Below are 56,599 nucleotides of genomic sequence, written 5' to 3' on the forward strand. Positions count from 1 at the left end.
TCGAGCGGCAGGACCACACGGGCCAGCGACTCGAGGATCTCGGCATGATCGCCGCCGGGCAGATCGGTGCGTCCGATGGAGCCGGCGAAGAGCAGATCGCCCGAGAAGAAGACGGACGGGATGTCCGCCTGCTCGGGCATCTGGAAGGTCACCGACCCCTTGGTATGGCCCGGGGCGTGCGCGACGGTGAGCTCCAGACCGGCCAGCTTCAGCTCGGCGCCGTCGGCCAGCTCCTTGACGTCGTCCGGCTCGCCCACGGTGAGTTCACCCATCAGCGGCATCCCGATGGAGCGCCCGAGAGCCTTCTCGGGGTCGCTCATCATGAAGCGGTCGGACGGGTGGATCCAGGCCGGTACGTCATGCGCGCCGCAGACCGGGACGACCGAGGCGACATGGTCGATGTGGCCGTGGGTGAGGACGACCGCGACCGGCTTGAGCCGGTGCTTGGCGACCGCCTCCGCGACGCCTTGGGCCGCCTGGTGGCCCGGGTCGATGATCACGCACTCCTCACCGGCGGCGGGGGCGACCAGATAGCAGTTGGTCCCCCAGGCCCCGGCGGGGAACCCGGCAATGAGCACGATCGTCCTTAGAAGTCGTCCGGTGGAAGATTGTCGGCGGCTTCAGAGCCTACCGGCGGCGCCCCGGCCACAGCGAACCCGTATACGGTACGGCCGAGCCCTCGTACACAACAGCATTACACCGACGGCACACGCCATGAGGAGACGACCCGGTGGTCAGTAACGAGCAGCGGCGGAGGCAACTCGCCCGGGAGAAGTACCTTCGGCAGCAGCAGCGGCGCGAAACCGCCCGGCACAAGTCGCGCCAGCGCAATGTGGTGATCGCCGCCGTGCTGGCCGTGGTCCTGGCCGGTGGCGGTGCCGTCGCGGCCACGGGCGCGCTGTCCGGGAAGGACAAGGACAAGAAGGACGACGCCGCCTCCTCCGCCACTCCCTCGGCCGCCCCCACCAGCAAGGCGCCCGACCCCTGCGCCAAGGAGGCGAAGGCGGTCGCGGGCAAGAAGCCGAAGAAGATGTCGTGGAAGAAGGAGCCGGCGGTCACGATCGACAAGTCGGCCTCCTACACGATGAAGCTCGAGACGACCTGCGGGGACATCTCCGTGACCATGGACGCGGGCAAGGCGCCGCACACGGTCAACTCCTTCAGCTTCCTGGCGGGCAAGGGCTACTTCGACCACACCAAGTGCCACCGGCTGGTGAACCAGGGGATCTACGTGCTCCAGTGCGGTGACCCGCAGGGCACCGGCGCGGGCGGCCCCGGCTACACCATCCCGGACGAGAACCTCAAGGACGCCTCGATCAAGGGCGGCAAGTACCCGGCCGGGACCGTCGCCATGGCCAACCAGTACAACCCGCAGACCAAGCAGGGCCGGAACACCGGTGGCAGCCAGTTCTTCCTGGTCTACAAGAAGAGCAACCTCCCGCCGGACTACACGCCCTTCGGCACCGTGGACAAGGCCGGGATGAAGGTCCTGTCGAAGATCGCCAACGCCGGGGCGGCTCCCCCGGACCAGACGATGAACACCGCCCCGAACGCCAGCGTGGTGATCAACAAGGCGACGGTCGGCAAGTCCTGAGGTCGCCGGGCTCGCGTACTGCGAAATTTCGGTCGCGCAGGATACGGACAGCCGGGGCACCGGTCGCCTATGTTGGCGTTGTGTAGGGTGCCTGGCCCGGTGGCCGCCACCCTGATGTGAGACCGGCCAGGGCGTATCCCGGCCGGAAGAAACTGTGGACGATGCCCGCGGGCCGCGCGCCCGCCCCGGCATCATGTGGAGGAGGCGCTGTGAGCAGCGAGCCTTGGGGCCGCGTCGACGAGGCGGGGACCGTGTACGTGCGTACGGCCGACGGGGAGCAGGTCGTCGGATCGTGGCAGGCGGGATCGCCGGAAGAGGCCCTCGCCTACTTCGAGCGCAAGTACGAAGGTCTGGTCGTCGAGATCGGCCTCCTCGAGCGCAGGGTCAAGACCACCGATCTGTCCGCCAAGGACGCGACCGCGGCCATCGAGCACATCCGCCAGCAGGTCGACGAGCATCATGTGGTCGGCGATCTGGACGCGCTCAGGAAGCGGCTCGACAAGCTCTCCGGGGAGGTCGAGGTCCGCCGCGAGCAGCGCAAGGCGGCCAAGGCGGTCCAGGCCGACGAGGCCCGCAGGGCCAAGGAGGACCTGGTCGCCGAGGCCGAGCAGCTGGCCGCCAGCGAGCAGTGGCGGGCCGCCGGGGAGCGGCTGCGCGCCCTGGTGGACACCTGGAAGGGCCTGCCCCGGCTGGACCGCAAGACCGACGACGAGCTGTGGCACCGCTTCTCGCACGCCCGCTCGGCCTTCTCCAAGCGGCGCAAGGCGCACTTCGCGGCCCTGGACGCCCAGCGCGAGGAGGCCCGGCAGACCAAGGAGAAGCTGGTCGCCGAGGCCGAGGCGCTCTCCGGCTCCACCGACTGGGGCCCGACCGCGGCCCGGTACCGGGAGCTGATGTCGGACTGGAAGGCCGCGGGCCGCGCCCAGCGCGAGTCCGAGGAGGACCTGTGGAACCGCTTCCGCGGTGCGCAGGACATCTTCTTCCAGGCCCGTAGCGAGGTCTTCGCGGAGCGTGACGCCGAGCAGCGGGAGAATCTCACCCGCAAGGAGGAGCTCGTCGTCGAGGCCGAGAAGCTGCTGCCGATCACGGACCTGAAGGCGTCCCGCGCGGCCTTCCGGTCGATCAACGAGCGGTGGGAGGCCATCGGCCATGTGCCGAGGGACGCCCGCGCCCGTATCGAGGGCCGGATGCACGCGGTGGAGCGCGCCATCCAGGACGCCGAGGAGACGGAGTGGCGGCGGACCAACCCCGAGGCGCGGGCGCGCGCCGCGGGGCTCACCGGCCAGCTCCAGGACGCCGTCGACAAGCTGCGGTCCCAGATCGACGCGGCCCGCGCGGCGGGGAACAACGCGAAGGCCGACAAGCTCTCCAAGGAGCTCGAGGGCCGGCAGGCGCTGCTGGACCAGGCGCTGAAGGGCCTCCAGGAGTTCGGCGGCTGAGCGCGCGCTGATCCGCGTACGGCGGCGGCCCCCGGTGCGAAGGCGCCGGGGGCCGCCGCCGTCGTGTGCTCAGCGGACCCTCTCAGCGGATCAGCGGCGCGTCCTCAGCGGGCACGGGCCGAGGTGACCCGGTAGACGTCGTAGACGCCCTCCACGCCGCGTACGGCCTTCAGGACGTGGCCCAGGTGCTTGGGGTCGCCCATCTCGAAGGTGAAGCGCGAGGTGGCCACCCGGTCGCGGGAGGTCTGCACGGCCGCGGAGAGGATGTTGACGTGCTGGTCGGACAGCACGCGGGTGACGTCCGACAGCAGCCGGGACCGGTCCAGCGCCTCGACCTGGATGGCCACCAGGAAGACCGACGACTGAGTGGGCGCCCACTCCACGTCGAGGATGCGCTCGGGCTGCTGGGAGAGCGAGTCCACGTTGACACAGTCGGCGCGGTGCACCGAGACACCGCTGCCGCGGGTGACGAAGCCGATGATGGGGTCGCCGGGCACCGGCGTACAGCAGCGGGCCAGCTTGACCCACACATCCTCGACGCCCTTGACCACCACGCCCGGATCGGCGCTGGAGCGGCGCTTGGTGCGGCGGATGGGCGGGGCGGTCTCGGCGATGTCCTCGTTGGCGGCCTCCTCGCCGCCGAGCGCCTGGACGAGCTTCTGCACCACGTTCTGCGCGGAGACATGGCCCTCGCCGATCGCCGCGTAGAGCGCGGAGATGTCGGGGTAGCGCATCTCATGGGCGAGGGTGACCAGCGAGTCGCCGGTCAGGATCCGCTGGATGGGCAGGTTCTGCTTGCGCATCGCCCGGACGATCGCGTCCTTGCCCTGTTCGATGGCTTCGTCGCGGCGCTCCTTGGAGAACCAGGCGCGGATCTTGTTACGGGCGCGCGGCGACTTGACGAAGCCCAGCCAGTCGCGGGACGGCGCGGCGCCCGCCGCCTTGGAGGTGAAGACCTCCACCAGGTCGCCGTTGTCCAGGGTGGACTCCAGCGGGACCAGCCGCCCGTTGACCCGGGCGCCGATCGTACGGTGGCCGACCTCGGTGTGCACGGCGTAGGCGAAGTCGACCGGAGTGGCCCCGGCCGGAAGCGCTATGACATCGCCCTTGGGCGTGAAGACGAAGACCTCGTTGCGGGAGAGGTCGAAGCGCAGGGACTCCAGGAACTCGCCCGGGTCCTCGGTCTCCTTCTGCCAGTCCAGGAGCTGCCGCAGCCACGCCATGTCGTTGATGGCGTCGTCCTTGCCCGCCTTACGGGGCACATCGGTGCGCACCTTGGAGGCGCCGGCCACCGCCTCCTGCTTGTACTTCCAGTGCGCGGCGATGCCGTACTCGGCGCGGCGGTGCATGTCGAAGGTGCGGATCTGGAGCTCGACCGGCTTGCCGCTGGGCCCGATGACCGTCGTGTGCAGCGACTGGTACATGTTGAACTTGGGCATCGCGATGTAGTCCTTGAACCGCCCGGGCACCGGGTTCCACCGCGCGTGGATGGTCCCGAGCGCCGCGTAGCAGTCGCGGACGGTGTCGACGAGGACCCGAATGCCCACCAGGTCGTAGATCTCGGCGAAGTCGCGGCCGCGCACGATCATCTTCTGGTAGACGGAGTAGTAGTGCTTCGGCCGGCCGGTGACGGTCGCCTTGATCCGCGCCGCCCGCAGATCGCCCTGGACCTGGTCGGTGACGACGGCCAGGTACTCGTCGCGCTTGGGGGCCCGCTCGGCGACCAGCCGCACGATCTCGTCGTACATCTTGGGGTAGAGGATCGCGAAGGCGAGGTCCTCCAGCTCCCATTTGATGGTGTTCATGCCCAGACGATGGGCGAGCGGGGCGTAGATCTCGAGGGTCTCGCGGGCCTTCTTCTCCTGCTTCTCCCGCTTGAGGTAGCGCATGGTGCGCATGTTGTGCAGCCGGTCGGCCAGCTTGATCACCAGCACCCGGGGGTCCCGGGCCATGGCGACGACCATCTTCCGCACGGTCTCGGCCTGGGCCGCCTCGCCGAACTTGACCTTGTCCAGCTTGGTGACGCCGTCGACGAGCAGGGCGACCTGGTCGCCGAAGTCACGGCGCAGGGTGTCCAGGCCGTACTCGGTGTCCTCGACGGTGTCATGCAGCAGCCCGGCCATCAAAGTGGCCGGATCCATACCCAGCTCGGCCAGGATCGTGGTCACCGCGAGGGGGTGGGTGATGTACGGATCGCCGCTCTTGCGCTTCTGGCCGCGGTGCCAGCGCTCGGCCACCTGGTACGCGCGCTCGATCTGGCGCAGCGTCGCGGCCTCCGCCTTGGGGTCGTTGCCGCGCACGATGCGCAGCAGCGGCTCCAGCACCGGGTTGTACGGGCTGGAGCGCTGGACGCCGAGGCGCGCCAGCCGGGCCCGGACGCGGTTTGACGAGCCCGAGCGGGGCGCGGGGCTCTGTACGGGGCGCGCGGGGGGCGTGGTGGCGGGCAGGCTGTTGCCGCGGCCCGCGGGGGGCTTCGGGCTGGTCTGCTCGGGGCCGCGCCGGACCGCGCCGTCACCGCTGTTCCTGGGCACGCCTGGGCCCGCCGTCGGCTCGGCGGCGGTGGGCGCGTCCGGCTGTGCGGAGGGGGTTCCGCCCGGACGGACTTTGGGCGAGAGCGGCTGGGCCTCGTCTGGCAAGAGCACTCCTAGCGGTCCGGACCCGAGAAAGGTCGGGCTGCCATGGTATCGATCCCGCCACTCCGCTTGCCTCTCGACCGCCAAGCCGGGCATGACGAGGGCATGGGGCGGCATGGCGGAGGGCGGGGACCCGCGGTTGCGCGTCCCCGCCCTCCGGCGGTCCTCCTGACCCGGTGTACGGGCCCGTAAGCCCGGCTCAGACCGTGATCAGGACCTCGCTCAGACCGTGATCAGGGCCTCCAGCGGGGCGCTGTCGAGCGAGCCCAGCAGCCGGTCGCGGCCCTCGAGGAAGCCGAGCTCCAGCAGCACGGCGACCCCGGCGATCCGGGCGCCGGCCCGCCGGATGAGCCGCAGGGACGCCTCGGCGGTGCCGCCGGTGGCCAGCACGTCGTCGATCACCAGCACCCGGTCGCCGGGCTCCAGCGCGTCGGCGTGTATCTCGATCTCGGCCGTGCCGTACTCCAGCTCGTACGCCTGGGCGAGCGTCGCTCCGGGGAGCTTGCCGGCCTTGCGAACCGGTACGAAGCCGATTCCGGCGCGGACGGCGGCCGGGGCGGCGAGGATGAAGCCGCGCGCCTCCAGGCCCACCACCTTGTCCGCCCGGTGCCGCAGGCACAGCTCGGCGAGCGCCTCGGTGAGCGCGCCGAAGGCCGCGGCGTCGGCGAGCAGCGGGGTGATGTCCTTGAACATCACGCCGGGCTTGGGGTAGTCCGGCACGTCCTGGATGCGGCTGAGCAGCAGCGTGCGCAGCTCCTCGGCGGAGGCTCCGCCGAATCCGTCCGGGCTGCCCGGCGTGGTCTCCGTCGTCTCCGTCATCTCTCAGACTCCCCCGCTCAACGCCGCTTGCCGGACGGCCGGCCGCGCCCCCGGTTGCGGGAGGCGGGCTGGCGGCGCTGGCCGGCGACCCCGGCGGGGGCCGCGGCGGCGTCCTCCAGGGCCGGGGCGTCGTCCTCCTCGGAGGCCGGGTCGGCCGGCTCGGCCTTGGCGGCCGCGGCGCGCTTGGCCTTCACCCGCTTGGCCAGGGACTTCATCCTCGGGTCGCGCTCCTTCAGATCGGCGACCAGCGGGGTCGCGATGAAGATCGAGGAGTACGCACCGGCGGCGAGGCCGACGAAGAGCGCCAGGGAGATGTCGTTGAGCATGCCCGCGCCGAGCAGACCGCCGCCGATGAACAGCAGCGCGCCGACCGGCAGCAGCGCCACGACCGTGGTGTTGATGGACCGCACCAGGGTCGAGTTGAGGCTGCGGTTGGCGATCTCGCTGTAGGTGAAGCGGGTCTGCTTGGTGATGTCCTTCGACGCTTCCTTGAGACCGTCGAAGACCACGACGGTGTCGTAGAGCGAATAACCGAGGATCGTCAGCAGACCGATCACGGTGCCCGGGGTGACCTCGAAGCCGACCAGCGCGTAGACACCGACCGTGATGGTGAGGTCGTGGATCAGCGCGACCAGGGCGGCCAGCGCCATCCGCCATTCGAAGGCGATGGCGAGATAGATCACCACCAGCACCATGAAGATCGCCAGACCCTGCCAGGCCTTGCTGGCGATCTGCTCGCCCCAGCTCGGGCCGACCAGCTGGGTGTCGATCTTGTTGGTCTTGACGCCCAGCTCCTTGGCGAGCTTCTCCTGGACCGGCAGCGCCTCCTTGGTGCCCAGCTCGCTGATCTGGATCCGCAGCCCGCCGCGGCCGAGCTCCTGGACGACGACGGTGTGGCCGCCGGAGGCGTCCTCGGCGGCCTGGCGCACATCGGTGCTGGAGACCTTGGTGTTGGGGGTCGTGAAGACCGCGCCGCCGGAGAACTCGATGCCCATGTTCAGGCCGCGCACCGCCAGGCCCACGACGGCCGTGATGGTGATCAGTATCGAGATGCCGTACCAGATCTTCCGCTTGCCGACGAAGTCGTAACCGACCTCGCCTCGGTAGAGCCTGGCGCCGAGAGTGCCGAGTCGCGACATCTCACGCCTCCTTCGTGTCGGCGGGGCCGGGGCGGGCGGAACGGCGGCGGCGCAGCGGCGGCGTGGCCCCGAGGCGCTTGGGGTCGAGGCCGGACCACGAGTGGCCGTTCCCGAAGAACGGGCGGCGGGCGAGGATCGTCATCAGCGGCTTGGTGAAGAGGAACACCACGGCGACGTCGAGCAGCGTGGTCAGACCCAGGGTGAAGGCGAAGCCCTGCACCTTGCCGACGGTGACGATGTAGAGCACCGCGGCGGCCAGGAAGGACACGAAGTCGGACACCAGGATGGTGCGCCGGGCCCGCGGCCAGCCGCGCTCGACGGCGGGGCGCAGCGAGCGGCCCTCCCGGATCTCGTCGCGGATCCGTTCGAAGTAGACGATGAACGAGTCGGCGGTGATACCGATGGCCACGATCGCGCCGCAGACCGCCGGGAGGTTCAGCGCGAAGCCGATGCCCGGGCCGAGCAGCACCATGATCGTGTACGTCAGGATCGCGGAGACGCCGAGGCTGGCCATGGCCACGAGGGCGAGACCGCGGTAGTAGACGACCAGGTAGATCACGACGAGCGCCATGCCGATGGCACCGGCGATCAGACCGGCGTCCAGCTGCTCACCGCCGAGCGCGGCGGAGACGGTGGTCTCGTCGGCGATGTCGAAGGACAGCGGGAGGGCGCCGAAGGACAGCACGTTGGCCAGGTCCTCGGAGCTCTGCTGGGTGAAACCGCCGGAGATGGTGGCCCGGCCGCCGGTGATGGCGCCCTGGGTGACCTCGGGGTCGGAGACGACCTCGCCGTCCAGGACGATCGCGAACCGGTTCTGCGGGGACTGCTGCTTGGTCAGCTCGCCGGTGGTCTTGGCGAACTTCTTGGAGCCCTTGCCGTTGAAGTCGAGCTGAACGATCCAGCCCGCCCCGTTCTGGCTCTCGAAGACCGACGAGGCGTCGTCCACGTCGGTGCCCTCGACCTCGGAGGGGCCGAGGACGAACTTGGCGTCGCCCTTCTGGCTACAGGCCAGCACCGAGTCGGTCGGCTTGGCGTTGGCCGCCTTCTCGGCCGCCGCGGCGCGTCCGGCCGGCTTGGTGCAGTCCAGCTTCGCGAACTGCTTGGCCAGCTCTTCCTGGGCGCTGGAGCCCGAGGGGCTCTTGGACGGGTCGGGCTTCGGGGTCTTCGACGGCGAGGGGCTCCCACTGGGCTTATCGTCGGCCTTCAGGCCCTTGGAGAGGGCCCGCCCCTGGGTGCTGGGGCTGGCGGAGGAGGACGAGGAGGCCGATGACGAGGCCGACGGGGTGCCGGACGGCTTGCCGCCCTTGTCCTGCCCCTTGCCGCTGGCGCTGGCGGACGGGCTGGGGGTGGAGTTGGGCTTCTCGGGGGTCTTCTGGCCGCTGGTGGTCGTGACCACCGGCCGGAAGTAGAGCTGGGCGGTGGTGCCGACCTGCTGCCGGGCCTGCTTCGCGTTCGTCCCCTTGGGGATGTTCACGATGATGTGCTTCTCGCCCTGCGTCTGGACCTCGGCCTCGGACACACCCAGACCGTTGACCCGCCGCTCGATGATCCCCACGGCGGTGTTCATGTTGTCCGTGTTGATCGCGTTGGGCTTGCCCGGCTGGTTCTTGGCCTCCAGCGTGAAGCTGGTGCCGCCCGCGAGATCGATACCCAGTCGCGGCGTGGTGTGACCGGAGACGAACATGCCTCCGGTCAGCGCCGCGATGGCGATCAGGATGACGGCCAAGGGGCGCCCTGGCCTGCCCTGTGACCCGGAGGACCTGCGGCCCTTCTTCGGTGCTGCCACCTTCTCGTATCTCCCTGTCCAACCGCCCCGCATCGGGTGCGCGCGGGGCGGCACGAAGTCTTGTGGGGACAAGCCCCCGCCGGAGCCTAGACCGTCCAGGGAACCGCGGCGCACCGATCGAGGGCGCGCCGCGGTTCCCGGGTGACGGACTTACTTCGCGTCGGTGCCGCCGTCCCGCTTGTCGTCCTCGGAGGCGCCCGCCGCGGCGGCGGCGTCGTCCTTGCCGAGGTCGATCTTCTTGACGTCCGTCTCCCCCGCCTTGTCGTCCGCCTCGTCGGCCTTCTCGGCCGCGTCGTCGGCCTCGTCGGCCTTGTCGGCCTTCTCGAGCCCGACCTTGTCGGCGGACGAGTCGGCGTCGGCCGCCTCGGTCAGCGAGGAGGCGTCGTCGGGAACGACAGGGGTGTCGTCGGCAGCGTCCTCGTCGGGGTCGATGCCGTGCACCACGCGGTTGTACTCGTCGTCCGGCAGGACGGCTCCCACCGCGTTCTTCGCGTAGATCGCGTGCACGCCGGGGGCCACCTCGAGGAGGACCGTGTCGTCGTGGACCTCCTTGACCGTCGCGTACATGCCGCCGATGGTCCGCACGCCGGAACCCGGCTGCATCTCATTGCGCATCGACTGGGCCTGGCGCTGCTTGTTCTTGGCCGAACGCGTCATCAGGAACATGGCCCCGATAAGCACGATGAACGGCAGGAGAGTCACGATATTCACGGGACGGAAATTCCTTCACACGACCGCGGGGAGCGGCCTGGTCTACGGGGGTGGGTATACCGCACAGTGAGCGGACGGCATACGGACGGCATCGGCGGAGTCTAAGCGAGCCCACGCCAATGGAACAACGCCCGGCGCGGTACCGGGGTTCCTGACCCCGCCATTATTGGTCCTCTACGCCATGATGCAGGGTAAGCGAGCGCTTATGCCTTGCCACGGCCCGTTCGGCCCGTCATGGCACGTCGTACGCCATCATGCCGCGTCCCCGGCTCGTCATGTCTCGAAGAGGCCCGCCTGACCGCCGGCGGCGGTCTGCGGCGGTGGGGTGAGCCCCATATGCGCCCAGGCCGCCGGGGTGCCGATCCGCCCCCGGGGGGTACGGGCCAGCAGCCCCTCCCGGACCAGGAAGGGCTCGGCGACCTCCTCCACCGTCTCACGCTCCTCCCCCACCGCGACCGCCAGGGTCGACAGGCCCACCGGGCCACCGCCGAACAGCTTGAGCAGGGCGCTGAGCACCGCCCGGTCCAGCCGGTCCAGGCCGCGCTCGTCCACGTCGTAGACGGCCAGGGCGCTGGCGGCAATCTCGCGGGTGATCAGGCCGTCCGCCTTGACCTGGGCGTAGTCGCGCACCCGGCGCAGCAGACGGTTGGCGATCCGGGGGGTGCCGCGGGAGCGGCCCGCGATCTCGGACGCGCCCTCGGGCTCGATGGTCACGTCGAGCAGCCCGGCGGAGCGGTGAATGACCCGCTCCAGCTCGGCCGGGGCGTAGAACTCCATATGGCCGGTGAAGCCGAAGCGGTCGCGCAGCGGGGGCGGCAGCAGCCCGGCCCGGGTGGTGGCTCCGACCAGCGTGAACGGCGGCAGCTCCAGCGGGATGGCGGTGGCCCCGGGCCCCTTGCCGACGATGACGTCGACGCGGAAGTCCTCCATCGCCATGTAGAGCATCTCCTCGGCGGGCCGGGACATCCGGTGGATCTCGTCGAGGAAGAGCACCTCGCCCTCGGTGAGGGAGGAGAGGATCGCGGCCAGGTCGCCGGCGTGCTGGATGGCGGGTCCTGAGGTGATCCGGATCGGGGCGCCCATCTCGGCGGCGATGATCATGGAGAGGGTGGTCTTGCCCAGTCCGGGCGCGCCGGAGAGCAGTACGTGGTCGGCGGTGCCGCCGCGCTGCCGGGCCGCCTTGAGCACCAGGTCCAGCTGCTCGCGGACCCGCTCCTGCCCGACGAACTCGCCGAGGTCCTTGGGGCGCAGCGCGGCCTCCACCGCCTGGTCGTCGCCGTCGGCGTCGGCGCCCACCAGCCGGCCGCCCGCGCCGGACGGGGCGTCGTCGGCGGTGGCCGGTGGGGTCTCGTCCCAGTTCACTGCGTTTCGCCTCGCGATGTCGTCTTCGGTGGTGCCGCCGGTCGCGGCCTGCCGCGGCCGCGGTGGCTCACCGTGTGCGGTTCAGGGTCTGGAGGGCGGCCCGCAGCAGCTGTGCCACCTGGGGCGTACCGCCCGCGGCCATCGCCTCCTCGGCCCGCGGGGTGACGGCGGCCACCGCCTCGTCGGCCTCCCGGGTGGCGTAGCCGAGGCCGACCAGCGCGGTGTGCAGCTGGTCGCTCCAGCCGGGGGCGGCCGCCGAGCGGGCGCCGGGCACGGCGGAGCCGCCGAGCGGCTCGCCGAGCCGGTCCTTGAGCTCGAGCAGCAGCCGCTGCGCCCCCTTCTTGCCGATGCCGGGGACGGCGGTGAGCGCCTTCTCGTCCCCGGTGGACACCGCGAGCCGCAGCGCGTCCGGGGAGTGCACGGCCAGCATGGCCTGGGCCAGCCGGGGGCCGACCCCGCTGGCGGTCTGGAGCAGCTCGAAGACCTGGCGCTCGTCGTCGTCGGCGAAGCCGTAGAGGGTCAGCGAGTCCTCGCGGACGACGAGGGAGGTGGCCAGCCGGGCCTGCTGGCCGACGCGCAGCCCGGCCAGGGTGGCCGGGGTGCACTGGACCGCCATCCCGACCCCGCCGACTTCGATCACGGCGGTGTCCGGGGCGACGGCCGCCACCGGACCGGAGACGAACGCGATCATGAGGTACGGCCTTTCGTGGTGCGCGCGCCGCCCGGGGTGCGGGCGGGGGTCGTCGGACGGGCGGGGCTCGAGGGGGGAGCGGGACTCGGGGTGCGGGCGGGGCTGGTGGTGCGGTGGGCGGCGACGGCCTGCTGGAGGCGGTTGGCCGCGGGGGCCCGCCAGATGTGGCAGATGGCGAGCGCCAGCGCGTCGGCGGCGTCGGCCGGTTTGGGCGGTGCGTCCAGCCGCAGCAGCCGGGTCACCATCGAGCCGACCTGCGCCTTGTCGGCGCGCCCGGATCCGGTGACGGCCGCCTTGACCTCGCTGGGGGTGTGCAGCGCGACCGGCAGCCCGCGGCGGGCCGCGCACAGCATGGCGACGGCGCTGGCCTGGGCGGTGCCCATGACGGTGCGGACGTTGTGCTGGCTGAACACCCGCTCCACGGCGACGAATTCCGGTCGGTGGGCGTCCAGCCACTCCTCGATGCCGCGCTCGATGAGGACGAGCCGGTCGGCGGCCGCGGCGTCCGCCCCGGTCCGTATGACGCCGACGCCGAGCATCCGCAGCGGGCGGCCCGCGACCCCCTCGACCACGCCGACGCCGCACCGGGTCAGCCCCGGGTCCACGCCCAGCACACGCACCGCGCCCCTCCCCTCACCGCGCTTCGGTCACCTGTTCTTGCAGGCTAGCGGCTGCCGCCGACAACACCCGCGGACAACGCCGACGGGCCGGTGGGGTGCTGCCCCGCCGGCCCGTCCCTTTCGTCGACCGCCGTGCCGATCCGCCGTCAGGCGTCCACCTTGGCCATGACCTCGTCGGAGACGTCGAAGTTGGCGAAGACGTTCTGCACGTCGTCGCTGTCCTCGAGAGCGTCGATCAGCTTGAAGATCTTGCGCGCGGCGTCTTCCTCGAGCTGGACCTGCATCGTGGGCACGAAGTTGGCATCGGCCGAGTCGTAGTCGATGCCCGCCTCCTGGAGGGCGGTGCGGACCGCGACCAGGTCGGTGGCCTCGCTGATGACCTCGAAGGACTCACCGAGGTCGTTGACCTCCTCGGCGCCCGCGTCCAGGACCGCGCCCAGCACGTCGTCCTCGGTGAGCTCGCCCTTGGGGACGATGACGACGCCCTTACGGTTGAACAGGTACGACACGGAGCCCGGGTCGGCCATCGAGCCGCCGTTGCGCGTCATGGCGACGCGGACGTCGGAGGCCGCGCGGTTGCGGTTGTCGGTCAGACACTCGATGAGGACGGCCACGCCGTTGGGGCCGTAGCCCTCGTACATGATCGTCTCGTACTCGGCGCCACCGGCCTCCAGACCGGCACCACGCTTGACCGCGCTGTCGATGTTCTTGTTCGGAACCGACTGCTTCTTCGCCTTCTGGATGGCGTCGAAGAGCGTCGGGTTGCCCTCCGGGTCGGCACCGCCCATCCGGGCCGCGACCTCGACGTTCTTGATCAGCTTCGCGAAGAGCTTGCCGCGCTTGGCATCGATCACGGCCTTCTTGTGCTTCGTCGTAGCCCATTTAGAGTGGCCGGACATCCGCCTGTCTCCTTCGCGTAACCCATTGCTGTACGAACGCCTGAGATCCTACCGGGATCGGCTCAGCCTGCGGCGAGGTCTCCCGCCACCACCCTCAACCGAGCGCTACGCGCGCCGCCCCCTCCCGCCTCCCGCCACCACCCTCAACGGAGCGCTACGCGCGCCGCACCATGTCCACGAAGAGCCGGTGGACCCGGTGGTCCCCGGTCAGCTCGGGGTGGAACGAGGTCGCCAGGACGTTGCCCTGCCGGACGGCGACGGTGTGCCCGTCGAACGTCGCGAGCACCTCGGCGCCGCCGCCCACGGACTCGACCCACGGCGCGCGGATGAAGACCCCCTCGACCGGGCCGTCCTCGATGCCCTGGATGTCGACCTCGGCCTCGAAGGACTCGTTCTGACGGCCGAAGGCGTTACGGCGCACGATCATGTCGATGCCGCCGATGGTCTCCTGGTCGTCCCGGCCGTCGAGGATCTTGTCCGCGAGCATGATCATGCCCGCGCACGTACCGTACACCGGCATCCCGGCCCGGACCCGCTCGCGCAGCGGCTCCAGCAGCCCGAAGATGATCGCCAGCTTGGACATGGTGGTCGACTCGCCCCCGGGGATCACCAGGGCCGCGACCTCGGCGAGCTCCTCGGGCCTGCGGACCTGCCGGGGGGTGGCCCCGGCCGCGGTGAGCGCGGCGAGATGCTCGCGGACATCGCCCTGGAGGGCGAGCACACCGATCACGGGGGCGTCGGCGGTGGACGTAGCCGGTATGGACGACGTAGTCACGGAAGCGAAGACCTCTCGAACCTCAGGGGCACCACGCGCCGGGCCGGCGGGCCGGGGCGCGTGGTGCCATGTGGTGCCGTACGGACGCCGGTTACCAGCCGCGGCTGGCGTAGCGCTCGGACTCGGGGAGGGTGTCGCAGTTGATGCCGACCATGGCCTCGCCGAGGTTCCGGGACGCCTCCGCGATGACCTTGGGGTCGTCGTAGAAGGTGGTGGCCTTCACGATCGCGGCGGCGCGCTTGGCCGGGTCGCCCGACTTGAAGATGCCGGAGCCCACGAACACGCCCTCGGCGCCGAGCTGGCGCATCAGCGCGGCGTCGGCCGGGGTGGCGACGCCACCGGCGGAGAACAGCACCACCGGCAGCTTGCCGGTCTGCGCGATCTCGGCGACCAGCTCGTAGGGGGCGCGGATCTCCTTGGCGGCCGCGTAGAGCTCATGGTTGTCCAGGCCGCGCAGCCGGGCGATCTCGCCCTTGATCTGACGCAGGTGGCGCACGGCCTCGACGACATTGCCGGTACCGGCCTCGCCCTTGGAGCGGATCATGGCCGCACCCTCGGCGATCCGGCGCAGCGCCTCGCCCAGGTTGGTGGCTCCGCAGACGAACGGGGTGGTGAAGGACCACTTGTCGCTGTGGTTGACCTCGTCGGCGGGGGTGAGCACCTCGGACTCGTCGATGTAGTCGACGCCGAGCGACTGGAGCACCTGCGCCTCGACGAAGTGGCCGATCCGCGACTTGGCCATCACCGGGATGGAGACGGCGTTGATGATGCCCTCGATCATGTCCGGGTCGGACATCCGGGCCACTCCGCCGTCCTTACGGATGTCGGCCGGCACCCGCTCGAGGGCCATGACCGCGACGGCTCCGGCATCCTCGGCGATCTTGGCCTGCTCGGGGGTGACGACATCCATGATCACGCCACCCTTGAGCTGCTCGGCCATACCGCGCTTGACGCGGGCGGTGCCGGTCGCGGGGGCGTCGGAGTTGGACGTGCTGGCGGGCGTGATGGACACGGTTTGACCTCACTCGATAATGAAAAGTGCGATGAGCCCATCGTAGGGCCGTTCGATACCGGTACATGACCCGGCCATCTGGTCCAGGTCGTGAGCGTGTGTGTTACACGAATGACAAAACCGCGTCGGGGCGGGGATCGACAAGGGCCAATCAAAGGCCGGTGGCTCGAAGCGACCGGTTAATCCTCGGTATGCGTAGGGCGGTCCGCGCCTCGGCACAGACGCGCGCCCCTCGGCGCGGGGCCCCTCAGCGCTCGGCCTCCTCGGTGCCCGGCACCCGCCCGAGCGCCGCCGGTGGCTCGTCGTCCATCTCGAAGGCGAGCGGGAACGGAGCGTGGCCCGCCAGCCGGAACCAGCGCACCATCCGATGGCGGCGCAGCGCCCGCGCCGCGCGCACCGCGTCGTTGTGGAACCGCCGGGCCATCGGCACCCGCCTCACCGACTCCGTGAGCTCCCCCAGCGCCTCCTCGCCGCCCGGCGCCTCCCGTACCGCCTCGGCCTGGGCGCTGTCCTCGAAGACGGCCCGCAGCGCCTGGCTCAGCTCGCTCTCGGCGACCTCGCGGTGCTCCTCCTCGGCCTGCCGGGCGGCGTGCGCGGCCTGGTACAGCACGATCGAGGCGGCGGGATCGAGCACTCCGGCGGTGCCCAGCTCCTGGGCGACGGAGGCACGCCGCAGCAGCTGCGCGTCCAGCGCGGCCCGCGCCGCGTCCAGACGGCTGTGCAGCCGGTCGAGGCGTCCCGCGGTCCAGCTCAGGTAGACGGCGATGACGACCAGTGCGACCGCGATCCAGATCAAGGTGCCCACGGCCCGCCACGCTACCGCCTGCGGCCCCCGGAGTCCGGGGCGGAGCCCTCAGCCGGGGCCACCGCGCGCGGCGCTGTGAGGCCCCTCAGGGCGGGTCCTGAGCAGGTCGGAGGAAGTCCGCTGCGGTTCGGGCAGCGCCCGAAGGGGCGCGGGGCTGTGGCAATGTGCGGCTCCGCCGCGGCTGTGTCGATATGCCGCTCCGCCGCGCGGGCGCGACCAGCCACGACGGCGCCGCAGTCGGCCGACGACGCATCGCGACACTTCCAGCGGAGCGCTCAGTCCCTCGCCAGCCCCAGCCGTGCCCACAGCCGCGTACGGTCGTCGGCGGCCACCGACGCCGCGCCGTCCGTCACCGTCTCGTAGACCGCGAGGATGTCCGCCCCCACCGTCGACCAGTCGAAGCGCCGTACGTGCCGGCTGCCCCGCTCCCGCAGCTCGGCCAGCCGCTTCTCGTCCCCCAGCAGCCGCACCGCGGCAGCGGCCAGGGCGTCCGCGTCCTCGTTGGCGAACAGCTCACCCGCCGCTCCCCCGTCCAGCACCTGGGCGAACGCGTCCAGATCGCTGGCGAGGACCGCGGCCCCCGCCGACATGGCCTCGACGAGGATGATGCCGAAGCTCTCGCCCCCCGTATTGGGCGCGATGTAGACATCGACGCTGCGCAGCAGCCGCGCCTTGTCCTCGTCGCTGACCATCCCCAGGAACTCCACGCGCTCCCGCAGCGGCACGGGCAGATCGGCCACGGCCTCCTTCTCGTCGCCGCGCCCGGCGATCAGCAGCCGCGCCCCCGGCCGGGACTCGAAGATCTTGGGCAGGGCACGCATCAGCACCGGCAGCCCCTTACGGGGCTCGTCGATCCGGCCGATGAAGCCGATCGTCTCCCCCTGCCACTCCTCCTTCGGCTCGGCGTCGGCGAAGAAGTCCACATCGACGCCGTTGGGAATGACCACCGCGTCCCCGCCCAGGTGCTCCACCAGCGTCCGGCGCGCGTACTCGCTCACCGCGATCCGCGCGCTGATCTTCTCCAGCGCCGGCTGGAGGATCGGATACGCGGCGATCATGGCCCGGGAGCGCGGGTTGGAGGTGTGGAACGTCGCGACGATCGGCCCCTGGGCCGCCCAGCAGGCCAGCAGCCCCAGCGAGGGCGAGGTGGGCTCGTGGATGTGGATGACGTCGAAGGCGCCGTCGTGCAGCCAGCGGCGCACCCGCGCGGCCGACAGGAACCCGAAGTTCAGCCGGGCCACCGAGCCGTTGTACGGCACCGGCACCGCACGCCCCGCGGAGACCACGTACGGCGGCAGCGGCGTCTCGTCGTCCGCCGGGGCCAGCACGGAGACCTGGTGGCCGCGCCGGATCAGATGGTCGGCCAGATCACGGATGTGGAACTGGACGCCGCCTGGGACATCCCAGGAGTACGGGCAGACGATCCCGATCCTCAAGGCTTCTCCCTTTCAGGGCGTCCAGGGCCGCCGGGGCCCTCGGGACTTCCAGCGCCGCCGGGACCGCGGTCCAGGTCCGCGAGCCACAGCCGCTGGAGCATGTGCCAGTCCTCCGGGTGCTCGGAGATCCCCGAGGCGAAGGCGTCGGCCACCTCCTGGGTCATGACGGCGATCCGCTCCGCGCGGTTCCCGTCCCCGGGCGACTCGACCGGTGGGTGAACCCGCCCCCGCATCACCGGCGACTCGTCGTACCAGAGGGTCACCGGCAGCAGCAGGGCGCCGGTCTGGAGGGCGAGCGCGGCGGGCCCGGCCGGCATCTTCGCCCGCTCGCCGAAGAACGACACCTCCACGCCCGAGGCCGACAGATCGCGGTCGGCCACCAGACACACCAGCCCGCCCGCGCGCAGCCGCCGCGCCAGCGTCCCGAAGGCGCTCCCGCCCTGGTGCGGCAGCACCTCCATGCCCAGCCCCTCGCGGTAGGCCACGAACCGGTCGTACAGCGACTCCGGCTTCAGCCGCTCCGCGACCGTGGTGAAGGGCACCCCCAGATGGGTGGTCACCCAGGCCCCGGCGAGGTCGTAGTTGCCCATGTGCGGCAGCGCCAGGATCACGCCCCGGCCCTCGGCGAGGCCGTCCACCAGATAGTGCACGTCCTTGACGTCGAAGCCGCCCCGTATCCGCTCCGGGCTCCACGCCGGAAGCCGGAAGGACTCCATCCAGTAGCGCAGGTACGAGCGCATGCCCGCCCGCGACAGCTCGGCCAGCCGCCGGGGCGAGGCGTCCGGCACCACGCGCGCCAGATTGGCCTCCAGGCGCAGCACGCCCTTGCCGCGCCGCTTCCACGTCTGATCGGCGATGCGCTGCCCGAGCGCCACAGCGACCGGCTCCGGGAGCTTCTTGACCACGCTCCAGCCGAGTCCGTACAGCGCGTCGGTCAGCCTCTCCTTCACCGCGCCTCGCCCCCCTGGGGCACCGTCCGCTCCCCGGCGTCCGCCTCGGCGGCCTCCCGGCGCACCGTCACCACCCGCTGGACGAGGGTCACCGCGCTGCCGACGGCCACGATCCACAGCGCGATCGGGAGCAGGATGTCGATATGCGGCACGCCGAACTTGTGCAGCCCCGAGAAGCCGCACGCCACCAGCGAGATCACCAGTCGCTCGGCGCGCTCCACCAGCCCGTTGACATTCACCGGCAGGCCGATGCTCTCGCCGCGGGCCTTGGTGTACGAGACCACCTGGCCGCTGGCGAGGCAGAAGATCGTCACCGCACACAGCACATTGTCGTCCCCGCGGCCCGCGTACCACAACGTCAGACCGCCGAAGATCGCGCCATCGGCCACCCGGTCCAGCGTGGAGTCGAGGAACGCCCCCCAGCGGCTGGAGCGCCCCAGTTGCCGCGCCATATTGCCGTCGACCAGGTCGGAGAAGACGAACAGCGTGATGACGACGGTGCCCCAGAAGAACTCCCCCCGGGGATAGAAGACCAGTGCGCCCGCGCACACGCCGGCGGTGCCGGTGAGGGTCACCGCGTCGGGGCTGACCCCGAGACGGATCAGCAGGGCGGCGAACGGTGTGAGAACACGCGTGAAGAATGCACGCGCGTACTTGTTCAGCATGGCCTTCCCGGGGGGTCGAAACGGGCCGGGTGGTCAAGAGGCCACCGGCGCGCCCATCGTAGCCACGCCCCGGAGGGGCGCCGTGCACCTGTCGGACGGCTCCGTGACCCCGCGCGCGGTACGGCCGCATGTGTGACGTATGGACGCACCGTTACAGGGGTGGAAAGCTCGAAGTATCGCAAGGTGTCGACCGGGAGGCGAGACACATGGGCGACAAGACGAGTACACACCCAGGGGCCGCCGGAAGGGCAGTGGCGGCCGACCGGCCCAGCTCCCTGCGGAATGTGGTTCTGGTCGGCCACAGTGGGACGGGAAAGACGACGCTGGTGGAGGCCCTCGCGCTGGCGACGGGCGCGGTCAACCGAGCGGGCAGGGTCGAGGACGGCGGCTGTCTCTCGGACTACGACGATATCGAGCACCGGCAGCAGCGTTCGGTCCAGCTGTCGCTGGTCCCCGTCGAATGGGGCGGGATGAAGATCAATCTCCTGGACACCCCGGGCTATGCCGATTTCGTCGGGGAACTCAGGGCCGGTCTGCGAGCGGCGGACGCGGCCCTTTTCGTTGTCTCGGCCGCCCAGGACGCCCTGGGGATCACCGGGGCCACCCGCATGGTCTGGGACGAGTGCGCCGCGGTCGGGATGCCGCGCGCCATTGTGATCACCCACCTCGAGGCCGCCCGCGCCAGCTTCGAGGAGATGACCGAGCTGTGCCGGGACAGCTTCGGCGGCGACGACCCCGATGCCGTGCTGCCGCTGTACCTGCCGCTGCGCGGCGAGCCGGGACCGGACGGGCACGCCCCCGTGACCGGGCTCATCGGGCTGCTCACCCAGCGGGTCTTCGACTACGCCTCGGGGACGCGCACCGAATCACCGCCCCAGGAGGACCAGCTGCCGCTGGTCGAGGAGGCCCGCGGCCGGCTCATCGAGGGGATCATCGCCGAGAGCGAGGACGAGACCCTGATGGACCGCTATCTCGGCGGTGAGGAGATCGACGTCAAGACGCTGATCGAGGACCTGGAGAAGGCCGTCGCACGCGGCAGCTTCCACCCGGTGCTGGCGGCGGCGCCCGCCGCGGCGGGGTCCAAGCAGGGCCTGGGCACCATCGAACTGCTGGACCTGGTGACCGGCGGCTTCCCGTCCCCGCTGGAGCGCGAGACGCCCGCCGTCACCACCCCGCAGGGCGCCGCACGCCCGCCGCTGAGCTGCGATCCGGACGGTCCGCTGGCCGCCGAGGTGGTCAAGACCTCCTCCGATCCGTATGTCGGCCGGATATCCCTGGTGCGGGTCTTCTCCGGCACCCTCCGCCCCGATGAGACCGTCCATGTGTCCGGCCACGGTCTGGAGGACCGCGGCCATGAGGACCATGACGTGGACGAGCGGGTCGGCGCCCTGTCCGCGCCCTTCGGCAAACAGCAGCGCGCCCTGCCCCAGGCCATCGCGGGTGATCTGGCGTGCGTGGCCAAGCTGACCCGCGCCGAGACCGGGGACACCCTCTCGTCCAAGGACCAGCCGCTTCTGATGGAGCCCTGGCAGATGCCCGATCCGCTGCTGCCGGTGGCCATCCAGGCACACAGCAAACCGGACGAGGACAAGCTGTCGCTGGGCCTGTCCCGGCTGGTCGCCGAGGACCCGACGATGCGCCTGGAGCAGAACCCGGACACCCATCAGGTGGTGCTGTGGTGCCTGGGCGAGGCGCATATGGATGTCGCGCTGGAGCGGCTGCGCAGCCGGTACGGAGTCCAGGTGGACGCGGTGCCGTACAAGGTCTCGCTGCGCGAGACCTTCGGGGCGAAGTCGGCCGGGCGCGGCCGCCATGTCAAGCAGTCCGGCGGGCACGGCCAGTACGCGATCTGCGAGATCGAGGTGGAGCCGCTGCCGGAGGGCTCGGGCATCGAGTTCGTGGACAAGGTCGTGGGCGGCGCGGTGCCCCGGCAGTTCATCCCGTCCGTCGAGAAGGGCGTGCGCGGCCAGGCCGCGCGGGGCGTCGCCGCCGGATATCCGCTGGTCGATGTGCGGGTCACGCTGCTGGACGGCAAGGCCCACTCGGTGGACTCCTCCGACGCCGCCTTCCAGACGGCGGGCGCGCTCGCGCTGCGCGAGGCGGCCGCCGACGCCCGGATCGACCTGCTGGAACCGGTGGTCGAGGTGGGCGTGCTGGTCTCGGACGACTATGTCGGCGCCGTCATGAGCGATCTGTCCGGCCGGCGCGGCCGGGTCGTCGGCACCGAACAGTCCGGCGGCGGACAGACCTTGATCAAGGCGGATGTGCCGGAGATCGAGATCGGTCGGTACGCGGTCGATCTGCGATCGCTTTCGCATGGCACGGGACGGTTCAGCCGCTCCTACGCCCGGCATGAGCCGATGCCCCACCAGCTGGCCGAGCGGATGCGCGAACAAGTCGCCGCGGAGGCGTAGTTCACGGCCCGTCCATGGCGTAGCGCACGGCCGTGTCACGGCCCGTCCGTGACGTAGGTCACGGCCCGCCCGCCCCAACCGCGCCGGGGCGGGCGGGCCTTCGCCGTCCGCCGACGGTTCCGCGGGCGGTTCGTGGGCGGTTCCCTGGGCGGTCTTCTCCACGAGGGTTTTCCACAGGCCGCACACGCCCTGGCGACAGGCGGCGCACACCCCGGATACGCTGAGGTCGCAGCGCAAGAGCGTGCCGTATTGGGGGCGTTGGTGACGGACGGATTCGACTTCAGTCCCGGGGCGCAGGTTCCCCTGTCGGGAGCGGCGGGACAGACGGCGGCGACGCAGGCACTCGCGTCGGCCGCCTACCGCGACGACCCCGTGGCAAAGTTGCTCGACGCCAATTCGGAGTGGACGGTCTCGGAGGTCAAGAAGCCGAGGATCTCCCTCTTCGAGCCGAACCTGGGCGAGGCGTTCGCACGCGCCGTCCAGCTGAGAATGCTCGGCGGCGGCCGGGGCCAGGTGATCCAGTCCTTCGGCATGGAGCCGCAGACGGTCGTCGAGCACTGTCTGGCCGCCAACCGCATCCGCAAGACCCGTGACGCCCGGCTCACCGCCGTCATGGTGATCTTCGGCCTGCTGTTCCTGCCCGGGACGCTGCTGTGGCTCGGCGTCTTCCAGCTGCGCCGCTCGGTCGCCGGGGCGCAGGACAAGCGGATGGGGGCACTCGGCACGGCGCTGCTGGTGGCGCTCGGCGTCATGGTCCTCATCTTCCTGATCAAGCTGCCTTTCGGGGGCTTCTGGGGGATCTATCTCCGGGGCGTCGTGGTCGCCCCGGTCATCGGCTGGTACATCGCCAAGCAGATCTGCGAGCGCACCGCCAAGGACCTCCGGGACTCCTGGGGCGGGCTGCTCTCCGGCGGCGGCGTCGGCGCCAAGGTGCCCGAGACGGTGCCCAACCACCCGGGCCAGACCGCCGCCGAAGAGCTGCGCAAGTCGCTCCACAAGCTCACCGCCGAGCAGCACAGCAATGTGGTCTTCTACGCCGGCCCCAAGGGCATATTGGGCATGGGCACCCGCTGGGGCAGCTGGCAGCTGGCCGAGGACCTGGTCTCGGCCGATCCCGACAAGGAGATCGACCCCTTCCGCAGCTGGGACGTCATACGGGCGATCCATGACCAGCTGCGCATGCTCGAGCGCACCCCACTGCACACCGGCGGCTTCCCCACACCCTCCGTGCGCCACTGGGTGGTCTCGCCGATCGGTGAGGAAGCCAAGGCGGTCGAGCGCGGCGGCACCTCCGAGGAGGAGGGCTTCCAGATAAAGGGCGTCGAGCTCCAGCGGATCTGCGACCAGCAGCAGTTCGGCGCCGGTGACCGGCACTACCTGGGTGTGCAGTTCGTGCTCTGGGACGGCCAGTTGGTGATCACCCTGATGATCACGGTGACGCTGTTGCACAAGACGCTGCGGATCGAGGTCACCGGGCATGCGCTGGGGCCGATACATCCGCTGTTCCGCAACAAGCCGTCAGCGCCCAGCAAGACGGTCCCCAAGACCTTTCGGTTCTGGGAGACCAAGTCCATCCCGCTGCCGCTGGTGAACGCGAAGGAGGTCGTGCGGCTGGCCGCGCGGGCCCCCTTCACCTGGTACCCGCCGATCCTGGACCACCTCGGGGGCAAGCTGGTGCTGCCCGAGCCGTTCGGTCTGCGGCACGCCTGGGCGGACAAGCCCTGGCGCCACCGCTTCATGGCGGACGACGCGCTGCGCGCCGCCACGCCGGTGCTGCGGGTGGTCCATGAGGCGGCCATCGGGGTGCTCAAGCACCACGGCGTGGACACCGAGCGCTTCGGCAACCGCTCGCTGACGCTCAGCGGCCAGGTCCAGGACGCCGCCCCGAAGAAGGCCGATCTGTACGACGCGTAAGGGCACGACGCGTAAGGCGAACGCTCATGGGTCGGGCCCTGGCCGCGCGGCCAGGGCCCGACCCATGAGCGGCGGCTAGGCCCCCGGCCGGGGCCAGGCGTCGGCGAGCAACCGGCGGGTGTCGGCGAGGAGTTGCGGCAGCACCTTGGTCCTGCCGATCACGGGCATGAAGTTGGTGTCCCCGCCCCAGCGCGGCACCACATGCTGATGCAGATGCGCCGCGATTCCGGCGCCCGCCACGGTCCCCTGGTTCATGCCGATGTTGAAACCGTGCGCACCCGAGGCGGTACGCAGCGCGGTCATCGCGGCCTTGGTGTACTCCGCGAGCTCCACCGTCTCCTCGGCGGTGAGCTCGGTGTAGTCGGCGATGTGCCGGAACGGGACGACCATGAGATGACCGCCGGTGTACGGGTACAGGTTGAGCACGACGTACACGGACTCGCCACGAGCGATGATCAAGCCGTCCTCGTCGGACTTCTCCGGAATGGAGCAGAACGGACAGCCATCGCCCGCGCCCGGGCCGGTCGGCTTGTTCTCCCCCTGGATGTAGGCCATCCGATGGGGCGTCCACAGGCGCTGGAACGCGTCAGGCGTCCCCACTCCGATCTGCTGTTCCGGCTCACTCGTCATGCGGGCCAGCATATTCGCCCCGCAGGGGTGAGGAAGAGCCGAGGGGCGGCCCTGGTCAGGGCCGCCCCTCGGAATCCCGGCCTCCGTGGAGACCGCTCCTGGATCAGACCTGGATCCGGCGCTCCACGGCGTCGGCGATCTCGGCCAGCGCCTGGTCGATCGGGATGCCGTTCTTCTGCGAGCCGTCGCGGTAGCGGAAGCTCACCGCGCCGTTCGCGACGTCCTCGTCACCCGCGATCACCATGAACGGGATCTTGGACTTCTGGGCGTTCCTGATCTTCTTCTGCATCCGGTCCGAGGACGAGTCCACCTCCATCCGCAGGCCCTTCGCCTTGGCCTGGGCGGCGAACTCCTCCAGGTACGGCACATGGGTGTCGCCGATCGGGATGCCGACCGCCTGGACCGGGGCGAGCCACACCGGGAAGGCGCCCGCGTAGTGCTCCAGCAGCACCGCGAAGAAGCGCTCGATCGAGCCGAAGAGCGCCCGGTGGATCATGACGGGCTGCTGACGGGAGCCGTCCGCCGCGGTGTACTCCAGCTCGAACCGGGCCGGCTGGTTGAAGTCGACCTGGATGGTCGACATCTGCCAGGTGCGGCCGATCGCGTCCCGGGCCTGGACCGAGATCTTGGGACCGTAGAAGGCCGCGCCGCCCGGGTCCATGACCAGCTCCAGGCCCTGCTTCTCCGCGGCCTTGCGCAGCTCCTCCGTGGCCTCTTCCCACTGGTCGTCGCTGCCCATGAACTTGTCGGAGTCGTCCCGGGTGGACAGCTCCAGATAGAAGTCGCTCAGGCCGTAGTCGCGGAGCAGGTCCAGCACGAAGGTGAGCAGATTGTCGAGCTCATCGGCCATCTGCTCCTTGGTGCAGTAGATGTGCGAGTCGTCCTGGGTGAAGCCCCGGGCCCGGGTCAGGCCGTGGACGACGCCGGACTTCTCGTACCGGTAGACCGTGCCGAACTCGAAGAGCCGCAGCGGCAGCTCGCGATAGGACCGCCCGCGCGCCCGGAAGACCAGGTTGTGCATCGGGCAGTTCATGGCCTTGAGGTAGTAGTCCTGGCCCTCGAACTCCATGGGCGGGAACATGCCGTCCATGTAGTGCGGCAGATGGCCGGAGGTCTCGAAGAGCTTGGCCTTGGTGATGTGGGGGGTGTTGACGAACTCGTACCCCGCCTCCTCGTGCCGCTTCCGCGAGTACTGCTCCATCTCCTTGCGGATCACGCCGCCCTTGGGGTGGAACACCGCGAGGCCCGAGCCCAGCTCGTCGGGGAAGGAGAACAGATCCAGCTCCGCGCCCAGCTTGCGGTGGTCGCGCTTCTCGGCCTCGGCGAGGAAGTCCAGGTACGCCTTCAGCTCGTCCTTGGTCGGCCAGGCGGTGCCGTAGATCCGCTGGAGCTGGGGGTTCTTCTCGCTGCCCCGCCAGTACGCGGCGGCGCTGCGCATCAGCTTGAAGGCCGGGATGTTCCGCGTGGTCGGCAGGTGCGGGCCGCGGCAGAGGTCCTTCCAGCACAGCTCGCCGGTCTTGGCGTCGAGGTTGTCGTAGATGGTCAGCTCGCCCGCGCCGACCTCGGCGGACGCGCCCTCGGCGGCGTCCGCGGCCGACCCCTTGAGCCCGATCAGCTCCAGCTTGTACGGCTCGGCGGAGAGCTCCTCGCGCGCCTCCTCGTCGGTGACCGCGCGGCGGGAGAACCGCTGCCCCCGCTTCTGGATCTCCTGCATCTTCTTCTCGATGCGCTTGAGATCGTCCGGGTGGAACGGGGTCTCGACGTCGAAGTCGTAGTAGAAGCCGTCCTTGATCGGCGGGCCGATGCCCAGCTTCGCGTCCGGGAACAGCTCCTGCACCGCCTGGGCCATCACATGCGCGGTGGAGTGGCGCAGGATGTCCAGACCGTCCTGGCTGGTGATCTCCACCGGCTCGATCTCATCGCCCTCGGCCGGCTGGTACGCCAGGTCCTTGAGCTGCCCGCCCACGCGCACGGCGACGATCGAGCGGTCGCCGGTGAAGAGGTCCGCCGTCGTAGTGCCCGTGGCCACCACGCGTTCTTCCCGCTCGGAATCGCGTTGGATGATCACACGGACGTCTGACACCGGTCTCTCCTGACTGATGGATGGCTCCCCGCGGCGTATGCCGCGCAGCGTGAATCGTACCGAGCCGACGGGCGGGACCGCGAAACGGTTGTGGACGCCGTCATGAGCCCGGCGGCGGTCAGGGGCCGCCGCCGCACGCCTCCTCGAAGAAGTCCAGGTTCTCCTGGAGCGACTTGACCAGCCGGTCCCGCTCGGCCTCGTCCACCGGGACCGGGGTGACGCCGCCGGCCCCGCCGAGCCGCCGGAAGCCGCCGCGGCTCTCCAGCCGCCCCCGCACCCGGATCGGCAGCCCCACCAGATGGGCATGGCCGGCGATGCGGTAGTCCTCCTCGTCCAGGGTGATCCGCACCTGGGCGACCTCCGCCCCGGAGAGCACCCGCAGCCGCACCGTCCCGGGGCCGCCGGGGCCGGTACGGCGCAGCCGCACCACCGCACCGGTGAGGCACACGGGGACGGACGGCTCGTCCCGGACATAGCGGGCGCCCGCCTCCCGCAGCCCCGGGAGGTCGCCGGGCGAGAACTCCACCGGATCGGGCCGGGCGGCGAACCCCGGCGGCGGACCGGCGGCCGGTGACCACTCCAGCGCCACCCGCGCCCCTTCCGTGCCCTGGACCAGCGCGATCACCGCCTCGGTCAGCTCCCGGCTGGCCCCCGCCGCGACCGCCGCGTCATACGCCTCCATCCCGCCGGTCGTCCGGTGGTAGTCGGCGGCGTCCCGGAGGGCGTACAGCGCGCGCAGCAGGGTGACGGCGGTGGCGCGGCCGTCACCCTCGACGGGCACGAAGACGGTCAGCTCACGGCCGCCGGACCCGGCGCCCGGGGGCCCGGTCAGCACCCGCTCCAGGGACGCCTCGGCGGCGCGGCGGTGCCGGGCGCCGTAGTACCCCGCGCGGCCGCGGGCGGCGAGCGCCCCGGCCAGCAGGGTGTCCCGGGCGGCGGCGCGCAGCCGCTCCTGCGCGGTCCAGGCGGAGGTGCCACCGGGGGATTCGGGCACCTCGCGCCGCCAGCGGATCTCGTCGCTGGGCACGGCGAGCCCGGTGAGCACCTCGCGGGCGGAGGGCGCGGCGCTGCGGCTGAGCGCCATCAGCGCCTCGCCGAGCAGATCGCCGCTGTCGGGGAAGTCCCGGCTCTCGGGCACCAGCAGGCTGGTGCCGCCCGCGAGCCGGCCCGGCGGGGTCCAGCGGGCATAGGCCCCCGGGGCGCCGCCGCGGCGGCGCCAGCCGTGCCGGGCGAGCAGGGCGCCGAGGACGGCCGGATCCACCTCGTCGGGGCGCGGGACCGGCAGGGGCGCCGGGTCGTCCTGGGGCCATGGTCGGTCCATCACGGTCTCCCTCCCGCCCCGACCCGGGTCATGATCTCGCAGAGCGCGCGGTCGTCGAAGATCCGCGAGGTCGGGATCCGCACGGTGGTCCGGCGGCGGCCCGTGACCGCGTGGCCGGCCAGATTGATCCAGTAGCAGCAGTGGCGCAGGGACAGACGGTCATGCCCGGCCCGCAGCCAGTCCTCCTGGCTGCGCGGCACGATCATCACCACGAGGATCTTGTGCACGGAGACCGGGCTGCGGGCCAGCTTGACCAGGTGGTCGTTGTCGAGCGTGAAGGCGAAGGTCGGCCCCGGAGGGTCAGGCGCGAGCTGGTACGTGGCCTTGAGCTGCACCTTGATGGTGACCTCGTCGTCCACGGCGTGGCCGGGCGCGCTGTGGCTGACGTGCCAGTCGATGCCGTGGTCGGGGAAGGGCTGGGCCAGTGAGCAGCCGGCGGCGGCGGCCACCGCGTGCAGATAGCCCACCTGAAGGGTCTCCATACAGGCGGTGGTGGCGATTTGGCCACGCACGGGAGGTGATCCGCTCAGCGCGAGGCCGCTCGCCGTCGGGGCCGGGTCGGGTGTTGCGAGCGTCATGTCCGTGACGCCTTCCGGTCGTCGCCGGCTTCGTACACCTGTGTTGTCTCCGCGTCAGGACCTCGGCAAACAGCGGCGGTTCGCGGTCCTCCCTCCGGGTATCACCTGGTCGGGGCGGGATCAGATGTCAGCGAGGGGAAATGCACGAGGAGTTGAGGCCATGCCGTCCTGGTTCGAAGGGCCGCTCGCCGCCTTTGACACGGAGACCACGGGTGTCGATGTCGAGCATGACCGGATCGTATCGGCGGCCCTGGTGGTGCAGCGCGGGACCGGAAGTCTGCCGGAGATCCGACGCTGGCTGGTGAGTCCGGGCGTGCCGGTGCCGCCGGCCGCCACCGAGATACACGGTCTGACCGACGCTCATCTCCAGCGGCACGGCAGATGGCCGGCGCCGGTGGTGGACGAGGTGGCACGGGCGATAGCGGAACAGGTCACGCGGGGCACCCCGGTGGTGATCATGAACGCGCCGTTCGATCTGACCCTGCTGGACCGGGAGTTGAAGCGGCATCGCAACTCCAGCCTGGCGGGCTATCTTTCGCTGCGCTCGATGACCGTTCTGGATCCCCGGGTGCTGGACAAGCATCTGGACCGCTATCGCAAGGGCCGCCGCACCCTGATCGATCTGTGTGCGCACTACGGCGTGGAGCTGACCGGCGCCCATGACGCGGCGGCGGACGCGGCGGCCGCGCTGCATGTCGTACGGGCGGTGGGCCGCCGGTTCGCCTCCCGGCTGGAGACGCTGACCCCCGCCGAGCTGCACGCGCGCCAGACGGTCTGGTACGCGGCGCAGGCCCGGGGGTTGCAGGCGTGGTTCGCGCTCAACGGCTCGGACGAGGTCTGCGATCCGGCCTGGCCGCTGCGGCCGGACCTGCCGGCCGCGGCCTGAGCGCTCGGGCCCGGCGCAGTGCGCCCGGCGCAGTGCCCCCGGCGCTCAGGTCCGGCGGAGCGAGAAGGGGTGGCCGGCCGGGTCGGAGTAGACCCGTATGTCGCGCAGGCCACCGTTGTTCTTGGTGTCCAGCGGTCGCGCGCCCAGGTCGACGACCTGGCGCTCGGCGGCGTCGATGTCCTCCACCAGCAGGTCCAGATGCGCCTGCTGGGAGTCGTCCGGCCGTGGCCAGCTCGGCGGGGCGAAGCCGTGGTCCCGCAGGAAGGCCATCCGCGACCCGCCGGGTGCGACGATCTCGACCCGGTCGGGGGTGGTCAGCGGCTGGATCTCCGCGCCGAGCACCCGGGCGTAGAACTCGGCGAGCTCTTCGGGTTCGGCACAGTCCAACGACAGGACGGCTGCGGTCGCGACGGCCATGAGTTCCCCTCCACATCGTCACCCACGGAAGTTTTATCCGGATACCCCACTCCCGGCCGTACAAGCACACAGACAGGAGGCCGGGCCGCCTGCTGGCGGCCCGGCCTCCTGGGGTGGTGGGCGATACTGGGTTCGAACCAGTGACCTCTTCGGTGTGAACGAAGCGCTCTCCCACTGAGCTAATCGCCCGGGTTGTTCTCTTCGGGGTCTCCCCGGCGGAACGACCTGAACAATACAGGTCGCGGCGGGTTTGGTTCAAACCGCATTTCCGCCCGGGGGCCCGGAGGCCGGGCCGGACGGCGCCCCGGCCGGACCCGCTGTCCGCGCGGCGAGGTGCGCCCGCAGCCCCCGCAGCCCCGCGCGCATCATCAGGGTGTGGTTGGCCCGGAAGACGGGACGCCCGATGAGCGCGAGACGGCGCAGCAGCGGCTTGCGGGCCACCACCTCCTGTTCGAAGAGGGCGCGGGTGCCGGTCCCCTGGGGCAGCACCGTCCAGCGCGCCCATCCCTCCAGATCGCCCGCGAAGCCGATCTCCAGTACGCCCTCCGCCGGGTCCTGGCGCGCCTCGCTGACGATCAGCCGCAGGTCGTACGGGACGAGGGAGCGGAATCGGGCGGCGCCGCTGCGCTCGTCGATCCGCCGGACCTCACGGACCTGGGGCCACCACCGCGGATAGTCGTCGCCGTTCGCCAGCACCGCGAAGACGGCGGCGGGCGGAGCGTCGAGGTCCCATCGGCTGCGGAAGCGGTAATGGCACCAGTCCATGCCCTCAGTGTGGTCCGGCCGTGACGGCGTGGCCAGGGGGTGTCTCGCGAATCACGCTGGGCTCCCCCTAGCCCGGCAGCCTGTCGCCGACGAGCGCGAGGTTCTGGATCGCGGCGAGGCCGTACTGGGCGGTGGCGTTGGTGCTCACCCAGGCCGCCTCGACGCCGGGCTCCAGCACATCCGGGCCCTCGACCTTCACCGACTTCCAGCTGATGGTGGCATCCGGGTAGCCGTCGCCCTCGTGGTACTCGGTGAACTTCTGCCAGGCGCGGGCGGCCAGCTTGTCGTCCTTCAGCTGGACGGCGGCGTAGGCGTCGAGCCGGGAGTGGCCCTGGACCAGGATCAGCGAGCCGAAGTCGGTGCCGTAGCGGGCCTTCTGCTCGGCCTTGGTGGCGTTGAAGTAGCGGCAGTAGTCCAGCCATGCCTCCTTGAACTTCGGCAGGTCGATGAGGTCGATCACCTCGGCGCAGACCTCGACCAGGCCGAAGACCGCGGACAGATGGGAGACGCTGACCTTGGGCCGGTCGGCGATGGCGTACTTACCGGTGTCGAGGTCGTACAGCCCGCTGCCCTGGACGAAGCCGTTGGGCTGGGCCGCGATGGTCTCCATGGTGGAGCGCAGCCGCGCCTCGGCCTTCTCCGCCTTCGGGCCGCGCCGCTCCCATTCGGTGAGCCAGGCCCCGGCGAGGCCGCTCCAGTCGGTGCCGAAGCCGATGTCCAGGGCGTGCGGATCGGGCTCGTAGTCGGGGTCGTCGCGGACCTTGCGCTGCGGATCGAGGACGAGGAACGTCTCGTCGGAGTCGACGAGGGCGTGCATGATGTCGCCGATCCGCTCGTCCGCGGTGAGGAAGTAGGAGAAGCGGCGGTACAGGGCGGTGGAGATGCGCTGCTGTTTGGCGCTGTCGGCGAAGTGCTGGACACCGTGCCGGGTGCCGAGCCCGGCCCACTTGCCGAGGTGGTAGGCGTCGACCTCGCCGGTGTGGCGGGTCATCGACTCGGCGAAGCGGAAGATGTCGGCGCGGCCGGAGCGCAGATACGCCAGCCACAGCCACAGGTCGGGCGAGAGCTCGGAGTTGTCCCAGGCGTAGCCGCCGACGTCGTACCGCCACTGGTGCCGGTCGCCGTCGTACGTGTGCATGATGTCGCCGTAATCCCAGAAGCCGTACCAACGGCGCTGCTCGACCTGGCCCTTGTGGTAGTCGAAGAGGAAGTCCAGCCGGTCCTCGACCTTCGCCTTGGCGGGGGTGGAGCGGTCGACGGGGGCGAAGAGGCCGCCGAAGACCTTGGCGCGGGCCAGGTCGGCGGGTCCGGCGGCCAGTTGGGGCGGCGTGCGCACGGCGGCGGCCTGCCGGACGAGGGTGTCGGCGTCGGGGGTGGCCGCGTTGGCCCAGAAGGTGAGTTCGCTGGTGCGGGCGATGCCGTACGGGGTGCCGAAGCCGGGCTCGTAGTCCTCGTAGGTGATCTCGAGGCCCTCGAGCTGTTCGGGGTAGGTGTCCTGTCCCATGCCGTCGTGGTAGAAGCGCAGGTCCATGGGCTGGGCCTCGGGCGACCAGAGCCACAGGGTGACCTCGGCCTCGGCCCCGGCGGCGCCGCGGATGTCCAGCTGGGCGGGGAACTTCTCCCAGAAGTCGCGCAGTCCGAAGGAGAGTCCGCCGCTGACACCGCCGACATAGCCGAAGCCGCTCGCCCGGCCGCCGCCGCCCGCCGCGATCCAGCCGTGGCCGGGCTTGGTGCGCTTGCGCAGGGTGAAGCCGTCGGCGGAGAGCTGGGCGAGGGTGTAGTCGCCCCAGGTGGGGATGAGGTGCAGCCGGGAGGTGACGCGCTGGTCCCAGCCGGCCGGGTCGGGCAGCTTCTCGCCCTTGACCTGGGCGGTGCGGACGCCCGCGCCGGGGTCGCGGCGCAGCCCGGTGACGCCCTTGACGGCCTCGGTGAGGAATCCCTTGCCCTCGCCCGCGATGCGGATGTGACGGTCGTACGCCGCGTCGCGCATCGGCACGGAGAAGCGGACGCCGAGGCCCCGGATGAAGTCCTTGTTCTGGTCGCCGTCGAAAGTGATCGTGTGCACCATGCGGAAGGAGTCGGCGCCCGCGTAGAAGTAGAGCCGGACGCTGAAGGGGAGCCAGGCGCGGCGGCCCTTGCGGTGCTTGCCGTCGATGCGGACGACGGCGCGGACGGGGCCCTGCTGCTCGACCTTCGCCCCGCTGATCTCGCCGTCGAACCGCTCCCACTCGGCGCGGCCCTGGTCGCCGTCGTCCACGTCGCCCTGGCGGAGCAGGACCAGCCGGCCGGCGCGGGCGATCTCGGTGGAGCCGCGGGTGACGGAGCGTACGAGCTGCTTGCCGTCCTTGCCGATGACGGCCCTGATGGCCCCGGTGTCGACGGTGATCCTGCCGCCGCGCTCGGAGACGGTGACCTTCTTGGCGGGTGCGGCGGGCGTGCCGGTGGTGAGCCGGTAGGCGCTGCCGGTGAGGCCCTCCCCCGCCGCGTGCGCGGTCCACTTCAGCGAGCCGTCGGGCCAGTAGGCGGTGGCCCAGGTCTGGAGGGGCACGTGTGTGCCGTCGGCGGTGGTCAGCGCGAACGTCCGGTCGCCGGGGTGGGCGCCCTTGGGCCAGGGAACGCCGAAGGTGGAGCCCGCGGCCGCGCCCAGGCCGCCGTCCTCCAGCCAGGTGATGTCCACGGGCTCGTCGGCGGCCTTCCCGGCGGGGCTGTCGGCGGCGGCCTTCGGGGCGTTGTGGGCGAGCAGCCAGGAGAACGGCACGGCGGCGCCGGTGGCGGCGGCGGCCTTGAGGAGGGTGCGTCGGGGGATCGGGGGCATGTCGGCTTCACCTTTCGTACGGGCTACGGGGGCAGGTGCATGACATGAGCGCGGCGGAGGAGGCGCCGGTGGGGCGGACGGCGCCTGGGGTGCGGACGGCGCCTGGCGGACGGCGCCTGGGGAGGCGGGGCGGGTCAGACGCGGGCGCGGCGCTCCACCGCGACCGCACAGCCCGCGAGGGCGCCCGCCGCCGGGGCGATCAGCGGCAGCATCTGCCAGGCGGCCACGGCGAGTACGGCGAGCCCGCCGATGAGCAGCAGCGACCCGGCGGGGTCGGCGGCCAGTCCCTGGCGTGCGGCGGTACGGGCGGCGGCCGGCCATGCGGTGCCGGGCCGCCGTGAGGCCGCCGTCCGCAGCCCGAGGACGACCACCGCGAGCAGGCCCGCCACGCTCACGGCGATCAGCGCGGGCCCGCCGGGCAGGGCACCCGAGCGGGCCACCCGCAGATCGAAGGCGAACAGCGCGAGCGCCGCCCACCACAGCAGGGAGAACCGCCAGCCGCTCCGGGTCGCCTCCCGCAGCCCGGCCAGGAAGTCCCGCCAGGTGGACCGCTCCCCGTCCAGATGGCGGCTCAGGTGCGCACAGCCGGCGGCGAACGCGGGCAGCAGAGTGATCACCGGCAGGGCGGCGAGCACCACCCAGACGCCGGTCAGCAGACATTCGGCGAACAGCGCGAAGCGCAGCGGGCCGTGCGCGGTGCGCCGTACGGCGGCTGCTCCCCCGGCGGCTTCCGTGCTCTTTCCCATGCCGGCCTCAGCCCTTCAGCCCGGAAGTCGCCGCGCCCTCGACCAGATAGCGCTGGAAGGCCAGGAAGAACAGCAGCACCGGCAGCAGGGCGACCAACGACATGGCGACCATGCCTCCGTAGTCGGCCACGGAGTCCTGGTCGATGAAGAGCTTCAGGCCCAGCGAGACCGTGTACTTGTCCGGTTCGTTGAGGTAGAGCAGCGGCCCGATGAAGTCGTTCCAGGACCAGATGAAGGTGAAGATCGCGCTGGTGATCAGGGCCGGGCGGCACAGCGGCAGCACGATGTTCCAGTAGATGCGCAGATGGCCACAGCCGTCCAGCCGGGCCGCCTCGTCCAGCTCCCGGGGCAGCCCGCGCATGAACTGCACCATCAGGAAGACGAAGAAGGCGTCCGCCGCCAGGTACTTGCCGAGCAGCAGCGGCACATATGTGTTGATCAGGTGCAGCTTCTGGAACAGGATGTACTGCGGAATGATCAGCACCTGGAACGGCAGCAGCAGGGTGGAGATCATGAGCGTGAACAGCGCGTTGCGCCCGGCGAAGCGGATCCTGGCGAAGGCGTAGGCCGCCAGCGAGCAGGAGAACAGCACGCCGACCACCGAACCGACCGCCAGCAGCAGCGAGTTGGTGAAGAAGGTCGAGATCGGCACGTCGGCGATGCCATCGCTGAGTCGGCGGTAGTTGTCGGTGATCGGATCGGTGGGCAGCAGCTGGAGGCTGCCGACGATCTGGTCACCGGGCTTGAACGAGCCGCCGATCACCCACACCACGGGGTAGAGGATCACCGCCAGCACGGCGAGCGCCCCCACATGCCAGATGACCGAGCGCACCCGCCGCCGCCCGACCGTAAGAGAAGCAGCACTCACCGGGCATCCTCCTCGTAGTGCACCCAGCCGCGCTGGGTCTTGAACAGCACGGCGGTCACCAGGCCGATGCCGAGCATCAGCATCCAGGCCATCGCGGCGGCGTAGCCCATGCGCAGATTGCGGAAGCCCTGCTCGTAGAGGTACCAGCCGTAGACCAGCAGGGAGTCGCCCGGTCCGCCGGTGTTGGTGCCCGAGCCCGCGATCACCACCGCCGAGGTGAAGACCTGGAACGAGTGGATGAGCTCCAGAAGGAGGTTGAAGAAGAGCACCGGCGAGATCATCGGCAGGGTGATGGACCGGAACCGCCGCCAGCGGCCGGCGCCGTCCATCTCGGCGGCCTCGTACAGCTCGCCCGGCACCTGCTTCAGCCCGGCCAGGAAGATCACCATCGGCGCGCCGAACTGCCAGACGGTCAGGGTGATGAGGGTGGGCAGCGCCCAGTCCGGGTCGCCGATCCAGCCGCCGACATCCCAACCGAAGAGGCTCATCGACTTGTCGACGACCGCGTCGTCGTTGAAGATCGCCCGCCAGACGACGCCGATGCTCACACTGGCGCCGATGAGCGAGGGGGCGTAGAACGCCGAACGGTAGAAGCCCTGGCCCTTACGGGGTTTGACCAGCAGCAGCGCCACGGCGAGCGCCACCGCCAGCTTCAGCGGGGTGCCGATCAGTACGTACTTCAGCGTCACCTGGACCGAGGTCCACCAGCGGTCGTCCGCGAAGAGGTCCTGGAAGTTCTTGAACCCGATCCACTTGGGCGAGTCGAAGAGGTTGTAGTCGGTGAACGCCAGATAGAGCGAGACGAGCATCGGGCCGAGGGTGAGCAGCAGGATCCCGACGCACCAGGGCGTCAGGAAGAGATAGCCCGCGAGGGTCTCCCGGCGGCCCTGGCGCCGCCCCGCCGCCGGGGCGGGGCGGGTGCCCGGGGTGGCCTTCCCGGGGGTCGTCCCGCCGGGAGGCCGCACTCCGTCCGCCGCACGCGTCGTGGTCGGTGTCACGGAAGCTCTCCTCACGAGCCGAGCGCGGACTCGGCCTCGTTGAAGAACTGGTCGACCGCCTTGCCCATCGAGGTCTGCCCCAGCGCGACCTGGGCGTAGATCCTCAGGAAGGCGGCCTCGGCGACATCGGCACCGGCCGGATGCGGGGTGATCGGCTCCAGCTTGGCGCTCACGCTCTTCTCATACGCGGCGATCTTGGCGTCGACGCCCTGCGGCTGGTAGGCGTCGTACTGGGCGGTGGTCGCCGGGATGCCGCGGTTGTAGCCCATGATCTTGCCCACCTCGGGGTCATGGGTCATGAAGTCGATGAACTGGGCGACTTCCTTGGGGTGCTGGGTGCGGGCGGAGCCGCTGAGCATCAGCGAGGAGAGGTACTGGCCGGTGCGCTTGCCGTCCGTGGTCGGGATGGGCCCGAGGTCGAGGGTGGTCTTGGTCTCGGCGGCGAAGCGGACCAGGAAGTTGTCCCAGGTGAACTCGGAGGCCGACAGATCGGCGCTGATCGACGCCTTGGGCTTGGCCTGCTCGGACTTCTTGCCCGGCACCAGCTCATCGGCCTTGGCATGCTGCTGCCAGCGGCCCCACCACTCGGCGAGGTCGTCCTTGGTGAAGCCGAGCTTGTCGTCCTTGGTGAAGAACGCCTTGCCGTTCTGCCGCAGATACAGGTCGTAGAGGTACATCACATTGGCGTTGTCGCTGGCGCCGTAGCGGGTGCCGTCGCTCTTGCGCACCTTCTTGGCGGCCGCGAAGAAGTCGTCCCAGGTCCATCCGTCCTTGACGGTCACCCCGGCCTTCCGATACGAGTCCGGGTTGTAGAAGAAGGCGAAGGTATTGGCGCCGACCGGCACTCCGAGGAGCTTGCCGTCGATATCCCCGGCCTTCTCCAGTCCGTCACGGAATCCCTTCAGACTGAGATTTCCGGCGTCGGCCTGACCGTTCAGATCCAGCAGGAGGTTCTTGTCGCCGTATTTGCGCAGGAAGGCGTAGGAGTTCTGGAAGACGTCCGGGGCGTTTCCGCCCGCGGCCTGGGTATTGAACTTGCTCCAGAAGTCGGTGTATTCGGAGAAGTCCGTCTTGACCTTGATGTTCGGATGTTCCTTCTCGAACAGCTTGACCGTCTTCTGGATCAGCTCCGCGCGGTCCTTGGCGCCCCACCACGAGTAGCGGATGGTCACCTTGCCGTCCCCGGAACCGCTTCCCCCGCCGCAGCCGGTGGCCAGCAGCCCCAGCGCGGCCACCGCGGCCGCGGCCGCCCGGACCCCTCTCGCCCTCGCCGTCCATCGCCCAGCACCCATGACACGCCCCTCCCGGGCAGGTCGTCAGACTGCCCCCGCTAGCTTGAAACGTTTTAGGCAAGCGCTTGCCGGGACAAGTTAGGGACCAATGAGGCGTACGTCAACGGTTCGGACAGAATCACCCGGGATCGAAGTGAAGCGCTTCGACGAAAGCGCTTGGGGGACCGCGCCGGCCATCCGGCACCGGATGCCTTCGGGCACGCGCCCCGACGCCTTCGGACATGCGACAACGCCGAGGGCCCGGAAGGCAGATGCCTTCCGGGCCCTCGGTCCAGGGTGGGCGATACTGGGTTCGAACCAGTGACCTCTTCGGTGTGAACGAAGCGCTCTCCCACTGAGCTAATCGCCCTGGCGCACGCACAACATTAGCGCATGCCGGACCGTGCTCATGACCAGTCCTACGACACCGGACCGCTCACTGCTCGATCTTCCACGGCATCACGACGCCGAACTTCCACACATAGACCGAGACCGCCACGGCGCAGATCACCACCGCGATCGTGGTCAGTATGAGATTGCGCCTGCGCACCTTCGGGTCGAGGGCACGGTGCGCCGCCTCGGTGACCTTGCGCTTGGTCCAGGCCAGCACCAGCTGGGCCCAGACGAACTCGGTCGCCCAGATCGCCATTCCGGCGAAGATCACCAGCCACCCCGGACCGGGCAGGGGCAGCAGGATGACACCCAGGGCCACAACCCCGAGGCCGACGATGAACACGCCGACCTGCCAGCTCAGGTGCAGCGGGCGCGACCGCTTGATGAACTGCGGCGCGCGGGAGCCCCATACCGGCTCCTTCTTCGGCGCATCGCCCCCCGTCGCGACCTGGGACCGTGCTTCGTCGGCCCCGCGTCGCCCGTCACTCTCCGCATTCATGTGACCCAACTTACCTGATCGTTTGAAGTCACCGGAACGGCGGTAGTGGCCGGCCTCGAGCTGGGCCGCATGAGCTACCAGAAGAGCCGCAAAACGGTCAGAGGGGTTTACAACGGCACCGTAGGTGGCATGTCGATTTCGCCGACGTGCGAATCCCCGAGCGCACACTGAGCGAAAGGCCCTGGCGCTTATGAACACCACGGTCAGCTGCGAGCTGCACCTGCGCCTCGTTGTGTCGAGCGAATCCTCACTGCCTGTACCCGCGGGCCTGCGGTATGACACGGCCGACCCTTACGCCGTGCACGCCACCTTCCACACCGGAGCCGAAGAGACGGTCGAATGGGTGTTTGCCCGCGATCTTCTCGCCGAGGGTCTGCACCGGCCCACCGGCACCGGCGACGTCCGGGTGTGGCCGTCCCGCAGCCACGGCCAGGGAGTCGTCTGCATCGCCCTGAGCTCCCCGGAGGGGGAGGCACTGCTCGAAGCCCCGGCGCGGGCCCTGGAGTCGTTCCTGAAGCGAACCGACGCCGCGGTGCCACCCGGTACCGAACACCGCCATTTCGACCTCGACACAGAGCTCTCCCACATCCTGGCGGAGAGCTGAGACCCGGCGAGAGCTGAGCGCTCGGCCGTCCGACTCGGGGAGACGGCGCGAGCCGGGGCGCGACCGCATCACGTACCGACGATCCCGACCATGGCAATCCCGACAACGGCAGAGGCAGGCGACGGTGCCGTCGCCGCGGCAGCACCCGCGGTGACGGCACCGTCGTATGACCGTCCGGCAGCGTCGTATGACCACCCTGGGCCGCCTGAGACACGTCCGGGGCCCGGCAGGACTAGAGTCGGGCAGATCGAGGGCAGCCCAGGGGCAGCCGCCGACCCAGCCGGCCAGGGAGCCAATCGTGCTGATCAACCACGACACCCGGTGCGCGCTCGACGCCGTCGTCGATCTGGTGAACACCGCGCCCGAGGGCGCGGACCAGGACGACCTCGCCGATGTCGCCGCACTGCGCCGGTTCGTCGAGCGCAATGCCATCAGCGACATCGGCACGCTCGGGGAGCGTGACCTCACCGCGGTACGGGCCGTACGGACCCGGTTCGCCGAGGTCTTCGCGGCGGCCGGGAACGAGGCCGCCGCCCGCCGCACCGCCGAACTGCTCAACGCGATGATCGCCGCGGCCGGCACGACGCCCCGGCTCACCGACCACGACGGCTACGACTGGCATGTGCACTACTTCGCGCCCGGTGCCTCGCTGGCCGACCACCTGGCCGCCGACGGCGGGATGGCGCTGGCGTTCCTCGTGGTGGGGGGCGAGCGGGAGCGGCTGCGCCGCTGTGAGGCCCCGGACTGCCGCCACGCCTTCGTGGATCTGTCCCGCAACCGCTCCCGGCGCTACTGCGACAGCCGCACCTGTGGCAACCGGCTGCATGTCGCCGCGTACCGCGCCCGGCGTCGCGAGGCCGCGAGCTGACCATCCGGGTACGGGGTCGGAGGCCGGGCGGTACGTCTCACCATCGGTGACCGGACGGGGTGCCGTCTCACACCGATGAGCGGGTCACCATCGGTGACCGTACGGGGCGCCGTCTCACCACCGGTGGAGGTCGTGGACGGCGGTGACGAAGAGCAGAGTGCCGATGAATGCCAGGAACAGCATCAGCGGCGGCTGCGAAAGGGCGAAGAGACAGCCACGGGTCTCGTCGCTCGGCGGAACAGGGGGTCCTTCGAGGGGGGATTGCTCCCCGGGCGGTGATTGCAACATCTCGCGGAGATCATGACCCAGCCATGAGCCCGCCTGCGACCGGTGATCGTTTTTTGATCGGTCGCTTGTCAGATCCCGTGCTTTTTGAGTATGGCCTCGACGTCGGAGAAGTCATCTGTGCCAGAGCTCGTTCCACCCTTGGTCTTCGGCTTCCCCGACGCCTTGACCCCGGTGGCCCCCCGGCCGGGCCCCAGGGCGGGCTCCGAGGCCCCCGCGGACACCCCGCCGGCACGTTCGGCCGCGGCCGCCGCGCGGCGCTCCTTACGGGTGCCGCCGGAGCGGTGCTCGACCGCCCTCGTGATCATGAACAGCCCCCAGGAGAGGCCCAGCAGGCCGAAGCCCAGCCAGATGCTCGGCTTGAAGACCAGGTCGGTCAGCCAGTCCAGGATGCCGGTCATGGCCAGGCCCAGCGGGATCAGGGCGTAGGCGGCGATCCGCGTCGCCGCCAGGAACCGCTTGCGGTAGGCGGTCAGCCCGGCGATGCCGAGACCGGCCGCGGACAGCGCGGCGCAGATGGTGTCGGTCAGCATCGTTCCTCCCACGGACTGGGCTTCCGGTACGTCCATCGTGCACCCCGTAAGGTGGCCGGGGCCATGGCCCGAGCCCGGGATCAGGGACATCTCCGGGTACGGATCAGGGTCCGGGGGCTGGAAGACTGGCCCCATGAGCCACACCGACCCCGCTCCCCGCCCCGTACTCGACGTCTGGTGCGAACTACAGTGCCCCGACTGCCGCACCGCCCTGGGCGATCTGCGCGCGCTGCGCGACCGCTTCCAGGACGCGCTGGACATCCGGCTGCGCCACTTCCCGCTGGAGCGCCACCAGCACGCCCACGCGGCTGCTCAGGCGGCCGAGGAGGCCATCGCCCAGGGGCGGGGCTGGCCGTTCGTCGAGGCCGTCCTGGAGCGCACCGAGGAGCTCGGGACCCGCGGTGAGCCGGTGCTGGTGGAGGTGGCCCGGGAACTGGGGCTGGACGCCGAGGAGATGGACACCGCGCTGGTCGACGGCCGGCACATCCTGATCGTGGACGCGGACCAGGCCGAGGGCAAGGCGATCGGGGTCACCGGTACGCCCACGTATGTGATCGGCGGCGAGCGGCTCGACGGCGGCAAGAGCCAGGAGGGGCTGCGGGAGCGCGTCGAGGAGATCGCCGCCCGGCTCGTCGCCGAGCGGTCCTGAAGCCCTGAAGCCCCGAATGTCCTGGAGGCCCCGAATGCCCCGAAGGCCCTGGAGGTTCTGAAAACTCTGGAAGCCCTCGGAACGGGCCCTTACAGCAGCGGCTTGTAGAGCTGGTACTCGATCGACTCGTAGCCCAGCGACTCGTACAGCCGCAGCGCAGGGATGTTGTCGCCGAAGACGTGCAGGCCCAGGCTGTGCGCCCCGTGCGCCAGGCTCGCGCGCTCGGCGGCCAGCATCAGGGTGCGGCCGTGTCCGTGGCCGCGGTGCTCCTCGGTGACCTCGACGGCGTAGACGTACGCCTCCCCGCTCTCGGCGGTGTCGGGCTCCCCCTCGCGCAGCGCGATCCAGATGGTGCCCACGTCCGTGCCGCCGTGGGCGAGGACGCGCAGCAGGGCCGCGGGGGTGTCCGGGCCCTGCGGCAGCAGCCTCGCGTAGTCGGTGTCCGCCTTGGTCTCGGCCTGCTGCCGGGTGAGTCCGCGCGCCAGCAGATCGGTTACGTAGCCGGCCCGCTCGTGGTCGTGCCACGCCGGGTATTCGGCCTCCGTGAGGGGGCGTATCGCGCTGCCCTCGGGCAGCTCGGGCGGGTCCGTGAGGCGCTTGAGCATGTTGCGGCCGCGCTCGCGATAGCCGAGCGCGGCCGTGAGCCCGAGGGCGGTCGTGGCCGACGCCGGGACGCTCACCATCAGCTGGGTGCAGCCCCAGCCGCGCAGCACCTCCTCGGCGGCGAGGGCGGCGACCGTGCCGCGGCCCCGGTGCCGCTCGGCCTCGTCGATGTGGAGCCGCTCGATACGCCCGGCCGCCGGGCCCAGGCGGGCGTCGGTGGCGAGGCGTACGGTGCCGACGGGGCGGCCGTTGACGCACACCTCGTACGCGCGGGCACGTCCGCCGCCGTCGGTGTGCCGTTCGGGCGCGGTGGGCCGCAGAGTGGTGGTCACGAAGGTGTTCTACCGGCCCGCCGGGCGATCGTCACCCGTTTTCCGGCACGGATCCGCCGCGACCGGCCGGTGAGGCCCCCGGCTTGCCCGCCCAAGGAGTGATGTCCCCGCCGCCCGCTCAGGGGTCGATGTCGGCGGCCGCCCGCTCAGGGGTCGATGTCGGCGGCCGCCCGCTCGACGAAGATCCGCAGGGCCTCGGCGGTGACCGGCCCCGGGGCGCCGGGAAGGGTGTGGCTGTCCACCCGGTGGACGGCCTGTACGTCGCGGGTCGTGGAGGTCACGAAGACCTCCTCGGCCCGGTACAGCGCGTCCAGCGGCAGATCGGTCTCCTTCGCGCCCACCCACTCCAGCACCAGGGCGCGGGTGATCCCGGCGAGGCAGCCGGAGGAGAGCGGCGGGGTGTGCAGCTGGCCGTCGAGGACCACGAAGACATTGGAGCCGGTGCCCTCGCAGAGCGCGCCGACCGTGTTACCGAAGAGCGCCTCGGTGGCGTCCTGCTCGCGGGCGCGGGCGAGCGCGACCACGTTCTCGCCGTACGAGGTGGTCTTCAGGCCGGTGAGCGCCCCGCGCTCGTTGCGCGCCCAGGGGACGGTGACCACGGCCGTGGCGTCGGGCCTGCGGGCCGCCTCGACCAGCGCGACCACCACGGTGGGCCCGGCCGTGCCCCGGTCGGAGCCGAGTGGCGAGATCCCTCCGGTGTAGGTGATCCTCAGCCGCCCGAACGGCACGGGGTGGGCCTTGAGCACCTCCTCGCAGCCCCGCCGCACCTCGTCCAGGTCCGGCTCGGGGAGCCCCAGGCCCGCGGCCGAGCGGGCCAGCCGCCGCAGATGGCGGGTGAGCGCGAACGCCCGCCCCTCGGTGGCCTTGACGGTCTCGAAGACGCCGTCGCCGACCGTGAGCCCATGGTCGAACACGGACACCATGGCGCTGTCCGGGTCGCAGAGGGATCCATCGAGCCAGATGGCCGGTTTCATCGCGTCGCCCTTCCCGTTGGCTGCTGTACACCCGACGCTACCGCGAGCAGCCGGGCGGCCTTGAGTTCCGTTTCGTCCCATTCGCGTTCCGGCTCCGAGCCCCATGTGATGCCCGCCCCGGTGCCGAACCGCAGCACGGCCCCGGCCGGGCCGCGGTCGATCCAGAAGGTCCGTATCCCGACCGCCAGCTCACCGGTGCCGCGGTCGGCGTCGACCCAGCCGATACCGCCGCAGTACGGGCCCCGGGGCGCGGTCTCCAGCTCCTCGATGACGCGCAGCGCGCTGGACTTGGGCGCGCCGGTGACCGAGCCGGGCGGGAAGGCGGCCGCGAGCAGTTCCGGCCAGCCGGCGCCGGGGGCGAGTTCGCCCCGCACCGTGGAGACGAGGTGGACCAGGCCGGGGTGCGGTTCGACCGCGCACAGCGCCGGGACGGTCACCGAGCCGGTGGCGCAGACCCGGCCCAGGTCGTTGCGGACCAGATCCACGATCATCACGTTCTCGGCGTGGTCCTTCTCCAGCAGGTCCTCGGGGACGCGGCCGGTGCCCTTGATGGGGCCGGACTCCACGGTGCGCCCCGTGCGCCGCAGAAAAAGTTCGGGCGAGGCGGTGGCGACCTCCACCCCGTGGGATGGCAGCCTTACGGTGCCCGCGTACGGGGCGGGGTTGCCCAGGGCCAGCAGCGCGGTCAGCGCGTCCACATCGGCCCCGGCCGGATCGGGCAGCGGCGCGGACAGCACCCGGCAGAGGTTGGCCTGGTAGACCTCGCCGGCCGCGATCCGCCGCCGGACGGTGCGCACCCCCGCGGTGTAGGCGGCCCGGTCCAGTGACGAGGTCCACTCCCCCGCCCCGGGGCCACGCCAGCCGCCGGGCGCGGGCGGCGGCACCGGCTCGGCCCGTACCTCCCCGAAGCGAGCGCAGACCAGACGGCCCTCGAAGTCCGCGACAACGGCCCAGAAACCCTGGGTTTCCAGGGCCGACGGGTCGCTGGTGACATCCCGTAGATCGGTGGCGAGGAGGCCGCCGAAGCGGGCGAGCGGGGGCAGGTCGTGCACGGTTGTGAGTCTATGGCGCCCAGGTCAGGGCGGCCTCGGGAGGGAGTGCGGCGCGCGAGCAGGGCAGCACGCTGCGGAAACGGAATTTGAGCTGGCCCCGGAATCCGCTAGAGTTCAACACGTCGCCGGGACGCGGAAGCGCCCCGGAGAAACGGCACCTGCGGACGTGGCTCAGTTGGTAGAGCATCACCTTGCCAAGGTGAGGGTCGCGAGTTCGAATCTCGTCGTCCGCTCGGTGTGGGGGTTTCGACCCCCACGGCTGGTGGAGTGGCCGAGAGGCGAGGCAACGGCCTGCAAAGCCGTCTACACGGGTTCAAATCCCGTCTCCACCTCGGACGATTAGCTCAGCGGGAGAGCGCTTCCCTGACACGGAAGAGGTCACTGGTTCAATCCCAGTATCGTCCACTCGGATCCTCGCGGATCCACCACGCGCGATTAGCTCAGCGGGAGAGCGCTTCCCTGACACGGAAGAGGTCACTGGTTCAATCCCAGTATCGCGCACGCAGTCCTGCGGACGATTAGCTCAGCGGGAGAGCGCTTCCCTGACACGGAAGAGGTCACTGGTTCAATCCCAGTATCGTCCACATCGATCGGCGGAGGGCCGGAGCGCAAGCTCCGGCCCTCCGGCGTTTCCCGGGCCGAGAGGCTTCTCAGGACGAGAAGAGCATGTGCCCGAAGCCGCGCTTGTGATGGCCGTGGTGGCCGCCGTGGTGCCCGTGCTGCGGGGCGCCCCACGCGGGTGCGGCCGGGTAGGCCTGCGGCGCACCGGGCGGTGGGGGCGGCGCCGCTTGCGTCCACTGCGACTCAAGGCGAGTCAGCGCCTCCAGCTCCCCGTAGTCCAGAAAGATCCCCCGGCAGCCGCTGCACTGCTCTATCTGCACGCCATTGCGGTTGTACGTGTGCATCGGCGCATGGCACTTGGGACACTGCATGGTCCGCTCAACTCCTCATGCTTCGGACAGAGCGCGCCGGAACATGCGTCCGGGCGCGTGGACTTCACCCTACGGCCTCATCCCGCGGCCTCCATGAAGTGGGCGATACGGACGGACGCCTCCACCATCGCCTCCTCGGCCTCGTCCAACGCCCGTCCGGCGGCAGCCGCCTTGGCGAGCGCGAGCGCGGCGGTCTGGACGGTGAGGGCGCGGGCGGGCACGTCCAGCCGCGGCCAGGGGTCGCGCTCCCCCGCGGCGGAGCCGCCCGCCGCCCGGTACGCGCCCAGGAACCGCTCCCAGTCCTCGGCGGCGAGCAGCCCGGCGGCGTACCAGGCGGCGGGGCGGGCGAGGTCCCAGGCCGGGTCGCCGAGGCCGAGGTCGTCGATGTCGATCAGCCGCCAGTCGGTGGCGCGGTGGCGGATGAGCTGGCCGAGGTGGAGATCGCCGTGGCAGAGCCTGGTGTCTTCGCCGCCGACGCCGGCGCCGTTGCCTTCGCCCGGGTCCACGCGGTCTCCGCGATCCCGATGATCCGGGCGGCCCACGCGATCCATACGGTCCGTATGGTCCACGTCATCCATACGGCCCGTACGCTCCACGTGATCCATACGGCCCGTACGGTCCACGCCCCGCGCCCAGCCGGGCAGTCCGGCCCAAGCCCGCAGCACGGCCCGGGTGGCCACGCTGTCGGGGAGCGCCGCCGCCCGCAGCCGGGCGATGGCGCGTGCCGCCTTGACCGGGCCGCGCATCGCCGGGAGCGGGCCGGGCAGTTCGGCGACCGGCACGGCGTGCAGCCGAGCCAGCAGCCTCCCCGCCTCGACCCAGGGGGCGGCGTCCGGTGCGTCGGGTGCCACGGGTTCGCCGTACGGCCAGAGGGTGACCTGCCGACCGTCGGGCAGCGCTCCCATGCCGTCGACCGGCGGCAGCAGTATCTCCGCGCACCGGGGGTGGGCCGCGACGCCGAGCCGGACGGCCAGCTCGGCCGGGTCCGTGTCGGGCGGATGTGCCTTGGCCACGACATGGCCGCACCGGACGACGGTGCCGTCGGGCCGGTCGGCCAGGACGGTCACCTCGGCGGTGGCGTCGCGCCGGGCCCGGCGGAGGGCGGTGACGAGCTGCGCCGCGGTTTCGCTCACGGCTCCCCCCATGTCATCGGCTGCCCCGGGATCGTAGCTCCTGCCGGACGGGGTGCCGGGGCTCCGGCCCTCCTGGTGTCGGGCGATCCACCCGCACGCGGGCCCACGCTCTCCCGGTCGCATATGGGTTACATATTTTGAACTCTGTAACCCATGGCGGTACGTTTCGACGTCATGGGCACACAACACACGGGAACCGGCGCGTCGGAGGATCTGCCGAACAACTGGGGCCGGTGGGGCGAGGACGACGAGCGCGGCACGCTCAACCTCATCACCGGTGAGGCCCGGGCCAGGGGCGCGGCGGAGGCCCGCACCGGGCGGACGGTGTCACTCGCGCTTCCGATCCGGCCGGCGCCGCTCATCAGCGGTCCCTTCGCGCCCGCCACCCAGGACGCCTCGCCGGTCCAGCAGATGATGGTGTACGTCGGCTCCCCGGCACCCGCCACGGCGGATGTGATGCTGGTGACCAACCACCACCCGCGCTCCACCCACCTCGACGCGCTGGGGCACACGATCCGGGACGGCCGGGTCTATCCGGGACGGCCCGTGGACGAGGCCGTGACACCGGCCGGTGCCCGGCACGGCTCCACAACGGCGTACGCCGCCGGGATCGCCACCCGGGGAATCCTGCTCGACCTGGCGGCCGACGGCCCGCTGCCCAGTGGCCACGCGGTCACCGCACGGGACTTCGAGGCGGCCGAGGAGCGCCAGGGCGTACGGCTGGAGTCCGGGGACGCCCTGGTGGTGCGCTGCGGATGGCCCATGACGCCCGACCCCGAGCGGCCGATGCCGGGGATGAGTCTGGAGGCGGTGCGCTGGATGCACCGGCGCGGTGTGTCGCTCTACGCGGGCGACATCGGCGACGCGCACCCGGACCTGGACCCCGCCTGCCCCCTGCCGCTGCACCGGGTCGCCCTCCCGCTGATGGGCCTGCCCCTGATCGACGCAGCCGAGGTGGACGAGCTCGCCGCCGTCTGCGCGGAACTCGGCCGCTATGCTTTCCTGCTCACCGTGGCGCCGCCGCGTATCGACGGGCTGACCGGGGTGCCCGTCAACCCGCTCGCGGTCTTCTGACGAGCCACTAGGAGGAACTGGAGTTGAGGGAGCAGTCGGTGCCCGCCGCCGGGACCGGGAGCCGCGCGGTGCGGTTCGTACGGAACGGCGAGCCCTGATGCGTTCGGGCCCCCTCGACGCCGAGACCATCCTGACGGCCACCGAGGACGTGCTGCGCCGCCATGGACCGGCGAAGGCCACGGTGCTGGACGTGGCACGGGCTCTGGGAGTCAGCCACGCCAGCGTCTACCGCCACTTCCCGTCCAAGGCGGCGCTGCGCGAAGCCGTCACCCGGCGCTGGCTGGGCCGGGCACGCGACCCCCTCGCGGCGATCGCCGCCGACCCCCGGCAGGCCCCGCCCGAGCGGCTCCACACCTGGTTCACCACGCTCTTCACGGCCAAGCGGACCCTGTTGTCCGAGGACCCGGAGCTCTTCGCCACCTACCGGGTCCTGACGGCCGAACACAGCAGCGCCGCCGCCGACCATGTCACCGACCTGATCGAGCAACTGCGCGTCATCATCGCCGACGGCGTCACCAGCGGTGACTTCACCTCCCCCGACCCCACCGCGACGGCGCGCACCGTCTTCGACGCCACCATGGCCTACCACCACCCGGCGCACGCCCCCGAATGGCAGGCCCGGGGGTCCGAGGCCGCCTTGCGGTCCATCTGCGCCCTGCTCATCGACGGCCTGCGCCCGCGCTGATGGCGGGTATACGACATCACCTCTGAAGGGCAAGGGTGCGGTCGCAGACCTGCCAGCCACCGCTTATTGGAACCTGCTGGGCTGATGGCGAACGCACTGCCTTCACAGGACGGAACGCCATGCCGATCACCACCACCGCTTCGGTCAACGGCCGACTCTCAACCCCTCGGGCCCCGCTGAAGGGGTGGCCGGCCGTGGTCTCGGTGATGCTGGGGATCTTCGCCATCGTCACCACCGAGATCCTGCCGATCGGTCTGCTGACCTCGATCGGATCCAGCTTCACCGTCTCGGACGGGATGGCGGGACTGATGATGACCATGCCCGGCTTCCTGGCGGCTGTCGCCGCCCCACTGGTCACCGCGGTCACCGCACGCTTCGACCGCCGACTGATGCTGTGCGCCTGCTGCCTAGGAATCCAGCACATCCCTTCGGGCTCCCACCGGTAGTGGGTGAACTCTCCGTCAACGCCGCCCCATCCCTCCCAACCACCCCGCCCGTAGTGGATCAGGAAGGACCCCAGCTCCGGGTGCGGCGGGTCGGCGTTGCAGAGGGCAGATAGCTGCTGTAGAGCCTCTGCGGGCACATCAGGCGTGAACGAGACCCGCCACCCTCGCTCTGTCCGGAGTTCGATTTCGGGCTCAAGGCTGCCTGCTTGGAGATTTTGGCGTCGCAAGAAGCGGCGCACGGCGGCACGTGTGCCGTCGTCGATAGTGCCAACCAACCGATTACCGAAATGCTGAGTGACGGTTTGAATGAACGTCGTCGCCGCAATCACCGCGCCCGCCTGCGCGATTAGGTGAACGAGGCTGTGGGCAAGCCAGGGCCCATCCTCGGGATCTACGCGGAGCTGGAGCTCGCGCCATTCCTCGTTGTCTTCTACCTGGTCCGTCACTGGAACCCCTCCCACCCCTCCGAGCATGGCACTGCTCGTGTCACGCAATCTTAGATTCGGGGTGTCTGATGGCAATTCACCCCGGCATGGTTGAACCCCTCGCCGAGCGCACCCGCGATCTGTACGCCGCAGCCGAGCTGCGCCTGTTGGGCATCATCGCTCGGCAGCTCGCCGACGGCCTCGACGCCCCGGGGTGGGCCGAGCGCAAGCTCACCGCCGTGACTGCCTTGCGCCGTAGCGCACAGGGCGTCGTCGACGAGCTCGGCAAGGCCGTACGGCTCGATGTGTTCGACGCGATGGCCGATGCGTACAACACCGGGCACCGCACCGCGGTCGCCGAGCTCGGCGCACTGCCCGACCGCGCCCGGCAGCTGGTCGACGAAATCATCCCGAACGCGCAGGCGGTTGACCGCCTCGCGCAAGAGACCGTCGACGTAGTCACCTCGACGCACCGCTCGATACTGCGCACGATCGTCGACAAGTTCCGGGCGGTCGTCGCGAAGGTCACCGCCACGCCACTACTCGGCACCGGCACCCGCCGACAGGCGGCACAGGATGCGATGCGCCGGTTTGCCGACCAGGGCATCACGTCGTTTGTCGACCGCGCAGGCCGCCGATGGCAGCTCACGTCGTACGCCGAGATGGCCGTACGCACGTCGGTCGCCCGGGCCGCCACGGAGGCACACGCGCGCACGTTGACCGACGCCGGTATCGAGCTGGTCGTCGTGTCCGACGCGCCCCGCGAGTGCCCCCTGTGCCGACCGTGGGAAGGCCGCGTGTTGGCCCTCACAGGCCCGGGCGGCGAGCGCACGGTCGAGGTCGAGCACGCCCTCGACGACGGCCGCATGATCCCCGTACACGTCGCCGGCACCCTCGACGAGGCCCGCCTCGCAGGACTGCAACACCCCAACTGCCGGCACTCCGTCAGCGCCTACACCCCAGGTCTGACCGTGCCCGAGCAAGCCACCAGCAACCCCGCCGGCTACGAGGCCGACCAGCGACAGCGCGAGATCGAGCGGCACATCAGGAAATATAAGCGCCGCGAGGCCGCCACCGTCACCCCCGAGGCGCAGCGCGCCGCACGCCTGAAGTTGAGGCAGTGGCAAGGCGCCATGCGCGACCACCTCGCCGCACACCCCGACTTGCGCCGGCTACCCCACCGCGAGCAGCCGGGCGCCTCGAACCTCCCCGAGCAGCGCACCGAGGCGACGCCCGAGCAGGCCGAGGCCGCGCGCGTGTGGTCCGGCGACGAGCAGTCGGTACGCGAGATGAGCGACGACCAGCTCGCCGCCGCCGAGGGTTCCCGCCTGCTCGACGACCGCGCCCGCGCGAGGATCGAGGCCGAGGCCGACCGCCGCGACCTCGACGACCTGCTCGGCCGCATACGGCCTGGCGGCACCCTCACCGAGGACCTGACGCCATTCAGCGACACCGAGCTCGCCCGCGCGTTCGTCCACCTCGACGACGGCGACGCACTGCGCGTCATGGCGGAGATGGACCGGCGCGACCTCGCCACCCGCCTACCGGGCGTGTCCCCGGACCTCGTCGGCCTGTCCGACCACGACCTCGCCGCGCGCGCCCGCGGCGCCGGCGCCGGCGCCGGAGGATTGGGGGCGCCTCGCCGACGACGAGTCGTTCGCCGCCGAGGCCGCCGCCCACGCGGACGAGGACGGCGACGAGCCCGACGAGCGGCACACGATCACTCGCTGCGAGGCCCGCGCCCTGTACGACGAGTACGTGTATCGGCAGTACCTACAGGCCGAAGACGACTGCAACGGCTACCTACTCAACAAGAAGGCCAAGGCCGCCGGCATCAACCCGGCAACCCTGTTCAGCGGGCCCGCGCGCATCGCGTACGCGCGAGCAAGCGACGAACTGAAAGAGTGGTGGGCCTAAACGGTCGACTCACTCAGGCCGAGTTCATAGAGCAGGTGACCGGCAAGTCCCAGCGATGGGCCGACGGCGCCCGCAAGAACGAATCCGACCAGCAGGGCAAGAGGTAGGGGGCGCAGCGTGGGCACACGCGAGGACATCGCACGGGCAGTCGAGGCCGGCCGCGAGGCAGGCAGGCAGAAGGAGAAGCCGACCGCTTGCCCGTACCCGCGGTCGTCGACGCTGCGTACCGCGTGGATTCGCGGCTACGCCGAGACGAACCCCGTGTCGTCCCAACCGGAGACGACCAGCTAACCTAGGGGGATTCCTTCAGGAACCCAACACGAAGTTTTAGCAGTTGAGTGCTTCGCGGAAATGCTACCTGCACCAGAGCCCAGCGACCTTCATTTGTTTGAACGCAGAGACTTTCGTCGTTCTTGAGGGTTCGGGCCGGGATTGCAGGGATGAGTTCTGCTCGCGTTGAACAATACGGGATATCGAGATCATCAATGACCCCGAGCTTCACTCCCTCACTCTCCCCATTCGGTTTCGGAATTGACACGAGGCCCCCAACGTGAAGCAAATCGGTATTTTTGTTTTTGTATGTAGTAACTTCCCTTCCATCAATATCCAGTACCGCCTGTTGCGGCAGGGATACGTTATAGACCCCCGTCATAAACTGATCGTTCGCCCTAATATCGGCGGTCGGACTCGGGGAGGATCCCAACGATTCACCGTCCATTGTCGCTGGGCGGGAGGAGGGCGGTGATGCCGACCGCCCACCAGGGTCGGAGTTCTGTGAAGGGTCGTTGGAAGATAGGGCGGCCCCGATGGCCCCAATCACTGCTACTAGTACCGCCGCGGTTGCGCCAATTAAGGCGCCGGAGTGACGGCTGAACCAATTGCCCTGAGCCCCGTCGTCTGGAGGGGCCCCTCCTGGCGGACTACTCATGATTCCCCCATGTCTCCCGCGAACAGGCTAAGGATAGCCCTCCAGCTGGAATGGCCAGAAGGGTTTGCATGAACGAATCGGTTGTCAAGCCGAGGAAACGAATCTCCACCTGAAATGTGTCGTCACTTCAACACCACAAACCTCATTCGATGCCCTTGGGCTCAGTTCCACCGGCCATACGCCCCCCGAAGCTGGAGCCCCCGATCATCGCTATGGCTCCCCCGCCATCGTTGTCCACCAGAGACCGGCAGGTCCGCTTAGAGGTCATCTCATTTGGTAAGTCTGCGGTAGCAGATGAGGGTGCAGGCGATGCTGGTGAAGGCCAGGAAGTGGACAGCTTTCCGTTCGTAACGGCGGTGGAGTCGTCGGCATCCGGCGAGTCAGGACATCGTGCGTTCGATGGTCCAGCGGTGCCGTCCCAGCCGCTTGGAGGACTCGAGGCCTTTGCGGGCGATGCGGTGTCGGATACCGCGCTGCCGTAGCCATCGGCACAGGTGGCCGTAGTCGTAACCCTTGTCGCCGTGGAGCTTGGCCGGCCTTCGGTGGCGAGGCCCGCGGCGGGAACGGATGGGCGGGATGCCGCGCACGAGCGGTTCGAGCGCCTGGCTGTCGTGAAGGTTGGCGCCCGAGATCCCGATGGAGATGGGCAATCCGGTCCGCTCGGTGATCAAGTGGATCTTCGAGCCCTTCTTGCCCCGATCCACGGGATTCGGACCCGTCAGGTCCCCCCTTTGAGGGCCCTCATGTTCACCGAGTCGATCGCGCACCGCGACCAGTCCAGCTCGCCGCGCGACCCGAGCTCATCCAGGACCAGGCGGTGCAGCTTCGCCCACACCCGCGCCTGGGACCATTCCGTGAAACGGCGGTGAGCGGTGGCACCGGACGGGCCGAACACGGGCGGGACCTGCGCCCACGTGCAGCCAGTGGTCGCCACGAAGATGATCGCGGCCAGCACCTCACGATCTCCGTACCGGCGTCGACCACCGCCCTGCGGACGGGTCGGCACCTCCGGAACCACCCGCTGAAACAACTCCCATAACCCGTCCGGCACCAGACGTTCAACCATCAACACACAACCAGGCTACCGGCGAGCCCAAATGAGATGACGTCTTATTGACCTGTAGCGCTCCACACCCGCCCCGCACCATGGGTACCGTTCTGAGGTATACGCCCGACGGATGGAGCACGGATGCCTCGCCGCCCGTTTGAACCCCGCCGGCGCCACACCGCAAAGGGGGCGCACTGATGTTGGAAGAAGCCGAGGAGATCGGGCGCCGCGCACGTCGCGCGCGGCTCCGTCTCGGGATGCCGCAGGCTGACCTCGCCGCCGCCCTGGGGAAGTCTCAGGGGTGGGTGTCGAAGATGGAACGCGGCCTCATCGAACTTGACCGGGTCGGCCTGCTCAATCTGCTTGCCGCCGAGCTGCATGTGCACCCGAATGATCTGATCGGCCGTCCGTACAACAGCTCACCCGACGAAAATCAATGGCAGGTCGCCGCGTCATCCGTCCTGAGGGAACTGCGCCGATACGACCTCACCCCCATCTTCGACGGCACCCCGCGACCGGCTAGTCAGCTCTGGCAGGAGACCACTCGACTGCACCGCCTACGCGACGCAGCGGCGAACGTGGCGATCATGCAGGTGCTTCCCGATCTGTTCCGTGAAGCTCGGGCCCTCGCCGAGGTCTCCACCGGCCATGAGCGCGAGGAAGCGTTCGCGATCTATGCCGTGTGCTGCAAGTTCGCGCACACCGCCGCACACGCCCTCGGCCACCCCGAATTGGTTGCCATGGCCTGTGAACGGGCCGCATGGTCAGCGCGGCTGTCTGGTGACTCCGTCATGCCAGCCGTGGCCGACTGGATGCGGGTATGGGACATGTGGGCAACCGCAGATTGGGCGGACGCCGCCGCCCTCTCGGACAAGGCGCTTCGAAGCGTGCAGCAGGGCTACGACCAGGGCGAACCGCTGGCCATTCGCGCATGGGGCTCGCTGCAACTGCGCGCGGCGGTTACGGCAGCACGGGGCGGTCTCCGGGCGGAGGCCGAAGACCGCATCGCGCACGCCAGGGACGCCGCAGATCGGTTGGGCGAATGCTCCGGTCCCCCGGTGTACGACCGGCATTCGCTCACGTTCTCGCCGGGCAACGTCCAGATCCACGCCATCAGCGTTGCGCTTGAGATGCGCGAGCAGCGAAGGGCTCTGGCCATAAACCGCAAGACCAGTTCGGAACTTGTCGCCGGGCTCCCCAACTCCCGCCAGGGACACCACCACATGGACCTTGCCCGCGCGTGGCTTTGGGATGGAAACCGGGACAAGGCGTTAAAGGAACTGGAGAAGGCCGAACACATCGCGCCCCAGCTCATCCGCAACCACCCCATTGCGCGGTCAACCCTGCGTAGCCTCGTCTACGCCGAACGAGCGACCACCCGCGAGAAGCTGCGCCGCATGTCAGACCGCTTTCACCTCGATGGATGAGGGTGATATTCCTGCGGTTCATATTCGGCTGCTGCCCTACTCCTAGCTTCGGGGCATGGCCGAACAGACTTCGAAGCAACTTCCCGCGCAGGGCGCCAAGTTAAGCGCAGGCACCCCGTTTCGCCCCCGGCTCGGCGACCTCGCCTCAGACCTCGCGGAGAACGGGCGGATCGGCGTCGTCGTCCGTGTACCGGGCGCAAGCTCGGCGTCCTACCACCTGCGCCCGCCGGGAGGTGGCCGGGAATGGTCGGCCCCATCCAGCGGTGCCACCTTGCGCCCCGTGCCCGTGCCGGTCACCCACGTCACCCCCCTGAAACGGGATGTCATCTACGACCACCGGGCGCAGCAGGCCGCCCTACCGGTCATGGTCCACCACGAAGACGGCGGCATGTCCGAGTCGGTCCTGATTCTGGAGCCCGCGCAGGTCGAGCTGTACCGAATCCAGCTCGACCACATCATCGAGAAGCGGCACCAGGCCCGAGGGGGTAAGCCGTGAGCGCGGCTGTGCTGACGCTCGCTCCGCCTGGCTCGACACACACTTCCGCACGGCTCCCCCTCGCCTTCCACTGTGCAGCGACTGCCCACGACCTAAGCGGCACCCGCGAGGTCATACTCGCCACTTATCGAGCGCCCACTCCGCGGCTGGCCGCCCGATGGATGCAGGCCGAAGCGCTGTACCTGGCTCGCCTGCTCGACCCCCACCCTGGCGCGCCTTACCTCGGTAGGGCTTCCGTCGTCCCCACCGGACCTACGTGTCCCCGCCCTCACACCTACCTGTACGCATGGGCTCAGGAACCCGGCCAGTACGAGCAGGCTCTGTCGACACTCGCAGCCGCCGAGCCGTACCGCATCAGCGTCACCGACTACGACGCCCGGTACAACCTGCTCGCCGCTCCCCTGTCGACGCCGCCCAAGCCCCCACAGTCCCCCGCCCCCGCCGGGTGCCAACCCACCCCGGCGAGGGGGGCCGGCGCCGCCGGAAACCGGCGAGGCACACCGCCCGTTGACCGCCGCCCCCGCGTTTTTACCGGTTCCCCCGCGGCGCGGGGACGGTGCACCACCCCAGGCGACCGCAGGGTCAGGGTCGCACCCGTCTACTCATGGAGGTACTCGCGTGAGCACAGCTACCGTGATCGGTATCCAATCCATTGAGCTGGAGATCACCGGAGCCTGCCAACTCCGGTGTACGCACTGCTGCACCAGCAGCAGCCCGCAGGCGCCCTCCGGGCACATGACCCGCGACGACTGGTCGCACGTCATCGCGGACGTGGCCGAGCTGGGCATCCCCCTGGTCCAGTTCATCGGCGGCGAGCCGACCCTCTCGCCGCACCTGCCGCAGTTCATCGACGAAGCCCTTGATGCCGGGCTCGGTGTCGAGGTGTATTCGAACCTCGCCCACGTACGGCCGTCTCTCTGGGACTCGTTCAGTCGTAAGGGCGTCTGCCTCGCCACGTCCTACTACAGCGACGACCGGGCGCAGCACGAGGAGATCACCCGCACGCGGGGAAGCCTCGACCGCACCAGGGCGAACATCGTCGAAGCGGTCCGCCGCGGTATCCCCATGCGTGCCGGCATCGTCGAAGTGATCGAGGGGCAGCGCGTCGAGCAGGCCAAAGCGGAGCTGCACCGGCTCGGCATCAAGGAAATCCAGGTCGACCGTATGCGCAAGGTCGGACGTGCGGCCGAGCCGGACGCGAGCACGCCGACCGCTGCCGAGCTGTGCGGGCACTGCTTTCGGCACCGCGTATCCGTCTCCCCCGACGGGGACGTGTCCGGCTGCATCCTCAGTCGCTTCATGGTCGCCGGCAACGTCCGCGAACAGCGTCTCGCCGGGATCCTGCACAGCGACCGATGGGGCGAGATGATTGCGGCCGTGCCCGAGCCGCGCACCGGCGCCTGTACCCCGGCCGATTCGAACGACTGCGACCCCGCCCGTACGCCCGCCTGCGCCCCGAAGCACTTCGCACCCGCCCCGCCTCCCTCCCTTGGAGTCCACGCGTGAACTGGACCACTTGCGCCGCCGCTCTGGCCTACGTCTCAACACACCGGCACTCCCGATGGGCGCCGGCCGTCGCCGCCACGCCACGGCACCTGTTCGTCCCCCGATGGTGGGAGCACGGTTCGGACGGCTGGGAACTGCACGACGGCCCCTCAGACCCGGATCGCTGGCTTGACGCGGCGTACCGCGACACCTCACTCGTGACCCGTGTCGGCCCCTTACACGCCGACTACGCCACGGAGGCCGACCGGCCGCACGGCCGGCCGACGTCCTCTGCCACCCTGCCGAGCCTGGTCGTGGGCATGTTCCAGCATGCCCGCATCGATGACGCCGACCGCTTGCTCGACGTGGGCACGGGAAGCGGGTACGGGGCCGCCCTCGCCGCTCGCCGACTGAGCGACGAGCAGGTGACGAGCGTCGATGTCGACCTCTACCTGACTGAGATCGCCCGCAAGCGGCTGAGCGAGGCCGGCGTCGCACCCACGCTCGACACCGTCGACGCGACCGGGGACCTGCCGTACGAGCCCGCGAGCTTCGACCGGATCGTCGCCACCGTATCCGTACGCACCATCCCCGCAGGCTGGCTTCGGGTGCTCCGCCCCGGCGGTCGGCTGGTGACCACGATCGCCGGTACCTCCCTCCTCGTCACGGCCGAGAAGGACGAGGACGGGGGCGCGACCGGGCGCGTCGAGTGGGACCGGGCAGGGTTCATGCACGCTCGCCACGGTGACGACTACCCGCCCGGCGCGGC

General features: G+C 70.5%; 52 protein-coding genes, 7 tRNA genes and 2 pseudogenes (2 of these 61 running past the window's edge). 22 read left to right on the forward strand and 39 right to left on the reverse strand.

Features of this window, described 5'->3' with window-relative positions; all coding sequences use genetic code 11:
• A protein-coding gene (locus KHP12_RS12920; RefSeq protein WP_086885224.1) for an MBL fold metallo-hydrolase crosses the window boundary here: on the reverse strand, window positions 1-578 show its 5' portion. 139 nt of this gene lie to the left of the window's left edge; the window shows 578 of its 717 coding nt (coding positions 1-578); the start codon lies at window positions 576-578; the stop codon falls past the left edge of the window.
• A 152-nt stretch (window positions 579-730) separates the two neighbouring features.
• On the opposite strand from KHP12_RS12920, the gene KHP12_RS12925 reads away from it, so the two are divergent.
• Window positions 731-1,594 carry a peptidylprolyl isomerase gene (locus KHP12_RS12925; protein ID WP_086885225.1) on the forward strand — a complete coding sequence of 288 codons (864 nt, stop codon included), beginning with the start codon at window positions 731-733 and terminating at the stop codon, window positions 1,592-1,594.
• Window positions 1,595-1,803: 209 nt separating this feature from the next.
• Window positions 1,804-3,033, forward strand: a complete 1,230-nt coding sequence (locus tag KHP12_RS12930) for a DUF349 domain-containing protein (protein WP_086885226.1) — start codon at window positions 1,804-1,806, stop codon at window positions 3,031-3,033.
• A gap of 104 nt (window positions 3,034-3,137) precedes the next feature.
• On the opposite strand, the gene KHP12_RS12935 is transcribed toward KHP12_RS12930, so the two are convergent.
• The 15 genes from KHP12_RS12935 to pgsA form a co-directional block, all read right to left on the reverse strand.
• Window positions 3,138-5,669 carry a RelA/SpoT family protein gene (locus KHP12_RS12935; protein ID WP_210610198.1) on the reverse strand — a complete coding sequence of 844 codons (2,532 nt, stop codon included), beginning with the start codon at window positions 5,667-5,669 and terminating at the stop codon, window positions 3,138-3,140.
• A gap of 219 nt (window positions 5,670-5,888) precedes the next feature.
• Window positions 5,889-6,485, reverse strand: a complete 597-nt coding sequence (locus tag KHP12_RS12940) for an adenine phosphoribosyltransferase (RefSeq protein ID WP_244203132.1) — start codon at window positions 6,483-6,485, stop codon at window positions 5,889-5,891.
• 17 nt (window positions 6,486-6,502) lie between these two features.
• Window positions 6,503-7,624 carry a protein translocase subunit SecF gene (gene secF, locus KHP12_RS12945; RefSeq protein WP_211832963.1) on the reverse strand — a complete coding sequence of 374 codons (1,122 nt, stop codon included), beginning with the start codon at window positions 7,622-7,624 and terminating at the stop codon, window positions 6,503-6,505.
• A gap of 1 nt (window position 7,625) precedes the next feature.
• A complete protein-coding gene (gene secD / locus KHP12_RS12950; protein WP_086884083.1) occupies window positions 7,626-9,410 on the reverse strand; it encodes a protein translocase subunit SecD in 1,785 nt (594 codons plus the stop codon).
• Window positions 9,411-9,560: 150 nt separating this feature from the next.
• Window positions 9,561-10,121, reverse strand: coding sequence for a preprotein translocase subunit YajC (gene yajC / locus KHP12_RS12955; RefSeq protein WP_211832964.1), 561 nt, complete (start codon window positions 10,119-10,121; stop codon window positions 9,561-9,563).
• A 273-nt stretch (window positions 10,122-10,394) separates the two neighbouring features.
• Complete coding sequence (gene ruvB / locus KHP12_RS12960; RefSeq protein ID WP_086884085.1) at window positions 10,395-11,483, reverse strand: Holliday junction branch migration DNA helicase RuvB; 1,089 nt, start codon at window positions 11,481-11,483, stop codon at window positions 10,395-10,397.
• A 67-nt stretch (window positions 11,484-11,550) separates the two neighbouring features.
• Window positions 11,551-12,174: a Holliday junction branch migration protein RuvA gene (gene ruvA / locus KHP12_RS12965; RefSeq protein WP_138916583.1), complete on the reverse strand. Its 624-nt coding sequence runs from the start codon at window positions 12,172-12,174 to the stop codon at window positions 11,551-11,553.
• Window positions 12,171-12,794, reverse strand: a complete 624-nt coding sequence (ruvC, locus tag KHP12_RS12970) for a crossover junction endodeoxyribonuclease RuvC (protein ID WP_210610196.1) — start codon at window positions 12,792-12,794, stop codon at window positions 12,171-12,173. Before ruvC ends, ruvA begins: the two co-directional genes overlap by 4 nt.
• 146 nt (window positions 12,795-12,940) lie before the next feature.
• Window positions 12,941-13,693, reverse strand: coding sequence for a YebC/PmpR family DNA-binding transcriptional regulator (locus KHP12_RS12975; RefSeq protein ID WP_037951606.1), 753 nt, complete (start codon window positions 13,691-13,693; stop codon window positions 12,941-12,943).
• A 154-nt stretch (window positions 13,694-13,847) separates the two neighbouring features.
• The gene (pdxT, locus tag KHP12_RS12980; protein ID WP_244202645.1) at window positions 13,848-14,468 is read right to left on the reverse strand and encodes a pyridoxal 5'-phosphate synthase glutaminase subunit PdxT; all 621 of its coding nucleotides are present in this window, start codon (window positions 14,466-14,468) and stop codon (window positions 13,848-13,850) included.
• Between the two features lie 91 nt (window positions 14,469-14,559).
• Window positions 14,560-15,480, reverse strand: a complete 921-nt coding sequence (gene pdxS, locus KHP12_RS12985; RefSeq protein WP_182469679.1) for a pyridoxal 5'-phosphate synthase lyase subunit PdxS — start codon at window positions 15,478-15,480, stop codon at window positions 14,560-14,562.
• A gap of 247 nt (window positions 15,481-15,727) precedes the next feature.
• On the reverse strand, window positions 15,728-16,285 hold the full coding sequence (locus KHP12_RS12990) for a hypothetical protein (RefSeq protein ID WP_086880728.1): 558 nt from the start codon (window positions 16,283-16,285) through the stop codon (window positions 15,728-15,730).
• A 275-nt stretch (window positions 16,286-16,560) separates the two neighbouring features.
• Window positions 16,561-17,721, reverse strand: coding sequence for a glycosyltransferase family 4 protein (locus KHP12_RS12995; RefSeq protein ID WP_086880727.1), 1,161 nt, complete (start codon window positions 17,719-17,721; stop codon window positions 16,561-16,563).
• Window positions 17,718-18,671 (reverse strand): phosphatidylinositol mannoside acyltransferase, encoded by a 954-nt coding sequence (locus tag KHP12_RS13000; protein WP_086880726.1) that lies wholly within the window; start codon window positions 18,669-18,671, stop codon window positions 17,718-17,720. Before KHP12_RS13000 ends, KHP12_RS12995 begins: the two co-directional genes overlap by 4 nt.
• On the reverse strand, window positions 18,668-19,336 hold the full coding sequence (pgsA, locus tag KHP12_RS13005; protein WP_020867095.1) for a phosphatidylinositol phosphate synthase: 669 nt from the start codon (window positions 19,334-19,336) through the stop codon (window positions 18,668-18,670). The genes KHP12_RS13000 and pgsA overlap by 4 nt, the downstream gene beginning before the upstream one ends.
• A 206-nt stretch (window positions 19,337-19,542) precedes the next feature.
• Between pgsA and KHP12_RS13010 the strand changes: the two genes are divergently transcribed.
• Window positions 19,543-21,750 carry an elongation factor G-like protein EF-G2 gene (locus KHP12_RS13010; protein ID WP_211832965.1) on the forward strand — a complete coding sequence of 736 codons (2,208 nt, stop codon included), beginning with the start codon at window positions 19,543-19,545 and terminating at the stop codon, window positions 21,748-21,750.
• 261 nt (window positions 21,751-22,011) lie between these two features.
• A complete protein-coding gene (locus tag KHP12_RS13015) occupies window positions 22,012-23,664 on the forward strand; it encodes an AbeC-like domain-containing protein (protein WP_208652912.1) in 1,653 nt (550 codons plus the stop codon).
• A gap of 75 nt (window positions 23,665-23,739) precedes the next feature.
• Here KHP12_RS13015 and KHP12_RS13020 read toward each other — a convergent pair whose 3' ends face one another.
• From KHP12_RS13020 to KHP12_RS13035, 4 genes are all read right to left on the reverse strand, one after another.
• Window positions 23,740-24,306, reverse strand: coding sequence for an HIT family protein (locus KHP12_RS13020; protein ID WP_211832966.1), 567 nt, complete (start codon window positions 24,304-24,306; stop codon window positions 23,740-23,742).
• Between the two features lie 91 nt (window positions 24,307-24,397).
• The gene (thrS, locus tag KHP12_RS13025) at window positions 24,398-26,377 is read right to left on the reverse strand and encodes a threonine--tRNA ligase (protein WP_037951590.1); all 1,980 of its coding nucleotides are present in this window, start codon (window positions 26,375-26,377) and stop codon (window positions 24,398-24,400) included.
• A gap of 118 nt (window positions 26,378-26,495) precedes the next feature.
• Window positions 26,496-27,698 (reverse strand): hypothetical protein, encoded by a 1,203-nt coding sequence (locus tag KHP12_RS13030; protein WP_211832967.1) that lies wholly within the window; start codon window positions 27,696-27,698, stop codon window positions 26,496-26,498.
• The gene (locus KHP12_RS13035) at window positions 27,698-28,276 is read right to left on the reverse strand and encodes a DUF4365 domain-containing protein (RefSeq protein ID WP_372455192.1); all 579 of its coding nucleotides are present in this window, start codon (window positions 28,274-28,276) and stop codon (window positions 27,698-27,700) included. The genes KHP12_RS13030 and KHP12_RS13035 overlap by 1 nt, the downstream gene beginning before the upstream one ends.
• A gap of 160 nt (window positions 28,277-28,436) precedes the next feature.
• Between KHP12_RS13035 and KHP12_RS13040 the strand changes: the two genes are divergently transcribed.
• The gene (locus KHP12_RS13040; protein ID WP_086880721.1) at window positions 28,437-29,162 is read left to right on the forward strand and encodes a 3'-5' exonuclease; all 726 of its coding nucleotides are present in this window, start codon (window positions 28,437-28,439) and stop codon (window positions 29,160-29,162) included.
• Between the two features lie 45 nt (window positions 29,163-29,207).
• On the opposite strand, the gene KHP12_RS13045 is transcribed toward KHP12_RS13040, so the two are convergent.
• The 10 genes from KHP12_RS13045 to KHP12_RS13090 all read right to left on the reverse strand — a co-directional run bounded on the left by KHP12_RS13045 (window position 29,208) and on the right by KHP12_RS13090 (window position 37,934).
• Window positions 29,208-29,579 (reverse strand): VOC family protein, encoded by a 372-nt coding sequence (locus KHP12_RS13045; RefSeq protein WP_086880720.1) that lies wholly within the window; start codon window positions 29,577-29,579, stop codon window positions 29,208-29,210.
• Window positions 29,580-29,693: 114 nt separating this feature from the next.
• Window positions 29,694-29,768, reverse strand: a tRNA-Val gene (locus tag KHP12_RS13050).
• A gap of 66 nt (window positions 29,769-29,834) precedes the next feature.
• A complete protein-coding gene (locus KHP12_RS13055; protein ID WP_037951574.1) occupies window positions 29,835-30,344 on the reverse strand; it encodes an SRPBCC family protein in 510 nt (169 codons plus the stop codon).
• 67 nt (window positions 30,345-30,411) lie between these two features.
• The gene (locus KHP12_RS13060; RefSeq protein WP_211832968.1) at window positions 30,412-33,159 is read right to left on the reverse strand and encodes an exo-rhamnogalacturonan lyase family protein; all 2,748 of its coding nucleotides are present in this window, start codon (window positions 33,157-33,159) and stop codon (window positions 30,412-30,414) included.
• A 134-nt stretch (window positions 33,160-33,293) separates the two neighbouring features.
• Complete coding sequence (locus KHP12_RS13065; RefSeq protein ID WP_086880718.1) at window positions 33,294-33,905, reverse strand: YesL family protein; 612 nt, start codon at window positions 33,903-33,905, stop codon at window positions 33,294-33,296.
• 7 nt (window positions 33,906-33,912) lie between these two features.
• Window positions 33,913-34,773, reverse strand: coding sequence for a carbohydrate ABC transporter permease (locus KHP12_RS13070; RefSeq protein WP_086880717.1), 861 nt, complete (start codon window positions 34,771-34,773; stop codon window positions 33,913-33,915).
• Window positions 34,770-35,771, reverse strand: a complete 1,002-nt coding sequence (locus KHP12_RS13075) for a carbohydrate ABC transporter permease (RefSeq protein WP_211832969.1) — start codon at window positions 35,769-35,771, stop codon at window positions 34,770-34,772. The genes KHP12_RS13070 and KHP12_RS13075 overlap by 4 nt, the downstream gene beginning before the upstream one ends.
• Before the next feature lie 11 nt (window positions 35,772-35,782).
• Window positions 35,783-37,063 carry an ABC transporter substrate-binding protein gene (locus KHP12_RS13080; protein ID WP_210610194.1) on the reverse strand — a complete coding sequence of 427 codons (1,281 nt, stop codon included), beginning with the start codon at window positions 37,061-37,063 and terminating at the stop codon, window positions 35,783-35,785.
• A gap of 277 nt (window positions 37,064-37,340) precedes the next feature.
• Window positions 37,341-37,412 (reverse strand) — tRNA-Val (locus tag KHP12_RS13085).
• 66 nt (window positions 37,413-37,478) lie between these two features.
• A complete protein-coding gene (locus KHP12_RS13090) occupies window positions 37,479-37,934 on the reverse strand; it encodes a TIGR02611 family protein (protein ID WP_086881298.1) in 456 nt (151 codons plus the stop codon).
• 190 nt (window positions 37,935-38,124) lie between these two features.
• Here KHP12_RS13090 and KHP12_RS13095 point away from each other — a divergent pair, with 190 nt between their 5' ends.
• Together KHP12_RS13095 and KHP12_RS13100 are read left to right on the forward strand one after the other, a co-directional pair.
• Complete coding sequence (locus KHP12_RS13095; RefSeq protein WP_003959770.1) at window positions 38,125-38,538, forward strand: SsgA family sporulation/cell division regulator; 414 nt, start codon at window positions 38,125-38,127, stop codon at window positions 38,536-38,538.
• Window positions 38,539-38,836: 298 nt separating this feature from the next.
• Window positions 38,837-39,406, forward strand: coding sequence for a CGNR zinc finger domain-containing protein (locus KHP12_RS13100; RefSeq protein WP_086881297.1), 570 nt, complete (start codon window positions 38,837-38,839; stop codon window positions 39,404-39,406).
• Between the two features lie 114 nt (window positions 39,407-39,520).
• Here KHP12_RS13100 and KHP12_RS13105 read toward each other — a convergent pair whose 3' ends face one another.
• Both KHP12_RS13105 and KHP12_RS13110 read right to left on the reverse strand, forming a co-directional pair.
• On the reverse strand, window positions 39,521-39,694 hold the full coding sequence (locus KHP12_RS13105; protein WP_167442455.1) for a hypothetical protein: 174 nt from the start codon (window positions 39,692-39,694) through the stop codon (window positions 39,521-39,523).
• Between the two features lie 68 nt (window positions 39,695-39,762).
• Window positions 39,763-40,224 (reverse strand): hypothetical protein, encoded by a 462-nt coding sequence (locus tag KHP12_RS13110; RefSeq protein ID WP_208652963.1) that lies wholly within the window; start codon window positions 40,222-40,224, stop codon window positions 39,763-39,765.
• Between the two features lie 133 nt (window positions 40,225-40,357).
• On the opposite strand from KHP12_RS13110, the gene KHP12_RS13115 reads away from it, so the two are divergent.
• Window positions 40,358-40,873, forward strand: coding sequence for a DsbA family protein (locus tag KHP12_RS13115; RefSeq protein ID WP_167442454.1), 516 nt, complete (start codon window positions 40,358-40,360; stop codon window positions 40,871-40,873).
• 89 nt (window positions 40,874-40,962) lie between these two features.
• On the opposite strand, the gene KHP12_RS13120 is transcribed toward KHP12_RS13115, so the two are convergent.
• The 3 genes from KHP12_RS13120 to KHP12_RS13130 all read right to left on the reverse strand — a co-directional run bounded on the left by KHP12_RS13120 (window position 40,963) and on the right by KHP12_RS13130 (window position 43,834).
• Window positions 40,963-41,808 (reverse strand): GNAT family N-acetyltransferase, encoded by an 846-nt coding sequence (locus KHP12_RS13120; protein ID WP_086881296.1) that lies wholly within the window; start codon window positions 41,806-41,808, stop codon window positions 40,963-40,965.
• Between the two features lie 146 nt (window positions 41,809-41,954).
• The gene (locus KHP12_RS13125) at window positions 41,955-42,782 is read right to left on the reverse strand and encodes an aminotransferase class IV (protein ID WP_037951547.1); all 828 of its coding nucleotides are present in this window, start codon (window positions 42,780-42,782) and stop codon (window positions 41,955-41,957) included.
• Window positions 42,779-43,834: a chorismate-binding protein gene (locus KHP12_RS13130; protein ID WP_086881295.1), complete on the reverse strand. Its 1,056-nt coding sequence runs from the start codon at window positions 43,832-43,834 to the stop codon at window positions 42,779-42,781. The genes KHP12_RS13125 and KHP12_RS13130 overlap by 4 nt, the downstream gene beginning before the upstream one ends.
• 160 nt (window positions 43,835-43,994) lie before the next feature.
• Here KHP12_RS13130 and KHP12_RS13135 point away from each other — a divergent pair.
• The 5 genes from KHP12_RS13135 to KHP12_RS13155 all read left to right on the forward strand — a co-directional run bounded on the left by KHP12_RS13135 (window position 43,995) and on the right by KHP12_RS13155 (window position 44,418).
• Window positions 43,995-44,067, forward strand: a tRNA-Gly gene (locus tag KHP12_RS13135).
• Window positions 44,068-44,095: 28 nt separating this feature from the next.
• Window positions 44,096-44,166, forward strand: a tRNA-Cys gene (locus KHP12_RS13140).
• A 1-nt stretch (window position 44,167) separates the two neighbouring features.
• Window positions 44,168-44,239 (forward strand) — tRNA-Val (locus tag KHP12_RS13145).
• Window positions 44,240-44,263: 24 nt separating this feature from the next.
• Window positions 44,264-44,335: transfer RNA gene (locus KHP12_RS13150), tRNA-Val, on the forward strand.
• Between the two features lie 11 nt (window positions 44,336-44,346).
• Window positions 44,347-44,418 (forward strand) — tRNA-Val (locus KHP12_RS13155).
• A 66-nt stretch (window positions 44,419-44,484) separates the two neighbouring features.
• On the opposite strand, the gene KHP12_RS13160 is transcribed toward KHP12_RS13155, so the two are convergent.
• Window positions 44,485-44,766, reverse strand: coding sequence for a TFIIB-type zinc ribbon-containing protein (locus KHP12_RS13160; protein ID WP_086881294.1), 282 nt, complete (start codon window positions 44,764-44,766; stop codon window positions 44,485-44,487).
• Between the two features lie 77 nt (window positions 44,767-44,843).
• Window positions 44,844-45,899, reverse strand: coding sequence for a phosphotransferase (locus KHP12_RS13165; RefSeq protein WP_107471727.1), 1,056 nt, complete (start codon window positions 45,897-45,899; stop codon window positions 44,844-44,846).
• Between the two features lie 174 nt (window positions 45,900-46,073).
• On the opposite strand from KHP12_RS13165, the gene KHP12_RS13170 reads away from it, so the two are divergent.
• From KHP12_RS13170 to KHP12_RS52885, 5 genes and pseudogenes are all read left to right on the forward strand, one after another.
• The gene (locus KHP12_RS13170; protein WP_086881300.1) at window positions 46,074-46,973 is read left to right on the forward strand and encodes a cyclase family protein; all 900 of its coding nucleotides are present in this window, start codon (window positions 46,074-46,076) and stop codon (window positions 46,971-46,973) included.
• Window positions 46,974-47,070: 97 nt separating this feature from the next.
• Window positions 47,071-47,658, forward strand: a complete 588-nt coding sequence (locus KHP12_RS13175) for a TetR/AcrR family transcriptional regulator (protein WP_086881293.1) — start codon at window positions 47,071-47,073, stop codon at window positions 47,656-47,658.
• 119 nt (window positions 47,659-47,777) lie between these two features.
• Window positions 47,778-48,059, forward strand: a pseudogene (locus KHP12_RS50975) (MFS transporter); the annotation flags it as partial.
• A 559-nt stretch (window positions 48,060-48,618) separates the two neighbouring features.
• Window positions 48,619-50,553, forward strand: coding sequence for a phage minor capsid protein (locus KHP12_RS13185; protein WP_245010214.1), 1,935 nt, complete (start codon window positions 48,619-48,621; stop codon window positions 50,551-50,553).
• A 10-nt stretch (window positions 50,554-50,563) separates the two neighbouring features.
• Entirely contained in the window at window positions 50,564-50,737 is a 174-nt protein-coding gene (locus tag KHP12_RS52885) for an Rmf/CrpP fold protein (protein WP_308016767.1), read from the forward strand.
• A gap of 1 nt (window position 50,738) precedes the next feature.
• Here the strand turns inward: KHP12_RS52885 and KHP12_RS13190 are convergent, their stop codons facing one another.
• Both KHP12_RS13190 and KHP12_RS13195 read right to left on the reverse strand, forming a co-directional pair.
• Window positions 50,739-51,098, reverse strand: coding sequence for a hypothetical protein (locus KHP12_RS13190; RefSeq protein ID WP_211832970.1), 360 nt, complete (start codon window positions 51,096-51,098; stop codon window positions 50,739-50,741).
• A 545-nt stretch (window positions 51,099-51,643) separates the two neighbouring features.
• A pseudogene (locus KHP12_RS13195) lies at window positions 51,644-52,440 on the reverse strand (IS5 family transposase).
• 179 nt (window positions 52,441-52,619) lie between these two features.
• Here KHP12_RS13195 and KHP12_RS13200 point away from each other — a divergent pair.
• The 4 genes from KHP12_RS13200 to KHP12_RS13215 form a co-directional block, all read left to right on the forward strand.
• Complete coding sequence (locus KHP12_RS13200) at window positions 52,620-53,849, forward strand: helix-turn-helix domain-containing protein (protein WP_086881292.1); 1,230 nt, start codon at window positions 52,620-52,622, stop codon at window positions 53,847-53,849.
• A gap of 55 nt (window positions 53,850-53,904) precedes the next feature.
• Entirely contained in the window at window positions 53,905-54,345 is a 441-nt protein-coding gene (locus KHP12_RS13205; protein WP_208652961.1) for a hypothetical protein, read from the forward strand.
• 618 nt (window positions 54,346-54,963) lie between these two features.
• Window positions 54,964-55,851: a radical SAM/SPASM domain-containing protein gene (locus tag KHP12_RS13210; RefSeq protein ID WP_308289376.1), complete on the forward strand. Its 888-nt coding sequence runs from the start codon at window positions 54,964-54,966 to the stop codon at window positions 55,849-55,851.
• A protein-coding gene (locus KHP12_RS13215) for a methyltransferase domain-containing protein (protein WP_211832971.1) crosses the window boundary here: on the forward strand, window positions 55,848-56,599 show its 5' portion. The gene runs 388 nt beyond the window's last position; only the first 752 of its 1,140 coding nucleotides appear in the window; its start codon is at window positions 55,848-55,850; the stop codon falls past the right edge of the window. Before KHP12_RS13210 ends, KHP12_RS13215 begins: the two co-directional genes overlap by 4 nt.

Source organism: Streptomyces asiaticus, assembly GCF_018138715.1.
In the GTDB taxonomy this organism is placed as follows: Bacteria; Actinomycetota; Actinomycetes; order Streptomycetales; family Streptomycetaceae; genus Streptomyces; species Streptomyces asiaticus.

Bases quoted from the DNA above. Each gene is read 5' to 3' on its own strand.
- KHP12_RS12940 (WP_244203132.1), bottom strand. From the start codon at position 6,485: ATGACGGAGACGACGGAGACCACGCCGGGCAGCCCGGACGGATTCGGC.
- secF (WP_211832963.1), bottom strand. From the start codon at position 7,624: ATGTCGCGACTCGGCACTCTCGGCGCCAGGCTCTACCGAGGCGAGGTC.
- ruvA (WP_138916583.1), bottom strand. From the start codon at position 12,174: ATGATCGCGTTCGTCTCCGGTCCGGTGGCGGCCGTCGCCCCGGACACC.
- KHP12_RS12975 (WP_037951606.1), bottom strand. From the start codon at position 13,693: ATGTCCGGCCACTCTAAATGGGCTACGACGAAGCACAAGAAGGCCGTG.
- pgsA (WP_020867095.1), bottom strand. From the start codon at position 19,336: ATGCTGAACAAGTACGCGCGTGCATTCTTCACGCGTGTTCTCACACCG.
- KHP12_RS13010 (WP_211832965.1), top strand. From the start codon at position 19,543: ATGGGCGACAAGACGAGTACACACCCAGGGGCCGCCGGAAGGGCAGTG.
- KHP12_RS13020 (WP_211832966.1), bottom strand. From the start codon at position 24,306: ATGCTGGCCCGCATGACGAGTGAGCCGGAACAGCAGATCGGAGTGGGG.
- KHP12_RS13030 (WP_211832967.1), bottom strand. From the start codon at position 27,698: ATGGACCGACCATGGCCCCAGGACGACCCGGCGCCCCTGCCGGTCCCG.
- KHP12_RS13035 (WP_372455192.1), bottom strand. From the start codon at position 28,276: ATGACGCTCGCAACACCCGACCCGGCCCCGACGGCGAGCGGCCTCGCG.
- KHP12_RS13040 (WP_086880721.1), top strand. From the start codon at position 28,437: ATGCCGTCCTGGTTCGAAGGGCCGCTCGCCGCCTTTGACACGGAGACC.
- KHP12_RS13045 (WP_086880720.1), bottom strand. From the start codon at position 29,579: ATGGCCGTCGCGACCGCAGCCGTCCTGTCGTTGGACTGTGCCGAACCC.
- KHP12_RS13055 (WP_037951574.1), bottom strand. From the start codon at position 30,344: ATGGACTGGTGCCATTACCGCTTCCGCAGCCGATGGGACCTCGACGCT.
- KHP12_RS13060 (WP_211832968.1), bottom strand. From the start codon at position 33,159: ATGCCCCCGATCCCCCGACGCACCCTCCTCAAGGCCGCCGCCGCCACC.
- KHP12_RS13065 (WP_086880718.1), bottom strand. From the start codon at position 33,905: ATGGGAAAGAGCACGGAAGCCGCCGGGGGAGCAGCCGCCGTACGGCGC.
- KHP12_RS13080 (WP_210610194.1), bottom strand. From the start codon at position 37,063: ATGGGTGCTGGGCGATGGACGGCGAGGGCGAGAGGGGTCCGGGCGGCC.
- KHP12_RS13090 (WP_086881298.1), bottom strand. From the start codon at position 37,934: ATGAATGCGGAGAGTGACGGGCGACGCGGGGCCGACGAAGCACGGTCC.
- KHP12_RS13095 (WP_003959770.1), top strand. From the start codon at position 38,125: ATGAACACCACGGTCAGCTGCGAGCTGCACCTGCGCCTCGTTGTGTCG.
- KHP12_RS13105 (WP_167442455.1), bottom strand. From the start codon at position 39,694: ATGTTGCAATCACCGCCCGGGGAGCAATCCCCCCTCGAAGGACCCCCT.
- KHP12_RS13110 (WP_208652963.1), bottom strand. From the start codon at position 40,224: ATGCTGACCGACACCATCTGCGCCGCGCTGTCCGCGGCCGGTCTCGGC.
- KHP12_RS13115 (WP_167442454.1), top strand. From the start codon at position 40,358: ATGAGCCACACCGACCCCGCTCCCCGCCCCGTACTCGACGTCTGGTGC.
- KHP12_RS13125 (WP_037951547.1), bottom strand. From the start codon at position 42,782: ATGAAACCGGCCATCTGGCTCGATGGATCCCTCTGCGACCCGGACAGC.
- KHP12_RS13160 (WP_086881294.1), bottom strand. From the start codon at position 44,766: ATGCAGTGTCCCAAGTGCCATGCGCCGATGCACACGTACAACCGCAAT.
- KHP12_RS13170 (WP_086881300.1), top strand. From the start codon at position 46,074: ATGGGCACACAACACACGGGAACCGGCGCGTCGGAGGATCTGCCGAAC.
- KHP12_RS13175 (WP_086881293.1), top strand. From the start codon at position 47,071: ATGCGTTCGGGCCCCCTCGACGCCGAGACCATCCTGACGGCCACCGAG.
- KHP12_RS13185 (WP_245010214.1), top strand. From the start codon at position 48,619: ATGGCAATTCACCCCGGCATGGTTGAACCCCTCGCCGAGCGCACCCGC.
- KHP12_RS13190 (WP_211832970.1), bottom strand. From the start codon at position 51,098: ATGACGGGGGTCTATAACGTATCCCTGCCGCAACAGGCGGTACTGGAT.
- KHP12_RS13200 (WP_086881292.1), top strand. From the start codon at position 52,620: ATGTTGGAAGAAGCCGAGGAGATCGGGCGCCGCGCACGTCGCGCGCGG.
- KHP12_RS13205 (WP_208652961.1), top strand. From the start codon at position 53,905: ATGGCCGAACAGACTTCGAAGCAACTTCCCGCGCAGGGCGCCAAGTTA.